This is a genomic window from Paenibacillus sp. ALE2 (assembly GCF_054113385.1).
The window spans coordinates 2,150,066-2,207,736 of record NZ_CM134213.1 but is presented as its reverse complement, the minus strand read 5'-3'; the positions used below and the strand labels follow the sequence as shown (position 1 = coordinate 2,207,736).

Sequence of the window (57,671 nt, the reverse complement as noted above, 5' to 3'; positions counted from 1 at the left end):
AGGCGCAGGATATTGTTGTGATATCCGTTTTCGCCCGGCATGTGAATACGCGGAGTCACCAGCGCAATTCGGCGCCCAGCGCCGTGCACAGCCTCTACAGCTGCCGGAAATTGCTTGATGAACTCGAAGTCGGCGTAGATGAACTCCACGCCGGCCTCAAGCGCAGCCTCCACCTGAGGGAGGCTGCGGCACAGCGCGGTCAGCTCTGCCTGACCACGTGCCACAGACGATGCCGGAGTCGCTGCATCGCCATACACCTCTACCGCCCGCTTCGTGTATACGGGTGGTTTGGGGCGCTCGCCCGCGAGCAGTTCCACCGCCTGACGGCGGATGCTGTTCAGCTCGCGCATGGGTACGATGACGTCCCCATGCAGATGGACGTCCAACTCCTCCAGCTGGAACACGGTTCCGCCCAGTCGGCCGAACTGCTCTTCGAGCAGTTCGTGCGTCATCGGACGCTTCTGGGCGATTTCAAGCTCCAACTCGGAGTCCACACGGACCGTTGTGCCCTTCTGCATATCGGTCCACCATGTTGACAGCGGCTGTCCTGGGGAGCCGCTGACCCGCACATGTACCGGGAAGACACGGTACGGTTTTTCGGTTTCGTACGACTGGCGCAGACGCTTGTCCAGCGCCGGGTCGTTGGTCTTCCAAATACGGTCGCCCACGTGCACTCGGCGCAGATCCACATCATTGCGTCCCGCTATGATGTCAACGATCCAGCCCTCTCCGGCTTCGCCTTCAATCTTCACGCCCTTGCGGCGGATATCGTATACGCGTCCGCCTTCTTCTTTTTGCGTAGGATCTCCTGCATCAAATACAATACCATCGCCACGCTTGAGCGGTGCATCGATACGGCACACTACGCCATCGCGAAGGATTTGCTCCACTCGACCCAAATACACACCCCGGCTTTTCGGGAACGTACCGTCCACCAGCTTTTTGTTATTCGTTCCTTCCAGAAAACCGTGCGTAAAGCCGCGTGAAAAGCTCTGCTGCAGCTCGCGGATATCTTCTTTGCTCGTCTTGGACGTATCGCCATCAAAATACTTGTCAATGGCTTTACGATATTTGCTGACCACATTTGCTACATATTCAGGTGTTTTTAATCGCCCTTCGATTTTAAAGGAAACCACACCTGCATCGATCAGTTCTGGCATCAAATCAATGGCTGCCAAATCCTTAGGGGATAGCAGGTATGTCACATCGGCCATCGGCTTTTGCTCTCCATCCACCATCAGATCGTAAGGCAAACGGCATGCCTGTGCACATTCACCACGGTTTGCAGAGCGTCCGCCCCACATTTCTGAAGTCAGGCATTGGCCTGAATAAGATACGCACAACGCTCCATGCACGAATACTTCCATCGGAAGTCTCGCTTGATCGCCAATTTTTTGAATCTGTTTTAGATTATTTTCACGACCCAGCACAACCCGTTCCATGTTGTACGGCTTCGTGAATTCTACAGCCTCCGGCGAGGTAATCGTCATTTGAGTAGAACCATGGATCGGGAAATCCGGCGAAATGTCGCGAATCATTTTCACCAAGCCCATATCCTGAACAATTAGGGCATCGACACCGGCATCAATACAGGCATCAACCAGCTCTTTAGCGTCCTCCAGCTCATTTTCAAATACTAGTATATTGAATGTCAAAAAGCCCTTAACTCCGTAGCTATGCAAAAAGGCCATAATTTCGGGCAATTCATCCATGCGAAAATTATTCGCCCGTGCGCGTGCATTGAACTTTTCCACTCCAAAAAAGATCGCATCGGCTCCGTTCGCTACCGCCGCACGCATACAATCCCAGTCACCTGCTGGTGCCAGAAGCTCGACATCTTCTCTTCGTACTGCTGATTTCATTATTGCCCTCCCTATATGCTGAAAACGAATGACCCCTCATTGGAGCATCGTTGTTTTCAGGGCAGCTATGCTGCTTACTTGGTAATCTCATTAATGTTCCATCCACTCATTCCAAAGCTGGTTATGTTCAGTCAAGGATATGGAAACCTACTAAGAATCTTATTTTTTAAACCTATCTGTCTCTATCATCTTGTCCGATCATTCACACGCTGAACCATCGGTCCCTTGCCTGAATCGCATCCAACTCAAAAAATCCGCATCACAAACATCTGCGGCAGAATTATTCTTATCTTGTAACTAATCTAGTGTACCAGACTGCGCCCCAAGCTTCTACACTTTCCAAGCGATTCCTTTAAAAATATAATACTAAAATACAAAAACACCTCCAATCCCGGTCAGCGGTGCATTGGAGGTGCGTCATCATACCATTAACTAGGCAAAGCTATACTTCGCAAGCATTTCTCCCCAGGGTGATATTCCTTCCTCCCTGAAACCAGATTTTCTGTATAGCTTTCTAGCAAGTTCATTGTCTGGTTTATATCCAATCATGATCAGATCAGTCCGATTACTGGCTTTCCTTATTTCGTCGATAACCAGCAACATTGCATGGTAACCATGGCCTTGGCCTTGAAATCTTTCGTCAATCATAAATCGGTAAATCCAGTAATTCCCGTCATCCGGGTCTAAACCAAACATCGTAAAACCAATCAATACGTCATTATTATAAATCGCTCTAGATAAAAACCCATCCAAAAACTGACATTCCGCAATTGAGTAAAGGTTAGATACCATAAACCTTTGTTGCTCAGGGCTCGGTTGAAGTTCAGCACATTCTTCCCAATTACTTTTGTCGACTGCCTTTAGCGTAATTATTTTCGGATTCCCCCATACATTTAGTCCGACATCTTCGCACTTCCCTGCTTACTTCACTCTTTAAAAGATTAGGGATATTTGGCGGTGGCCAGCGAAGCGGGCCATTTGAATCCGAAGAAGCGCCAGCGATCGTAGGATCAAATGGCATGCGTAGCCTCTTCCCACTACAACTCACTGATCTTTTACCCACACCTTCTTACTTCACAAAACTAAACGAATTCAGCGTCGAATCCAGTGCGTTGGACTGTACACCCGTGTTGTTTGCATCGTTTAATGTCGTTGTTACGGTATATGTTTTACCGTTATGCTCCAGAACGATTTGGCGACCTGTATAGCCGATACCTTCGTCCACACGGTGGAATGTAAAGGACACTGCCGGCACACCGGCAAACGTTACATCCTTAACTTCCTCTACTTTGAGGTTTTTATAGTTCTTGGCTTGCTTATCATAGAAGTCCTTAAGCTGGGACACCGTTAATTCAAAGGATTGGTCGTTGTCGATTTTAATGGAAAAACGTCCTCCGGTAAATTGATACTCTATATCTCCCAATTCAAATTGATCACTAACCGCAGTCCAATACCGTGGGATATTTACTGTATATTCATATGCTTTAGACGTCTTTTTGATCGTTTTCGTTTTGTCCGCCAGGTAGTCATCCTCTTCCAATTGTCCAAAGTTATTCGCTACTGTTTGAAAATCGATTTGAAGCGAAGAAATGAGCGCGTTGAACTGGTCATTTCCCTTGCTTACCTTTTCAGGCACTGCGTATTCAGCCAGGTAGCGATATCCATTTTGCTGAATTAGCACATTGTACTCCTTGACCCATTCATCCCCAAAATTATAGCGGTACTCCTGCACTAATCCCTGAACGCCTGCAACCTCCAGCGGATAAGTTTTTTGTGCCTCATAAGCAGTAGACACAAATGAATCGCTCAGCCATTTTTGCAGCTGCTGGCCCCAGTTCTCCAATTTTCCATCTGCTGGAGCAGAGGTGACTTTCATGCGGAAGCTTGATCCGTCATTGCTTTCATACTGCATTCGTTGGTCGTCCATTTTCCAGCCTGCAGGTATTTTGAGTGACACACCGTAATCTGGATTCCCGGCTTCACGTGTGCCTCCTACTACAGTGGACAAGTCTTTAATACTTTTATCCTGTGCATTAAAAGAGGTTTTAAATGAGTTCAACAGTCCAGCATACTGGGCCAGATCTTTATAGTTCGTTGCTTTAGCATCGGAAAAATAAACGACATACAGTCGTCCGTTGTCATAGTACTGACGATTTTCCCACAGTACGCCGTCCCCATCCTTCGTAATAACACGAGCATAAGGCACTTTCGCTTTCGGGAAGGATTTTCGGTCCACTACAGTTTCTCCCGTTTCCTTGGCTGCCTGCACCAATTGTTGCAACAAATCGTCTGCATTCAGTGGAACCGGCTGTAATGCTGTGTGTACTTCCATGTAGTATGCACTGTTCTCGTCCATAAATGTGGAAATACTCTCATCTCCACCCCCCTGACCGATAACGAGTCCTGTTGGATAGTTCATGGACCAATCGTAATAACTATTCCCGATCTGCGTCTTGCCCTCATCATTATCAATGTTCGGTGATTCTTCTGCTACCGTGCCCGCCTCTTCTTGGGCTTCCATCCGAATGATGATTCCTGCGCCATTCTTCTCCATCTTACCGCCCAGTCCTTCTGCTACTTCACGCAAAGGCACCATGAGGATTCCTGACGACATTTCCGGTGGAGCCGGAAGTGTCACCTTGTGTCCTCTCACCCAGGCTGTACGACTACCAATTGTCAGCGATACAACGTGAGTGCCGCTGGTGATCTTAACCACATTATCTTCAGCTAGGCGAATTTTGCTGTTAAATGCCTTTTTAAACACACCAGCCGGAACCATCAGTGCTCCACTTTTGGAATAGGGTTTCGTAATATTCGCATTTTGGCCGTTCACGATCGCTGTATTGCTGCCGCTTTGCAGACGCAATTCCAATATGTTTTTATCTTGATCTGCTGCAACTGCTGGTAAAGCGGTAAGCAGAAGGGACAATGCGACAGCGCCGACCCCCAGCTTACGCATCATTTTTCTTTGCATATGCTTCACAGTAAATCTCCCTTTAGCTTTATTTTATAGATTGATGAACCGTTATCGTTCACTTTCCCGTAGCTGAATCTGACGCTTCCTTCGAAGGCGCTATACCGTCATCTACAGCAGCTCCTGATTCATTCGAATCCTCAAGATCTTCTCCAGACTGAATGGAGTCATAAATTTCACCAGTATCCTGTGTCAGTACCAGCTTGCGCTTCACAATATCACCGTCCGATTGCATAAGTACACTCACCGTTTGGCCCGGTTGATAGTTTTTAAGCAGCTCATTGACATCAATGGCGGAAGCTACACGCTTGCCGTTAATACTATACAACTCATCGCCTTCCTTGATTTTAACCTGTACGGCACTGGCTGAGGTGACTTTAGTGACTTTCAAAGGGTCCTCGGTAGGCAACCCCACGATAGCCGACCAGCTCTCTTCAAGCCCTAGACCAAGACTAGCACGTCGAACCTCACCATATTTGAAAAATTGATTGATGACATATTTCACTGTATCCGCCGGAATCGAAAAGCCCATATTTTCAATTCCGACCGCTGAGAACTTCATTGTATTGATCCCGATAACCTCGCCCTTGAGATTGACCAGCGGACCACCGCTGTTACCAGGGTTGATCGCGGTATCACTTTGAATGAGACGATACGCAGCGTTGACACCACGGTTCAGCCCGCTAACAACACCTGAGGTTGCCGAGTTACGAAGTGAAAAGGAGATCGGCGTACCGATAGCTACTACCTGCTCGCCTACCTGTAAACTATTCGTAGAAGCTGCAAAGGTAGCAGGTTTAAGACCGCTTGCCTTAATTTTAATCAACGCCAAGTCACTGATCGGATCGCTGTAGCTGTCGATAATTCCGTAAGATTTTCCGTCCGAGGTTACAACTACGGCATCACCTAATCCTTCGATTACATGCGCGTTCGTAACAATCCATCCATCTGCCCGAATGATGACACCCGTGCCGTGAGCCAGGTTGTATCGGTCTCCCCCTGCTACGGTCTCTCCTGTCGCAGAACGGCCAATGATGCCGACTACCGAAGGAGATACATTTTTAACGACCTGCGGCACACGATCGGCCGATAACGTATATGTACCATTTGCGCTGTTATACGCGCCGCTGGTTCCTAATGCTTTATTCATATCACTTACGTTAACATAGACCCCGCCATTAATGACCTTGGCCTTCAACGCAGCTCCACTGCTGGCTGCACCTGCCGTTCCAGAAACACATAGAGCGCTGCCCAAAGCCAGCACAGCTACCCTTTTCCCCATCTTACGCATATACTCACCATTTCCTCTCTAACATGACCCTGTTCTATCAGTTAGTCCAAATCTACCATAGAGGGGACACGCATACAATCGCTTTAAGCCCTATCTTTTTCTAAAAAAGCGCCGTTTGCCACATCCCTATCCTCTCATACTATTTATATTATAAATTTTCCAAATCCTTATATCAAAAAAATAAGCAAAAACAATAAAAAATCGTTATACCCTTTGGACCATTCCTTCGTTTACGGGCATAACCAACTATGATACCATCACATTATATCTTAGTTATATTGTCGGAAATAAAAAATCGTGAGTTCTATATCCAAAATCTCAAGTATAAATAAGACACATGAAGGAGGTTAAAAAGATGGCCTATGAACCCATCTGGAATGCTCATCCCGATAAGCTTAACAAGTTTGAGTTAGTCAAGCTGGAAAAGGATGGTCTCGACGTTATACGTACCATCATCGAAAGCTATGCACACAAAGGGTATGACTCAATCTCTGCGGACGATATGGACCGATTCAAATGGGCTGGGGTTTACCAGCAAAAACCCAAGGATGGTCATTTCATGATGCGCGTCCGCATCAATACAGGGATCATGACTTCAGCCCAGGCACGTGCCTTAGCAGACATCTCCGCACTATACGGGCGTGGTCTTCTGGATGTCACCACCCGTCAGGCTATTCAATTTCACTGGCTGACCGTTGAAAGCTTGCCGGATATTTTCGAACGGCTGGAAAAGGTTGATTTGTATTCCTTTGAAGCCTGTGGGGACTGCCCTCGTACCATTGTCGGCAATCCTCTGGCTGGCATTGATCCTAATGAGCTGGTGGATACTCAGGAGATTGTAGATGAAGTAAACCGCTTTTTCTTATTGAATCGCGACTTTTCCAATCTTCCGCGCAAATATAAAATGTCCATCTCCAGTAATACGTACAATAATGCACAGGCTGAAATTAACGACCTGTCCTTCACACCGGCAACCAAGATCCTTAACGGAAAAGAAGTGGTTGGCTTCCATGTGATGGTTGGCGGTGGACTATCCGCCAAGCCGCATTTGGCACATCCGCTGGATTTGTTTGTCCGTCCTGAGGAAGTACTGAAGGTTGCTATTGCTGTCACCACCATCTTCCGTGATTACGGCTATCGGGAAAAACGGCACCATGCCCGTCTGAAATTCCTTGTTGCCGATTGGGGCCCAGACAAATTCCTGGCCAAGCTGACTGAGTACACTGGCGAAATGCCAGGACGAGGTGAAGATAAAACCATTGGCTGGCAAGCCGCCTATTTTGACGGTATACATCCCCAAGCCCAAGAAGGTCTGAACTATGTCGGTCTGAACGTACCTGTTGGTCGCCTCAGTGCTGACGAGTTGCATGAACTGGCCGACCTGGCTGACCGCTACGGTGATGGGCAGATTCGTACCACGATGTCGCAAAATATTTTGCTGAGCGGTGTGCCGGATGATCAAGTAGATGAGCTACTGAAAGCTCCCGTGCTGCAACGCCTGACACCACAGCCTAAGCATTTTATGAGCCGTACAGTATCTTGCACAGGAAATGAATTTTGCAATCTGGCGATTGTGGAAACGAAAAAGCGAGCAATTGACGTTGCCGAGTATTTGGATCAGCACGTACAATTGGATGAAAAGGTGCGCATCCATTTTATTGGTTGCCCGAATTCCTGCGGTCAAAAGCATATTGCCGACATTGGACTGCAAGGCTCGCTCCTCAAGACACCTGAAGGCATGGTTGACGCGTTCGACATCGCTGTCGGCGGGGCACTTGGAGCAGATGCCCAGTTCAACAAGGCACTCAAAGGCCGCGTACGTGGGGATCAGGTTGGTCCTGTATTGGCAGAGCTTATTCTGTTTTACAAAGAAAATAGGATTGCTGGCGAAAGCTTTTATGCGTATGTACAGCGTGTAGGCATTCCGTCTTTCCAAGAGAAGTTGTCTGCCATTTTACAGTCCAGCCACGTTGCATCCTAGACATAAAGCCCATTAACAGCCTGCTTGTATTTTATATACAAGCAGGCTGTTTCTTATGCCACACCACAGTGCCATACCTACTTGCTACTTCTTCGATTTCATAAAAAAAGACACCGGATTACTCCGGTATCAATATTTTCGCAAAATCGAGTACTATTGGCTTTTGGACGCCTGTTGTAGATGTCACCACCGCGTAGCCTGAAGGAATCTTATATATCAATCCCGTATCATATCGGATGCCGAAGGAGTTATCTTCCTTATAATGAGTCTTCGTTTCCCACACCTTCGTGCCATTTCCTTTTAAGCCTGTGATAGTAATGCCATGCATCTTCGTGGTTTTACCCAGTGGATCATATTGATCACTGAACTGGACGTACAACTGCTCCTCAGGCAGATACACCCGGTCAGCGGCATAGTCCTCTGTATTACTAAACAATTGCAGACCATTACTTAACACCTGGGTACGCTTGCTGTTTCCTTTAAGCCCTGTTACAGCAATATGACCGCTGGACAACTCACGTACCGCCGCAATTTCCTTACCTGATCCTAAGTCTAGATGGACATCACGGATATTACGACCATACACATCGGCTTGTACCCCCACGGGACCATCTGAGCTGTTCAAAAGCGCATAATATCCATTGTGACTGCCAACCAGCCAACCTGAGGTCACCCCGGCCGTCGTTCGATTCCATTGTATATCGCCATCTTCTGTGTATTTGAGTACAGTGAAGGACTGCTCCGCAAGGTTCAGTGAGGAGACTAGAAAACTGCCATCCTCAAGTGGCTCCAGTCCTACCTGAGAACCCTGCCCTTGAGATATCAAGCCATCAGTCGGTAATGTTTTGGACCACAAGGGGTTTCCATCCGCGTCCAATCGTGAAGCCTGCAAATCCCGCATTCCGTTCGGTTGTGTATAATCAATCAGAAACAACAACCCACCATCTGACGTCTCCCGCTGGACTCCCCTGCTACTTGTTCCCGGTTGTACGTTCAGGTCCTGCTGGTGTTTCCATACAGTCTCTAGAGAACTGTCCAGCTTGCCGTACGTGACGTGTACCACACTTGCTTCTGTAATGTCCTCGACGTTCAGCATTAAAAACCCACCCTTTGCTGCGGGCTGAATATAATTGTGAGCGTTTTCCGAATCTTTAATAGTTCCAATCGCTGCACTGGTTTCGATCTCGGCTTGTATGGGCGCATACGCCTCGGACACCTCGGAGGCATAGGACGGTGCAGCACTATAACCCAATAACCATGCCGCTATAGTGACTCCTGCTGCCCATGAGTATACACGTGTACGTAGAACTCTACTTTGCTTAATCTTCAAACGTTCCAGCTCCCTTCATGACTTCCTCAGAGATGTGGTATAAATCTTAGATGTGATATAACTATAGACGGTTTCGCTTCAACTAGTAATGGTTGTCACGGGGCACGGAACTTCGTATGATGCTAGATAATCATAAGTTATATATTAACCTCTTCAAGCCCGAGCCTAAACATCCAAAACTCCAAAAATTTAGAGATTACTCAGAGACTTTCTGTCGATGAATATACATATAGATTTATTATTCCAGCGCTTGGTAAACTATGTGTCACATGCTTTAACGCAGGAATTTGATAAAAGTTTTCTTTTTTTACAAAAAAAATAAACCCTGCCAACGGGAAAGCATAAATACGCTAATTCGTATTCTGCCTTCCTGCATGTGCAGGGTTTCTAAAACATACACTAAACAGTATCTATAGATCGACGGTCTGAAGCGCTTGGCTGCGCTGTGTATCCCGTTCAAGGATCGGCTTTAAGTATCGGCCTGTATAGGATTCTTCAACTTTTACGAGTTGTTCTGGTGTCCCGGTAGCCAAGATCGTTCCACCGCCGCTTCCGCCTTCAGGCCCCAGATCAATCAGGAAATCGGCTGTTTTAATTACATCTAGATTATGTTCAATAACCAGTACCGTTTCTCCCGAATCAACCAAACGATGCAGCACCGTCAATAAACGGTCAATATCGTGAACATGTAGACCCGTTGTCGGCTCATCCAAAATATAAATGGTTTTACCTGTGCTGCGACGATACAGTTCGGAAGCCAGCTTCACACGCTGTGCTTCACCACCGGACAAGGTAGTCGCTGGTTGACCCAACTTGATATACCCCAAACCTACATCCATCAGCGTCTGAATCTTGCGGTGAATCTTCGGGATATTTTCAAAAAATGCTGTTGCATCCTCTACCGTCATCTCCAGCACATCAGCAATACTCTTCCCTTTATACTTAACCTCGAGGGTCTCCCGATTATAGCGTTTGCCTTTGCACACTTCGCAGGGTACGTACACATCGGGCAGAAAGTGCATCTCAATCTTGATGATGCCGTCGCCTCTGCAAGATTCACATCGGCCTCCCTTAACGTTAAAGCTAAACCGGCCTTTCTTGTAGCCTCGAACCTTAGCCTCGTTCGTCTGCGAGAATAAATCACGGATATCATCGAACACACCGGTATAAGTCGCAGGATTGGAACGCGGTGTACGGCCGATTGGCGATTGATCGATCTCAACCACCTTTTCGATATGCTCTAGCCCGCGAATTTCTTTATGTTGACCTGGACGTACTCTCGCACGGTTCAGATCACGCGCCAGCGTTTTGTACAAAATTTCGTTGACTAGCGTCGATTTCCCAGACCCGGATACACCAGTGACAGCCGTGAAAACACCCAATGGAATTTTGACATTCACATTTTTGAGATTGTTCTCCTTGGCTCCGCGAATCTCCAGCCACTTATCTGCAGGCTTGCGCCGCTCGCTATTGACCGGAATAAACTTACGCCCGCTCAAATATTGACCGGTCAGGGAATTCGGATCTTCCATAACTTCCTGTGGGGTCCCCTGTGACATGATCATCCCGCCATGGATTCCGGCTCCTGGCCCAATGTCAATGATATAGTCTGCCGCCATCATCGTATCTTCGTCATGCTCTACCACGATCAACGTATTGCCTAGGTTCCGCATATGTTCCAAAGCACTAATCAGGCGGTCATTATCTCGCTGATGCAACCCGATACTTGGCTCGTCCAAAATATAAAGCACACCCATCAGACTGGACCCGATCTGTGTCGCCAATCGGATACGCTGTGCCTCCCCGCCGGACAATGTACCTGCCGCACGGCTTAAAGTCAGGTATTCCAAACCAACGTTAACGAGGAATCCCAGTCGGCTGTTAATTTCTTTTAAAATGAGGTTGGCAATCGACTGCTCTTTCTCACTCAGCTCCAGTGTGTGGAAAAAGTGAGAAGCCTCCCCGACAGACAAAGCTGTCACATAAGCGATATTACGCTCTTGAATGGTTACCGACAGGCTTTCTTTTTTCAGTCGGTGCCCCTTACAGGTGTTACATGGCTTTGCACTCATAAAGCCTTCAATAAATTCACGTATTCCCTCAGAAGCCGTATCACGGTAGCGACGCTCCAGGTTCGGGATAATGCCCTCAAAGGTCACATAGGCTTCCTTACGTTGACCAAAATCATTTTCATAGCGGAAACGGATCTTCTGGTCACCTGTTCCGTGCAAAATAAGATTCATTTGTTCTGACGTCAATTGGCTTACAGGAACGTCCTGCGGAATACCGTAGTGTTCGCATACGGACTGTAAAAATTGAGGATAATAAGTGGAAGTTCCTCCACTCCATGCCTGGAATGCCCCATCTTCTACACTTTTTTCTGGATCGGGTATGAGCAGATCAGGGTCAACCACCATTTTAACTCCTAGCCCATCACAATCTGGACAAGCACCAAACGGACTATTAAAGGAGAACATTCGGGGAGACAGCTCATCTATGCTAAAACCGCAAATCGGGCACGCAAAGTTGGAGCTAAATCGCAACTCCTCTTGCCCTATAATATCTACAAGCAACTGTCCGCCTGAAAGATTCAGTGCCGTCTCGATAGAGTCGGACAGACGCGCACGTACATCTTCCTTGACTACGATCCGGTCTACGACCACTTCAATCGAGTGCTTCTTGTTCTTCTCCAATTCAATCTTCTCGGACAATTCACGCAGTTCGCCATTCACTCGTACCCGTACAAAGCCCTGCTTGGCTATATCAGTGAACAGTGTCTTATGCTCACCTTTGCGGCCGGATACCAATGGAGCCAGGATTTGCAGCCGTGTCTTTTCAGGATACTGCAAAATGCGGTCTACCATCTGTTCGACGGTCTGTGAAGTGATTTCAATGCCATGTTCAGGACAATGAGGATGACCTACTCGGGCAAATAACAACCGCAAGTAATCATAGATTTCTGTAACTGTTCCGACCGTAGAACGAGGATTCCGACTTGTCGTTTTTTGGTCAATGGAAATGGCAGGTGACAGGCCGTCAATCGAATCGACGTCCGGTTTCTCCATTTGCCCGAGGAATTGACGGGCATACGCAGATAATGATTCCACATACCGCCGCTGTCCTTCTGCATAGATCGTATCGAAAGCCAGTGATGATTTACCTGAGCCGCTAAGCCCTGTCAGGACGACGAACTTGTCCCGCGGAATCGTCACGTCAATATTTTTGAGATTATGCGCGCGTGCGCCTTTGATGATGATGCTTTCATTCGCCAAATGTTTCATCTCCTTAGCCGTAATTCACGTTATCCTGTATCGCATTGGATGATCCGATGGAAGTGATATATCGCAAAGAGAACGACCACATTGGCCGTCCTCACTATTTCTTAAAAGCAATCAAACATTCTATTATCAATATGTTGTGCTTCTAGTTTATTCCCAATGTTTAATCAGCCCGCAATTCCAGCAAAGCATCACGCAACTCGGCAGCCCGTTCGAACTGTAGATTCTTGGCCGCATCCTTCATTTCTGCTTCTAGGCGCTGAATGAGGGATTGACGCTCCTTCTTGGAAAGTTTACCCGTCTCATTAGGAAGGTAATCATTCTTGGACTCTGCCGTCTTGGTTGCTTCAATGACATCACGTATCTTTTTACGGATGGTTTGCGGGGTAATCCCATGCTCTTCATTGTATTGAATTTGAATCGCACGGCGACGTTCCGTTTCCTTAATCGCTTTATCCATAGAATCGGTAATCTTATCGCCATACATAATAACACGTCCGTCACTATTCCGCGCTGCCCGTCCGATCGTCTGAATCAGAGAGCGCTCAGAACGCAGGAAGCCTTCTTTGTCCGCATCCAAAATCGCAACCAGCGATACTTCCGGCAAATCGAGACCTTCCCGCAACAAGTTGATCCCGATCAGCACATCGAAGGTTCCCAGACGAAGATCCCGCAAAATGGCCATCCGTTCCAAAGTCTTAATCTCGGAGTGCATATACCGAACCTTGATGCCCACTTCTTTTAAGTAGTCTGTCAAATCTTCAGCCATTTTCTTCGTGAGTGTGGTGACCAGTACCCGTTCTTCACGTTCTATGCGCTGACGTATTTCATTAATGAGATCGTCAATCTGCCCTTTGCTCGGACGCACCTCAATAATAGGATCAAGGAGGCCGGTAGGACGGATAATCTGCTGCACCATCGTATCGCATTTTTCCATCTCATACGGGCCTGGAGTAGCCGATACATAGATAATTTGATTCACTTTGTCCTCGAACTCTTCGAACTTCAGCGGACGGTTATCCAAGGCAGATGGCAAACGAAAACCATGTTCAACGAGAACATTTTTACGCGCCTGGTCCCCGTTATACATCGCACGAATCTGCGGCAATGTAACATGAGATTCGTCGATGACGATCAGCATATCATCTGGAAAATAATCCAACAGTGTATATGGTGTTGCTCCGCGCTCGCGGAATGTCAGTGGACCCGAGTAATTTTCGACACCGGAACAAAAGCCAACCTCTCTCATCATCTCGATATCATAGCGGGTACGTTGCTCCAAACGTTGCGCCTCTAACAGCTTCCCTTGCTCCTTCAGCTCTGCTAAGCGCTCTTCCAGTTCACGTTCGATGTTGACCAGTGCTACCCTCATCGTATCCTCATGAGTAACGAAGTGAGATGCCGGGAAAATGGCGATATGTTCACGTTCACCGATCAATTCACCTGTAAGCACATTAATTTCAGTAATCCGTTCAATTTCATCTCCGAACAATTCTACCCGTATCGCGTTTTCTCCATGGGAAGCCGGGAATATCTCAACAACATCCCCCCGTACACGGAAAGTACCCCGCACGAAGTTGATATCGTTCCGCTGATATTGAATATCGACCAAGCGGGACAAAATCTGATTGCGGGGTTTCTCCATGCCGACTCTAAGCGAGAGCAGCAAGCTTGAATATTCTTTCGGGGAACCCAAACCATAAATGCAAGAGACACTCGCTACAATAATAACGTCACGACGCTCAAACAGAGAGCTTGTGGCTGAGTGGCGAAGTTTATCAATCTCCTCATTGATGCTGGAATCCTTCTCAATATACGTATCGGAAGAAGGGATGTACGCTTCCGGTTGGTAGTAATCATAGTAGCTGACAAAATAATCAACGGAGTTGTTGGGAAAGAATTCTTTAAACTCACTTGCCAGTTGAGCAGCCAAAGTCTTGTTATGTGCAATAACTAGCGTAGGCCGATTCAGCTTGGCAATAGTCTGAGCGATGGTATACGTCTTACCTGTTCCCGTAGCACCCAATAGAGTTTGATGCTTCTTTCCTTCTGCAATTCCCTCTACCAATTCAAAAATGGCCTGGGGCTGATCGCCTTGAGGTTGGAATTCTGACTGAATTTCAAAAGTCTTATCGCTAACAACGATATCACTCATTGCCCTGCATCACCCTTATCGTCTAAAATGGAAACATCATGTTTTTACACCAATCGAGCTTTAACGTCTTTGCCTGTAATTCTATGTCGATATTTCCCGAGCAATGATACTTGGGAAATATGGTTGAATAAGAATGTTTGTTCCCGTATTATACCTCTTTCTTACCGTGGATGCAAACGATAAGTCTTGAATAGGAGTGAATTAAATTTTGGATATCACCATCGTATTGGGCATCATCGCCGGAATCATAGCATTAATCGGTGGCTTCTTATGGGAAGGCGGCGAATTCACAGGGCTGCTTCAAGGCACATCCGCTCTGATTGTATTTGGCGGAACTTTCGCCGCAGTTGTAATCAGTTACCCTGCCTCCAAGCTGAAGACTATACCCACCGCTCTGCGGATGGCTTTTAGTCGTGAGGACAATCCTACGGAGCAATATATAGAAGATTTGGTTTCCATGGCTGCTACCTCCCGCCGATCCGGTGTGCTTGCGTTAGAACGTATATCATCGGAGCATCCGAATGCATTTTTGCGGGAAGGTCTTCAACTCGTTATTGACGGCACTGAACAGGAACAGATCAAACAAATTTTAGAACTAGAGTTAGATGCTATTGGGCACAAACATGAGGGGTACGCCAAAATATTTGAATCGGCAGGCGGCTATGCCCCTACGATGGGGATTATCGGTACGGTCATGGGTCTGATCCATGTACTAGGCAGCTTAACCGAACCTACTGCGCTCGGGCCGTCGATTGCTGTGGCTTTTATCGCAACACTATACGGCGTTGCTAGCGCCAATCTGATCTTTCTGCCCATCGCGTCCAAAATAAGAGCAGCCAGTGAAAGTGAAATTATCACAATGGATTTGCTGCTGCAAGGTATTCTGGCTATTCAAAACGGAGAGAACCCTAAGCTTGTACGCAAGAAGTTGGAGTTCTTTATCCGCTCAGAGCAAAATATAGATCGCAAACCGCCTCGTCGCTCACGTACAGAGAGCGCTACTCCAAAGGAGGACTTCCATGAGAGCGCGCGCTAAGCGCCGTGGGCGTCAAGGTGGCGGCGGAGACCAACGGGATCGGTGGATGATTACTTATGCCGATCTGATCACCCTGCTGCTCATTTTTTTCGTCGTGATGTATGCTATGAGCAGTCTGGATGCTAAGAAATACGATGTCGTTGTTCAATCCCTTCAGGATACGTTCCACAAGGGAGATTCTATTTTGGAGCAAGGCTCGGGCATTACGGGTACTGCCGATCGTTACACCAGCAAGAACCCACCCGCGACCAAGCAACCGGCCTCTGATAAAAAAGAAGCGGGATCAACCAAGCTCACCGAGCGTGAACAAGCTTTTCGCAAGCAGGAAAAAGAACTGCAAAACCTAATGGGAGTCATCCAGGAATATATTACAGACAACAAGCTACAAAACCAGATTTTCGTATCCGATCAACCGCGTGGCATTGTCATTACGCTGAATGACCGCTTTCTATTCGACCAAGGCAGAGCAGCACTCAAGCAGGGCTCTGCAAACACGCTATCCAAATTAGCCAGTCTGTTCCGAGATTTAAAAACACCGATTAGCATTGAGGGGCATACGGACAACATTCCATTCACCCGCTCCTCCAACTCATCGACCTATAAGGACAACTGGGAGCTTTCCGGCGCTCGGGCACTGTCTGTACTTCGGTTCTTTATCGACCGAGAGCAGCTATCCCCCTCAGGATTCCAGTATGCGGGTTATGCAGATACCCGTCCGGTTGGTGACAACAGCACCGAAGCAGGGCGACAAAAAAACCGCCGTGTCGAAATCACTGTGCTGCGTCAGCTCCAGCAGTAAAACCCAAAAACCTCCCGAGTCACGCCATAACGTGAATGGGGAGGTTTTTTTGAGATGTATCCTCATGTTACATGGCTTCCGCTCTGATGTAGACGCAGAACAATAAACTGTACGAACAACGTGGATAAGGGCGGCGTACGAGATGTAATAGAGATTATTTTGTTTATGCTATATCTCACTATGTATAGAAGCCAAGGTGAAGTTAGGTTTTATCTTGTTATGATGCTTGATGTTAATAAGATAGGACGAGCTCGTGTTGCTTCTCTTGGATCTGTGAACTTTGGGGTACGCTCTGTTGTCTACGATAGCTATATTTCCAATCACTGTACTTATTAAGGAGCCGATCCAACTCCATAGACTTGGTCAACACCCGTCGATCCTTCAATCCCACCTCTTTCGCCAAATCATTTAATTCTTTTCGCTTTTCTTCGATGCACTCCTCCAATTGTTGCCATTTCACATCAATAAACCTCCTGTTCGGTGTGGTATTTACATTAGTTTACAGGCTGATACCTTCCTCACAGGTTAAAAATATAATAAAACCCATTTCATCCCTTTAACGGAATACATCAAAAAACCAGCCTTACCAAGACTGGTTTTTTGATAACTATTAAGCTCCAGTTCCATGCCCAAAAACAGTAATAGTATGGGACAGTTCCAAGAAACCAAAAAGCCCTATAATTAGCATGTATTTAAGGTTTTTAAATTGCATTGACTAAAACCTCCTCCATGATTCTTTCATATTCTAATTTTTGATCTTTTATGGCCTTATTTCTAAATCTTTCAAATAAGGCTGTACAGACCATGCACTTTTCTTTGTTATTGATTTCAAGATATTTTCTTAAGCTTTTTAAAACATAATAAACACCTTTCTCATGAAAATGGTTATTAAACATATATATAGCCAGTTGGTAACACAAATCAGCATAAGTATTGTAACTAAATGACTGCTTATAATAACTGGTACCAACAGATAATTCATTATTAAAGGAAGTCAGTTCGTTAGAAAACTGCTGTAAAATATGTTCTATCATAAAACCATGCTTGTTAGCCGACTCTACTATTGTTAATAACCCCAATAATATTTCGGGTGGGTTATTTTTAAGAAATTGAATATACGTTGGCAAACTACTTGTATCACCCATAAGAATATTCAAGTTAAGTTGATTAGCATTGGCCCAAAGAGTAAACCTTTGCACCTCCTGCTGACCAATTTCCCCTAAATCTGCAAACCAACTCAAATCGGCATAGCCAGGAATATACTTCATGGCCTCTTCGTATCTTCCTTGCTTTTCCAGAGCATTTCCCTTCGTCAAGTAACCTTGACCATAGTATACGACTAAATGTCTCTCAGTTTTCAACGTGGAATTCTTTTTATTAGTTTTTCTGCTTTTACAAACAATAGTTGCAAGATCCCTTAATTCATCTGCATAACGCTCTGCTTCTTTCCATTGATGCAAATTGTAATAAAGATTTGACAGTTTAAGCAGACCATCTAAATGATAATCTAAAGGTACCCGATTTCTAAAGGGCACAAATCTTAGCGCAGCTTCTACATCTATTTTCATAGTTTCACTAACAGAGATTGAAAAAATTCTATAATGACTAATTGCCAACCTCTCAGAATGTTGATACTTTTCATTTTCGATGACACACTCATAGAAAGGAACAGCTTCTCTGAGTTTTCCTTCTTCATAAAGTTCCTCTGCCAAAGCAAAGATTGTGGGGATGTGATTGAGATCTTCCATTAAACGCGAAAGTACTTTCTCCACGCATCGCAGGTTTCCTATCTCAACACAACGAATCAGGAACGGTTTAACCCTTTTCCAATGTGGTCTTCCATCATAAAAACATTCATCCACATACAGGTCATACAACCAGCCCTCTGGATAATTAAGCGCTTTAGTGATCAAGTCCATTTGTCGTACGGAGATAGGCTTAGGCGGATTCCCATTAAGCATAGCACTAAATATGCCTCGGTTAAGCCCTGTAGCTTGTCCAAAACTATTAAAAGTATAGCCACCAAGTTTTAATTCTTTCTCAATTTCCGAACGAATCGTGGTTGCATTTTCCAATAAAAACACCCCCGGCGTATTCAGATGATTTTAAAAAATCACCCTCCTCGACAATCAATTACAATATACTAGAAATTATATGAATAAATTGGATGGTGGTCAACTCCTTTTTCTACACGATTTTAATATATTATGGAATTTAATGTGTATAAAAATCCTCACACAGAATACACATCAATTTTTTCAGGCAATTTAACTCGATAAACGAACTAGTGGGTTTTTGTACAAAAAATGAGCAGAGGATACAATTCCCCTGCTCATTTCAGCAATGTTATAGATCGAACATTTATCTTAATTAGCTGTCGGCTCGGTTCCCCAAACAAGTACGCCGTTATGAAACAAGGTAACTTTAGGATGATCGGCATATGAGGTTTGCGTGCCTTTATACGAATAATCGTCACTTTCGTTATAGTTCGACCAGTCTGTCTTATGAATACGGGTTTGGATATCGCCCGTGCTTCCTCCAGGTGCTAACACGCCTGCATCCGAATTGAAACTGACTTCCAAATAATAATCGGCACCGGTTGCAGCCTTCTCCATTTTAACCAGTTTACCGTTCAGCTTTGAGCAGCTCAGCGTCGCATAGTCGCAGTTGAAAGTCTGCTCACGGTCACCGTCGATTGTGTAGTAGTAGCGAATTTTCAACTCGTTGATCGGTATGGAGGTTGTGCCTTTGTTTACAATTTGGAATTGCGGATTGAGGTGATTATCGTTCACCTTAGTATCTGCTGTGCGATATTGGAGCAGCAGTCCCGTCGTCGGCTGCTGAGTATCCGCTTTCGGCATTGCGCTAGCCGTGTTCGACAGCGTCTGTCCTGTATCGTTCTTCGCTACGACCTGGTAGTAATACGTCGTGTCTGCTGTTACGGCTGTGTCGGCGTAGCTGCTTCCGTACACATCGCTCGCTACGGTGGCGAACGCGCCGTTTTCAGTCGTCGAACGCTTCACTTCATAGCTTTTCGCACTCGCCGATGCTGTCCAGCTTAGCGATACTTTCGCCGTTTCACCCGCAGCGTTCAGCGTGAAGCTGCCCGGTACGGACGGCTGCTCAGTAATGCCATACGTTTTTAAGTTCGTTGGGAGCTCATCCAGCGTAATGACGTTCGGATGATTATACACTTTTTTCAGATGCTCAAGGCTGTTTTGTTTGCCGTCTCTCACAAAATCTCCATACCATGTAGCGAACCAGCTCCAATGAGCTTGATACGCCTTCATCAAATCTGGGTCTGGAATAGGTCCATTTTCGCTCATGGCAACTAGCTTTTTGTCCTTGCCCAATGCAACAAGGTCTTCGTATTTTGAAATTTGCGGGCTGTAATCACCTGCTTGCGGATAAGAGTCAAAGCTCAAAATATCCACATACTCGTCTCCCGGATACCAATCCGGAGCAACAGAATTCCATACCCAAATCAGATTGTTCAATTTGTGCACATTCGTCAAACGGTCGTGCATTAAAATATACAGCTTTTTAACAGGCTCAGGACCTTTGGCGCCCCACCAGAACCATTTGCCCTCCGCCTCGTGCAAAGGACGGAACAGGACAGGAGCCTTCGCATCCTGCAACTTCTTCAATTGCCCTGCAATCACATCGATGTCGCGAATAAGTAATTTATAATCTTCGGACTCTGGATGATTCATCGCATATTCTATATCGAATGTGGTCGAATCGGCATAGAAGCCTCTCCACCATTCTTTTCCCTGCGTATCGATCAGACCTTTCGGTGCGTTCCAGTGCCATGCAAAGGTAACGATCCCCCCTTGCTTATCCCATGCAATCGCCTTTTCTGCCTCTGTGGAATTAAGACCGTGTTCCGCTCTGCTTGGCGAATAGTCGATCAGGTCAAGCGCTGCAATCGCCGGCTTTTTACCTACATTGGCATGAAGCCAATCAATTTCGTTTATTTCCTCTTGACCAGAGAGCATATTCTTCCCGTATTGATCAACCAGATAGTTCATCAATGCTTTTGCTTCTACCGTCGCATTCGGATTGGTAAGCGTTTTAGTTACCGCATGAGGTGGGCGGTCAGCAGCAGGCTCCAGTCTGACGTAGTCGATATCGTACCAGCCCCAGCCTGTTTCAAAACTGATCGTATTCGCGCCTGCATTCAACAGCACCTTGCCTCCGGAAGTTTCTTTAAAATCAGCCGTTTTCTTAAGCACCAGTTCGCCAAACGCTTTGCTGTTTAATGAGAAATTGGTGCGTTTGTCATCATGAGGAGAACGGTAGCCGATTGTAAGATTGTACAAGCCTGCCGTGGGAGCCTGAATCGTCATCGTCAGAGAATCCCCTGGATTGTGGAAATTCGTTACATAACCAGTACCGGAGTAGCCGGTCCCGCTGGATTCCACAATGGTTCCCTTCAGCGTGCCTTCTTCGGCTTCATAGGGAGCGGGACCGTTTACAGGCGTCTTCGGAACCGCTTTCAAAATATTGGATTCGCTCGATCCCTTATTGGTTTTGGCGGTTACTTTGTAATAGTATGAAGTACCGTTTGTTACGTTAGTATCCGTATAAGACGTTTCGACCAAGTTGGATGCTACAGCAGCGAAAGGGCCGTTTTCATCTGTTGCCCGCTGTACGCTGTAACCTACAATTCCGCCGGAAGCGTCCCAGGACAAATGGACTTTCCCATCACCAGCCTCAGCTTTCAGCTTAAAGCTTTCAGGACCTTCCACTGGAGACGTGTCATTGCCAGTAGTCAGCACAATGTGATATGCCGTCAAAGGCGGTACGGTATAAGTAAAACGGTTGCCTGAAATTTGCGTGATTGGCGCTGCTTCTTTAATTTGCGAGCTGTTTTTATCGAACCCCCATACTTTACCGGAACTGTAAGTCTTCGCGCCGGAAAGATCAAATTGGGCGTCGAATGCGCTGTCCATGCTTTTATTCATGACAACGAGGTGCAGTTCTTTGTCGGATGCATTCGTTACGGAAGCGTGGACCGAGCTATTGACAATATCCGATGTTTGCGCACTAACACTGGTATCACCGAAAGTAGAGTTTTTTCCGTCATAATTGCGATAAAGCTTGTAAGCGGCACTAACGTAGTTGTTGACACCATCCTTTAGCTTCCAGTAGTTTGCCATATAAACATCATTTTTGCCCAAGATACCCAGCACATCGGTCATCGCAATCCCGCCGGAAATATCATTTTCGCCGCCATAGCTATACTCGGTCATTGCCAGCTTGGTTCCCGGATAATATTTATCCACCGACTGCTTCATTCGAGGTAGTATGGGCAAAAACTCGCTGCTCCATTGAGCGATCCAACTATCTTCCTTATAGGTCGGGTCCCACAAGGTGCGAGGTGCCTGCATTCTGGCTTTCTTCGTTTCGTCATTGCCTACCTCATTCGTAATTCGTATGCCTCCGCCCATCGCTTCGGGATACCAGTGTACGTCGAATACATCCAGCAATCTCTTGCCTTCGGCTTGCGAGCTAAGGCGCATTTGATCCAGGTAATAGTCTACGAACCAGCTATAATTGCCTTTTACAGAGTCCCAATCAGGTGCAGTTTGAAGATCTTTATAGGCGCCAAATCCGTAAAGAACCGGGCCAAAAACCTCTGCCCCCGCGTCAGTCGCTTTCACAGCTTTGGATAAACTGACTGACCGGTCTACCAACTCTTTCGCTCCGACTTTTTCACCATGAATGCGTGGGTGCGTATGCGACCAGAGAGCGGGTTCATTGTCGAGGGCATATCCTTTCACCCCCGCCTTTGTTGAAGCAGTGCCGTACTTGTTCACTAAAAAATGGACGAACTCATCCACATAGACCCGATTGTCATTCAGATCAGGCTGTAGTTGGAACGGTGCATTTTTGGCGTTTACGACCTGATTCCAACGAGCGGAAGGGGCCTTTTCGCTTTCCTGCACACTTCCGTTTCCATCCTTAGCCACATAACCGGCCATCGGCAACGTAACTAAAGAATAAGTGCCAAGCTTCAGCGATTGATCATGAAACGAAGTCGTCACCGCTCCTGGCTTTTCACATTCGGCTTGTGTCAGGCCACCATTACTGCATAAATAGTTATCGCTAGATTGCTGCCAGTCACTTCCTGCATTGGACATATTGTTTTCCCAGTTGTATCCGGTCATTCGGTTGCCACCAAGTCGTCTGGCAGCCATATTTTCATCGCCTGCCAAATCCTGATTTGTACCGTATATATAAGGGCTAATAGGCTTACGATCCTTGGATGTATCTACTTTAATAGTAATAGTCTTTGCCGTTTGACCGTGAACCACAGCTGGAGCAGGTAAAGCCCCCCCTACTATCATCGTGCAGGCCATGACGACAGGCAGCCATTTGGAACGTTTGAACAGAATACTACTACTATTTTTCGCTCTCATACCACTTTCCTCCTTTACATTTGAAAAGAGCAGCCCCATACAAGTACCGCTCCGGCAGGGTTTAAGGCTCCTAAATCCAAACGGGTTTACCGCTCCGGAACAACATCGCCTTACTCTAATCCATAGATTCATTTTTTATAGATTCGTGCTTAAATTCCACCCATCGAAGCTCCAAGTATCTGGTTGATTACACTCTCCTCTCCGTCCGAAATTCAGAATTGCTCGGATCTTCAAATGTTGTAATACAGCTTTGCTATATGTTCCACCGATCAAATCTTCATATCGAACCATTTATGGGACGTAATGTCCATATTCTTAGATTATTCCAAATGCCTATATAGCAGAACATTGACTAGAGTTAACTTATTAAATAACTTTATAGCCTGAATATAAAAAAGCCCCTTAGCTAAGGGGCTTTTTTTATCTCTACCGTACTTTGTCCTTTTGAATAAGCTCATAGTAGATCCGTGCTGGATCGGCATCTCCAGTAGATAAAATGTATTCTGCCAAAGGTGCACACAGCTTTTGGAGATAGAAGGAATACAACAGTTCGGCTGTGTCAAAATGAATGTTCAACACTCGTTTCATCAGCTCTTCAAATTTGTTATAATCCAGTTCTTCCGGGCTAATATCAAAGGGGTATTCTGGAAAGGCTTTTTTTTGAATCTCAACAAATTGATCCTTAAGTTTGGGTTGATTGCCTGATCGTGCAGCCGAAAAATTCATCATAAAAAAGGATACAAAATCTGTCTCACGGTCGCTTAACCCATAATACTCACACCAGCGCATGAACATCAGCGGTTTTACCATATATAAATCTCCTTTAACAAAAGTTCAGATTTATTATGAATCCTACAAAAGTCTAACAGGTTCCAACTTATGTAATATATAGGTTAAGCCCCATTTTAAAATATGATTCCTTAAATGAATTTTGCCATTTAACATATCCCTTATCTTATATTTCCATAAAAGTGGACAACAAAAAAGACCGTTTCAACATCTTAATGATGCTGACCCAATCTTCTCATAATCATCCGTGTATGGATATTCGTATTTATTCTAATCTCCTACATAGCTGAAGGGTCACAGGCTGCAAGTAAACACATAGGCTGGCGGCACATTATAATTTACCTTTTTAATCTGGATATCTGCAAAGAAAGTACGGAAGAAATTGTGCTTAACTTTGCTATACTGGAACGTAATAAACTTGCCTTCTTGGCCTAACACCTCGGCCGTTTGTCCCAAAATGAGGCTGGATAACGCGGCGGGTAAGCTGGTGAAAGGAAGCCCCGATACGATATAATCCACCTTCGAGACTTGGTACTGTTCCATATACCGCGCTACATGCTCGGCCGATCCATGAATGATGTGTACCCTCTCCAGGTGACCATATTTGCTTTGTAATTTTTTATAAAACGATTCATTTGCCTCAATCACTAACAGTAACGTTTCTGGACGCTTGTTCAAAATCAGCTCTTGCGTAAACACACCGGTTCCTGCCCCATATTCAATAATGCACGAGGCTTTGTCAAAGTAAATCGGTGTCGCTATTTGCTTGGCCAGCTGTCTTGAACTGGGTATTACAGCGCCTACGCTGCGTGGGTGCCTGATGTACTCTCGAATAAAGTGAATCGCGTTCATCTTTTCCTCTCCCTGCTTGACACACATGATAGGCATTCGGTTCATCAATGTTTCCCATTACATTATTCATTGTATACCGATGAGAATATTCATTTCAAGCAGGCTGCTGTCGCCATATACAAAAGAGGGTAGCCTTATTCGATTCTAATCAAATAATGACCACCCTCTTGTTGTAATATCTATTGGTCCATGGTGTCCAAATGCGTACCCTCTGCCTTGGATGCTTGTCCCGCTTTGCGTCGTCGTGCACCTATGTGCATGGCCACAATTCGGTAGATGGAGGCCGGCTGTATGGATACGGCCCAGCCTGCGTCTGCATCCGGTGCAAGCACGACCCCTAACTGATGATGATCGCCATCGTACATGCCTCGCTGTACAAACTTGCTCTCCCCTTGCAGATTGCGTACCTCCAGCTTACAAAAAGCAGAGTTGATCCGCAAGGCCTGATGCAGCTCGGCACGGCTGTTCACAACCATGCCATTCACACGGTATATGGCCTCACCCGGCAGTATGCCCATAGCTGTCGCCGGACTATCTGGCAGCACAGCGAGAACACGCATCCCTTGCTCGGGATGTACAAACATCGGACTAAGACGGCTTTCCTCTATATTTCCGTACCAAATCAGCGCTTCATGGGCCAAGAAGGAGAATAACGCTGCCAGCAAGATTAGCGGACTCCACCAGGCCGCCAACAGGCTTAGCAGAAGCAAAGCCACACTGTACAGGAGCAATCGGTTCGAAGTAAGTACTGCCTTCTGTCGGGGTAGCTGGCCGAGCGTCACACTGCTAAAGCCCATCAGGACTGGCAGAGCTGCTAGCATATACCCTGTTCCGGCATCGCCGCCGAACAAAGGTGTCCAGGGAAGCATGAATCCTCCCTGAGCGGGTACCAGTAACAGTAATGGAATGGGCCAGAGATCTTCCATACGATAGCCACCAACCAATCTCCCCCGTTTGCCCTCGACGAACAGCGGAGTAGCTGCCTTTCCTCCTTGCCAGCGAACCAACAGCGCTTCAGCCACATGCAGTACAGCAACCAACACTAAGAGTGCTGGAATATCCAATCCACGGATAGCTGCTACCGATGTCCCGAGCACTCCCCCAGGCTGCCAGCCACTCGCTATGTTCAGAAAAAATTGAACTACACCTAGCAGACCAACCGAATAAGCAAGACACAGGTAACGGACGCGTACCAGCATGAGCAGTAATGTGGCTATCCACAGGCACACGATGGAAGTCGGGTTCAGATGCACGCTGATGAACATTCCTAGAACGGATAGTGCCATCCCGGCAAGCAAGCCACTCCATACGACACGCCAGGTCTCTGCAGCCCAGCTATGCATTCTAGTATGAAATAGCTTGCGCTCCAGTAGCATTTGCCGACGATAGCCAAGCGCGACAATGAGTATCGAGATATAATAAAACGGCTGCAAAAGCAGGTACAAGCAAGCATTCAAGACGCTCCATCCCCATTGTAATGCCCATTCCAAGTCCATTCACACTCCTTATGCCCCTGGTCCGCTGTATAGCGGAGCACGTACATTTCATATCCATTTATTTTATATGAAATTGCCAATGTAGGGAAGACAAACCGACAGACTGCAAATAAATCCCAATAAAAAAGGAGGCTGTTTCCAGCCCCCTTGTTGTAGCCTCACTATTATTTCGCTACGCCTGTCTTCATTTCCTTCCGAATCTCTTCAATCCCCTGCTTGAGTTGATTATCATTTTTCGGATCACGAATTTTTTCAATCAGCTTGGCTTCCATCGCTGATGCTGTCTTGGCATCAATGATGCCGTTAGCCGTCAGCTTCGCCTCTTTTTGGAAAGCCATAACAGAGCTTTCAGTCACTTTGTCAAAATAGCCGTCCTCGCGACCTGGTTTGTAGCCCAAGCCTTGCAGAATGATTTGTGCATTTTTCACATCGCTGCTATTCATATTGTATTTCAAGGACTTTTCCTTGTTCAGCGGTGCTGCCGTAAAGTATTCAGGCTGGTCCACCGCGATGTCCGGCTTAATCCCTTTTTTATGAATCCATGTTCCATTTGGCGTTAGCCATTTGGCAATCGTGATTTTGAGCAGGCTACCGTCACCCATTTGCTTGTCATAGCTGGTTTGTACAGTACCTTTACCAAAGGAGTTTTCTCCGATCAACACTGCGCCAGCGGATTGCTGGAGAGCACCTGCCAGAATTTCGGACGCACTTGCGCTACCTTTATTCATGAGCAAAGTCACCGGATAATTTTTGCGTGAACCTTTGGACTTCTCTTCCTCACGCTTCTGATTTTTGTCTTCCACTTGTACAATCGTTTTACCGGAAGGTACAAATTGCTGTGCAATATCAATGACAACAGAAAGTACCCCACCTGGGTTATTACGCACGTCAATGACGAGTCCCTTAAGCCCTTGTTTTTCCAGCTTGGCTAACTCTTCCTTGAAACGTTCTGCCGTATTTAAGGAGAACTGGGTGATCGTAATGACACCTACTCCATCACTTTCCATATGAGCCGTTACAGTTTCCATATCAATGTTGTCACGGGTAATCGTGTATTCGAGTGGATCAGGAGAACCGTTACGCTGAATTTTGACTTTTGCCTGACTGCCCTTTGGTCCACGAATTTTGGAAACGGCCTTGTTCAGATCCAATCCGTCCAGTGTTTCACCGTTAACAGACAATATAATATCCTTAGCGCGTAGACCCGCCTTTTCAGCCGGAGATCCTTTAATTGGTGTGACTACGACTACTTTCCCATTTTCAGCCGCTACTTCGGCCCCAATCCCGGTAAAAGAGCCTTCTATGGATTGCTCGAACTGTTGTGCAGTTTCTTTACCCATATAAGAGGAATACGGATCGCCAAGCGACTCCATCATTCCATTGATGGCGCCATCCACCAGCTTGGTGCGATCCACATCCTGATAATATTGTCCCTGGATTAGGTCCATCGCTGTCTCAATTTTGCGGATATCACTTCTGGAGGAGGAACTACTCCCCGTTACACTCGCCAGCAGTCCTTCGCCCAGAGCGCTATTCCCTACTGTGGTTGTTCCAGTATAAGCAAAAGTGAGCAGACTGCCGCCAAGCAGCCCGATCACCATCAAGAGTACCGCTGTACTTTTCTTCAACATCTAATCGTCCACCGCCTTCTCTTTATCTTGTATCCTATTTCCTCACAACGCATCCATTCACGAAGTATACGTCTAGCTTGTACGGAATATGTTAATTGTATCCTACTCCGTGTTTCAATGCACATGTTCTTCATTGGATATGAACCATTAAAGCAAAACCCTATCTACAACCGGATTGGTTACAAATAGGGCTTACCTTATCTATTATAAATAGTTCATCGGATTTACAGGTTTGTTATTCTCGCGCACTTCGAAATGACAGTGAGGTCCTGTGGAATTCCCCGTCGAACCCACTTCCGCAATTTTTTGACCGCGTTTCACGGTTTGCCCCGTATGAACCACCGTACCGCCGTTGCGAATATGTCCGTATAGGGTCCATAGTCCGTCTCCGTGGTCAATGACAACCGTGTTCCCATATCCGCTCCACCATTCAGCAACAATGACAACCCCGTCCTCGGCTGCATGAATGTCGGTTCCCTGCGGAGCCGCCAGATCAATACCTGTATGGCCTTTAAGCTTGCCGGTTATCGGATGTACCCGCATGCCAAAAGTAGATGAGAGTCGGTAATGGGCTACAGGCGTAGCCAAAGTACCGGATCCGCCCGTATACGTACTGGCTGCCGTATGGCTGGAATTCGAGGCTGCGCCTGAGGATGAAGACGCAATTCGCTTGGCTGCAGCAGCACGTGCAGCTGCTCTAGCGCGTGCTGCTTTGGCAGCCTGCTCCGCTCTGAGCTTGTTCTTCTCCTGCACCAGCGCCACACGTTTGTTCGCGAGGGCTACCAGCATATCGTTTTGCTCTTCACTAATTTCATCCGATTCAGCAATATCATGATCGTAGTTGGCAATCAGTCTTTGCTTCTCTTTTTCCTTCGAATTCAATTGAGCTTTGGCGTCCTGCTTGAGCGCATACAGCTTCTTGGCATTTTTATATTCCGTGTCGAGCTGCTTCTTCTTGCTAACGACCAGAGCCTTGTCCTTTTTATGCTCGTCCAACAGAATTTGGTCCTGCTCCACGATCGTTTTCAGGGAATCTACCCGACTGAGAAAATCACTAAAGCTGGTCGAAGACATAAGCACGTCCATATAGGAGACCGTTCCATCCGTATACATGAGACGCACACGAGTTTCCAGCATTTTTTCCCGCGAATGGATGCGATCAATTGCTTCGGCCAAATCTTTTTTAGTCGCACGCAGATTATCTTCCGTTTGATCGATCTGAACCGCTACACGTGTCAGCTGATCACTGACGCTGTTAATTTGAGCAAGTACCGTTTTCAGGTTTTGTACGGTTTTATTTTTGTAATGTTGAGCATACTGTTTATCTTGAGCAGCCTTTTGCTGCTGTTGCTTGGCAGATTTGGCTTGCTTTTCTAATTGGTTCAGTTGCGAATTGATCTCACTCACGCTTTTGGCATATCCGTCAGAAGGCTGGATTAGCAATGCAGCTACCAACGTAGCAGCCAACACAGATCCTATTTTTTTCAACTTGCACTCCCCATCCTTTATCGCAAAATAACACCGGGCTTCCCCGTTCTATTGAATGACTACGACGTTCCACCAAATGCTTCTTAGACTTTCAAGAACTTGCGCATGGACAGGGTACTGCCAATAATTCCGACCAGCATCCCCAAAATAACCAGCAATGCACTCAGCTGAATCCAAATACCTTCAAGCGGCATAAGCTTCAACATATTGAGAGCGATATCTCCCTGAACGGCTGTCAGCAAACGCTGATAGCCTGTAAATAAAATTCCTACAGTAATAAGAGAACCAATAAGACCAATAAGCGCGCCTTCGATAAAAAACGGCCATCGTATGAAAAAGTTGGTCGCACCGACCAGCTTCATAATGCTGATTTCTCTGCGTCGTGCCAATATCGTTACTCGAATGGTATTCGAGATCAAGAACATAGACATGATCGCCAGTCCGGCGACGAATATAAAACCAACATTGCGGATCAGCTTAGTAATGGTAAAGAGCGTCTCTACAGTGCCTTTGCCGTAACGAACCTTTAAGATCGGTTTTTCGGGATGCAATGTATTCAGCTTCTCAATCTTCTCGGCCACAAATGGAACCGTCGTTGGTTCAATAACCTCTACCACGATTTTGTCCGGCAGTGGATTGCTGTCCTTGTCAAAACCCTCCAGCAGATCCTTGCCACTGTCTCCCAAATCTTTGCGAAGCTCCTCCAAACCTTGAGCTTTCGTCACAAAGGTCGTTTTGCTGATTTCCGGCATTGCCGCGATTTCCTTTTGCAGCGTTTCACGCATGCTCTGATCGACATTGAGCTCCAGAAATACGTTAACTTCCACCTGACTATCTGCTTGATCAGCCAAGGAGTTGACGTTAAGCACCAGCATAATAAACACGCCCAGTATGAGCAGTGACACAATAATTGAGGTGACGGATGCTACGGACATCCAGCCATTGCGGAATATGTTTTTGAAACCTTCCCGCATATGACGCAAGAAGGTATTAAAAGTCATATCCGTACTCCCCTCTTACCTGGTCTCTTACGATATTTCCATTTTCGATGGCAATGACGCGTTTACGCATGGAGTTCACGATGTCCTTATTGTGTGTCGCCATCACAATGGTCGTACCCCGAAAATTAATTTCATCCAGCAACTGCATGATCTCCCACGATGTTTCGGGGTCCAGATTCCCCGTCGGTTCATCAGCAATGATGACCGAGGGATTGTTCACGATGGCCCGTGCAATCGCTACCCGCTGTTGCTCCCCACCAGAAAGCTGGGCAGGCTCACGATTCATTTTTTCTTTCAAGCCAACCAATTCGAGCACTTCTGGAACCCGCTTGCGGATCAGCTTCTTGGGAGCCTCTATAACTTCCATAGCAAAAGCCACATTTTCATAGGCTGTCAAACGCGGCAAAAGCCGGAAATCCTGAAAAATGACTCCGATGTTACGACGAACGTAGGGAATTTTGCGCTGCTTGAGCTTCCCAATATTAAAACCATTGACTGAAATTTGTCCCTTGGTCGGTACTTCTTCTCTATAAATAAGCTTCATAAAAGTCGATTTCCCCGCTCCAGACGGGCCGACTACGTATACGAATTCATTACGGTCAATTCTGACCGATACTCCTTGAAGTGCGTGGGTCCCGTTCGTATAGGTCTTCCACACATCCTGCATTTCAATCACTCGATCACTTCCCGCTGCTTAATCATGTTACGTATAACCTAGTATCCATTCGACATATTCCATGCATTTCCTTTAAAAACTTCTGTATTTCATCATACCGTTTATCATTGTAACAAATTTGTTACCTAAATAGTACCGAAAGTTTTCTGCTTTTGGCACATATATATGAATATTATGGCACACGAAATGCTATCAAGCTTATCAGACAGGAGACATCTGCATTATGAAAAAAATTCATTTATCTGTCATTTGGATATGGTCTGGTGTTCTGGCGCTCGCTATGTTGTGGGGAGGACTTCATCTGTACGCCGATAGACAAACACTACCAGAGGGAGTGCGGATCGGAGGAGTCAACGTAGGCGGCATGGATAAAACGGACGCTCTTCGACTGGTGGAGAAAAAACTGGATGCATTGAAGCAGCGCCCTCTGCTCTTCACGGACAGTGACAGCAGTGCACAGGATATAAAGCTAACACTCGGGGAAGCAGGGTTCAGTTATAAAGCGGAGGCATTCCGAAATGCGGTAAAGGCACTCAGCGCGAAGCATCTATGGACTCGCGTACAGACACGTTTTAGCTTCGAGAAGGAATGGTCTATCACACCTTTCCAGCAAGAGAAGATCTTAAAATCCCAATTTGGAGCTGATTGGGAGGAACAACGATACGGCATGCCTATCAATGCGGTGCGTCAGATTGATGCAAACGATCAGGTTCGTTATATTCCGGGGCGTTCTGCCCGGCGCTTGGATTGGCCCAAACTGGACGTCGTAATGAAGCAGGCACTCCCCAAGGATTTTACGGCTTTCGAGGAGCCGATCCTAGTGGAATTACCGTTCCACCAGTTGGAGCCGAAAATTACGGTCGACAGTCTGCGCAGCGAAGGTATAGAGCGTAAAATTACCCAATTTTCCACCAGTCTCGGCAGTAGCTCGAAAGGACGTGTGTATAACGTTAATTCGGCGGCAAGCACCGTTGATGGTTTAATTCTCAAACCAGGTGACATATTTGACTACGGCCAGGTGATTGCCAAGGCTGAGCGCACCCATGGTTTTCGTGAGGCTCCAGTAATCGTGAACGGACGGCTGGAGTCCGGCATTGGCGGTGGGATTTGTCAGGTATCCAGCACGGTCTATAATGCAGCGCTGCGAGTCGGCTTGGACATTGTCGAACGCCGCAACCATTCCCTGCCAGTCAGCTATCTGCCCAAAGGCCAGGATGCGACCTTTGCTACAGGATCCATTAATTTTCGTTTTAGAAATAATACCGGCAAACATTTGCTCCTACGTGCCGCGGTCCAAAATCGAACGCTTACCGTCAAAATTTTTGGTACATTCCCATCCAATATTTCGTATGAGCTTGAATCTCACACCGTTCGCGTACTCCCCATACCCGTAAAGAGAATACGTAATGACTCACTCCCCTCCGGCTTCTATCAAGTCATTCGGCAGGGGAAAGAAGGGTATGTGGTAGAGACTTTTCGAATAAAAAAGGTAGATGGAAAACCCGTCGAGCGCACCCGAATCAGCCGCGATACGTACCGAGCGCAGCAGCGCATTATAGCTAGTTATGGCGGTAGCACATCGTCTGAGCCACAAACACGCGAACTGGAGAAACCTATTGTGGAAGATGGAATAAGCGAATAAACGAAAAAATCCCCCTTCACTACTGGCTGGATTGGTTCCAGACAGAGTGAAAGGGGGTTTTTTTGTTTCTAAATTACTCGCTGCGTTTACTCAAAACCGAGATTTCTACAGGCTCACTTTCATGGCCGTCTGTATCTTTAGCTTTGATCACCAGTCTAACTGTCGCTTTTTGAGTAAGCACACTGATGCTAAATGTGCCGTCATCTTTGGCTACTGCACTGCCGATAGGCAGATCGTTGGAATAGGCAGTTACTGTGGAACCCGCTTTTGCTGTTCCTGTAATTGTACCTTCACCATCGTACACATCGTTGACTTTCAGTGTATTCGAGGTAGCATCCGCGTCAGTAGCTGTGTCTGTAGTCGTATCGGTATTTGTAGTTGTCTCTGTGCTTGTCTCTGTTGTTGTAGAGTTGTCCGTAGTAGTTGTACTATCTGTGCTAGTACTTGTGCTGCTATCTTCTGTTTCACTGTCAGAAGTAGTCGACGTATTACCGTAAGTGGAATTGGTCACGTTACTGTATGTGGAATCCGTTACCGTTCCGCCAGGAGTCGTCGTCAGATTATCAACAGGGCTCAGGTTATAACCGGATGCAGCATCCAGAATAGCAACCGCCTCTGCACGAGTCAGCGGCTTCAGTGGCTGGAATTTACCATCCGGATAACCGTTGATGATTTTTTGCTCCGCAACAGCCGCTACACTTTTCTTCGCCCAAGATCCGATTTTGTCGGAGTCAATGAATTTAGTAACATCTGCTGCGTTACCCGCAGTCAGCCCAATAGCTTTGCCAATAATCGCAGCTGCTTCCTGACGTGTTACCTTACCATTTGGTTTGAGCTTGTTATCTGCATAGCCGCTTATGTAGCCTGCATTTACGGCACTTGTCAGTTCGTTGTATGCCCAGTGGGATGCCGGAACATCTGTGAACGTTCTGCTTCCATTACCGTTAATTTTCACACCACCTGCATACGTTACGTCTGTCACTGCTGGAAGTTCCTGTGTGAACGTTCCCAAGCTGCGGTTCAGAAGAACGATAAATTCTGCGCGTGTGATCGCCGCATCCGGTTTTACCGCCCCATCCAATTGCCCTGTAGCTGACCAGCGTTGCACCTGATCTCCCGCCCAATGGCCGCTTGTAGTTTGAGGAGCAGCTGCCGCTGCGCTGAATGCGCTAAGAATAAGACCTGTACTCAGTACACCTGTAATTGTGGTTCTTAACTTTTTCCCCATGCTATAAATTCCTCCCTCAGATTGGATTCATCAATCTTTTTTAAACACTTTACCAGAAATCAAACCCAAATAACCCCTAAATTAAAAAAATCGTCCCATATAACCATGCCCCCTCCTAATGTAGGATAAATAAGAAACAGGACTTAATGCCTAGTCATTCACTTGGATATGTATATTTGGACAGGTTAAAGTATACTGAATGAATAATCAGTTGTAGGCTGGGACAGGTCAAAGAGATTGCAACCCCCTAGGAAAAGAGGTTTTCTTATGGCTCTTATTCAATGTCAGTTTTATTCGGAAGTTCTTGGTCTAAGCACATCCATGAATGTTATTCTTCCGCAGGCAACCCGCTCACAGATTGGAATGGAGGGCAAGCAAGGAACAGGGCCACATCCGACACTGTATTTACTGCATGGCCTGTCGGACGATGATTCAACCTGGCTGCGTCGAACCTCGATTGAACGCTACGTCGCCTCTATGGGCCTAGCCGTCGTCATGCCCCAGGTACATCGGAGTTTCTATACGAATATGGAGCAAGGAGCGGCTTATTGGACCTTTATTAGTGAAGAATTGCCGGCTTTGGCACGTTCATTCTTTCCTCTGTCGGACAAACGTGAAGACAATTTTGTAGCTGGTCTTTCTATGGGGGGGTATGGTGCCTTCAAACTGGCACTCCAGCACCCAGAACGCTTTGCAGCCGCTGCCAGTCTTTCGGGGGTTATGGATTTACACGCATCCCGTACCGATCCTATGCAAAATGCCATGAGTCCAGCGGAATGGCTTAACATTTTCGGGCCAGATGAAATACGCGGAACAGATCACGATTTGCTGGAGCTGCTACAACGTCATACCACCGCGGGGACCTCACTCCCCCGACTCTACCAATGCTGCGGTACGGAAGATTTCTTATATAAGGGAAATCAGACTTTTCGTGAAACATGCACCTCTCTTGGAGTTCCGCTGACCTACGAAGAAGGTCCTGGAACTCATGAATGGGGATACTGGGACGCGAAAATTCAGGATGTACTGGCGTGGCTACCGCTTAAAGGGCAATAAACAGGCAAAAAAATCCCCGCAGCCTTCCTCCTCGCACCATGCGAAGGGAATAGGCTCCAGGGATTGTTGTTATGCCTATCATCAGGGATTAGTCGTTGTCTCCGTCGTTGGAGATCCATTAGTTAGTGGCTTAGGCAACACTTTATACAGGCGCCACTCGCCGTTAAACTCACGTTCAAGCTGAACCCATGGGGCACCATGCTCATATAAATTCGGATATACCATATTAATCTTACTCAGTGGCATGCCTGACATAATCTTAGGTACAAGGATATAGTCCACATGATTCTCCTGCGGATAACTTAATGCCTTATTGAACGCATAATCACTGGTGATCAGAAAACGTTTGGGATATTGGCTGTAGACGATCATCGTGTAGGCTGAAGCCGAATCTGTCATAATGGTAGACTTCGGCAGATGCTCATCCAGCCAAACGGCAATCTTACGATCTGATTCCTGTCTCACATAGTTTACATTCCCCCTGCGTGTGAGAAAGCTATTCTCATCCGGTGCAATATCCGGGCGAGTCAACGCATAGGAGAGTAATCCAGCGGTAAGTAGCAAACTGACGGACACTAGACCAAAGGCCGCCCTCCGCCATCGTCCCTGAAGCTGGCTCAACTCATAAGGCAACCAGGCTACGGTAATCGGGAATACATACATAAAATAACGAAACCACCCGTACGAGGATTGTCGCATCATAAGTAAAAATTGCAAGCCTGGTACAGACAGGAATAATAACAAAATAATCAAGGTTCCCCACCGGAACAAGCGTCCACTCAACAGACGAATGAACAAAATAGCAAACAACGGTACAGAATACCAGATAGTTTTGGATGCAATAAATTTCAAAGCCACCAGCGGATTGGAGAAAATCTCTACAAATTTATCATCATTCAGCAGCTCTGCCGATTGGGCCGTGTTCGAGTACTCTGAATTCAGGAAATAAAAAGCGTTCCCCATAATAAGATAGTTAAAGAAAATCCACAACAGCCCGGAAAAGACCACGGGGAGCAGAAGAAGCAACCAGGTTGCCTCGACTTTATGCAGCTTTTCCCGCAGGGCCAGTTCACGTCTACCCAAGTTGCGATGAAGAAATAAAATCGCCAAGACCACGCCAACAGCCATGGCCACGCCCAGAGGCACCGCTTCATAACGAGTCCAAAACGCCATGGCAAGTGCTAACCCAGAAACAATCAGACTTGCCGTCATGCGGTCCTTGAGCCACAGCGCAAATTCAATCACCGTCATCATAATGAAATATATGTATAACGAATCGCTTAGACCGTTGGCACCAAATAGTAAAATAAACGGATTCAGTGCATACAACAAAGCCAGCAGCAAGCTCATCCTAGAGCTAAGCCCTGTTCTGACACCCGCCCGATATAGCAGCATAGCGGTCAAAGCAGAAAAGGTAGCACTCAGAATAACAGCAGCCAATCCATAGGAGGCTAATGCCGGAAAGATTGGATACAGCAATAGAATCACCATTTCCAGAAGACTGGGTAGTGGATTCCAGATAAATCCGATAGCGCCCAGATGCGGGTCGCGGCTGTACAGCACATAAAATGCGTTAGCTACCCGACTGAGCGCGTCTGTGTGCATATATCCCAGAACATAGCTGAAATAGATGCCCGCAGATAGCTCCAATGCAAGTATAAACACAAACAGACCTATAGCCATCCATCTGCTTGCAGACCATTTGCGAAAGGACATTCCTCTCGTTCCCCCTCAAACTTCTTGCGGTGGTGCAGCTGTAGGGAGCTTACGCCCTCCAGCTGTATCCTTCCCTCCGCTACGATGCACTAAAATACAATAAAATTATTGCAGTTCTTCATGCTCTATTTTGTACAATCGCCACTCCCCGTCAAAATCATGCACCAACGTGGCCCATGGCGCCCCCTTTTCAAACAGATCAGGATAGTTCCGGTTCACCTGATCCAGTGGTACCCCTTCTACCAAGCGCGTAACCAAAACATAATCCACCTTGGAAGCGGGCAGATCCGTTAAAGATTTCCCAAAATCATAATCACTCGTTATCATAAACTTCTTCGGCATTTTACTGCTCAAAATGATCGGATAGGCCGTATAAGAATCTGTCAAAATGAGAGATGAACCATAATGTTCATCCAGCCATGACCCTATTTTCCGTTCAACAATTTGTCGAGTATAGCTTTCATTGCCACTATGCGTCAGATAGCTATGCTCATCCGCCGCAATCGCGGGATTCGTCAGTGCGTAGGATAACAAGCCTGCTGTTGCCAACATTCCTGCCGTTACCAGTGAGATTCCGATCCCCCGCATTTTCCCCTTCAACAGACTAAGCTCATACGGCAGCCAAGCAACCGTAATCGGGAATACATACATAAAATATCGGAACCAGCCAAACGAAGAATGCTTAAGCATCAGTAAAAGCTGGAGCCCAGGTACTGATAAAAAAATAGCCAGCAGCGTTAATGTGCTCCAACTCCACAGACGTTTGTCCAATAGGCGTATAAGCAAAACGGCAATCAACGGAGCCGCATACCATAAGGTCCGTTGCCCGACAAACTTTAGCATCAGCATAGGGTGAGCAAACATTTCTACAAAGCGTTGATCCTCCAGCAAAGCCGCTGATTGTGTGGAATTGGAATATTGCGAGCGTAAAAAGTAAAGCGGGTCGCCCATGATAATCCAGTTAAAAAAGAGCCACAACAAACCGGAAAAGACAAGCGGCAGCAACAATAGAAGCCATGTCGCTTCTACCTTGTACAGGCGCTCTTTTAAAGACAATTGCGTTTTAACGTTCTCTCTGTTTGTACGCCACCGATGCAGAAAAAAAATCGTCAGTAATACGCCCAAAGCCAGCGCAACCCCCAGTGGGACTGCTTCGTAGCGAACCCAAAATGCCAATGCAAGCGCAAAACCGGATACGATCAAATTCGCCGCCTTGCGATCCTTAAGCCACATACAGAATCGACTCACTGTCAACAGGATAAAAAAGATATAGGGCGAGTCACTCAAGCCGTTGAAGCCAAACAGAAACATAAACGGATTCAGTGAAAATAACAGCGCAATTAGCAAACTAGTTACACCGTGAAGCCCTAGTTCTTTTCCCGTCCCGTACAATAATGCTGCACTCGCCCCAGCAAACAGGCTGCTCACAATCACTGCTGCCAGCCCGTGGGAAGCGAGTGCGGGAAACAATGGATAGAACAACAGTACAATGAGTTCCATCAAACTCGGTAGTGGATTCCACACAAACCCAATAGCACCCAAATGCGGGTCACGACTATACAGTACATAAAATGCATTTGCTACTCGACTGAGCGCATCGGTATGCATATAGCCAAGATGCCATGCAAAATAAACACCCACGGCTAATTCTAGAGCAGCAATACAAGCAAACAATGACAACAACTTTCCATGTTTCCTTACGATCATGAAACCTCTTTCTGACGCTGTTGCGGAACGGAGAAGATCCAATAGCGGTTCCAGATATAATTATGAACTGGCACGATGATGGTAGTTAAGACTTCACCGATCAGATACGACCAACCAATCCAGTGAATGGTTACGTACATCAGAGCGGCATTCAGGAGCAAGCCGCAGGTGCAGACCAATAAATATTTAAGAAACTGAGTGCGGCTCCCTTCGCCGGTAGGCTCGAACGTCCAGTTACGATTCAGCACATACGAAACGAGCAACGTAACGATAAAGCCTATGGTAGTAGCCGTTACTGCAGGTATTGCAAACAGCTCCACCAGCAGCACAAGTACACCGACGTGAATGCCTGTACCCAGCAGTCCGACAATACCGTATTTAATGATTGGATACTTTAGATACGAACGTCTGATCATGTTGATTAAACTCCCTATCCACCCACAGTCGGTCAGCATTTGCCCGTTTATCTGCAATTAGATAACGGGGTCTGGCTTTGACTTCGTGATATATGGCGGCAATATATTCTCCTACCACTCCAATCGACAGCATAAGTACACTACCGATAATCAAAAGCAGTAAAATGACAGTGGTAAACCCGGTCACAGCGTCACCCGTTATTTTGTGCATTAAGGTTTGAATCCCCAACACGACCGAAATCAGCATGAAAATGAGACCCATTAAACTCACTACCCGCAAAGGTACCGTCGAAAACGAAACGATCGCTTCCGCAGCCAATCGAAATAGGCCTAACGGACTCCAGCGGCTTGGACCCTCTTCTCGTGGAGCCACCCGGAATGTAATCTGGGTTTTACGAAAACCGAGCCAGGCGGTCATCCCGCGAAAAAACGGCATACGCTCTGGCATCGCCATCCAGGCATCCACCACTCTTCGATCCAGCAGCTTATAATCGGAGGCATCCTTTAGATTAAAGCCCGTCAAACGATTCAAGGTTGCATAGAACAAAGAAGCTCCGAGCTTTTTGCCTACAGACTCTTCTCCCCGAAATTCTTTCACACATTCAACTAAATCATAACCTTCATTCTGCCATAAACGCACCATTTCCCCGATCATCTCAGGAGGATGCTGCAGATCACCGTCCATGACAATGATCGCATCGCCAGATGCATTTTCCAAACCTGCGCACAACGCCAGCTCCTTACCAAAATTCCGACTCAGCCGGAGTGCGAGCAAAGAGGGCATACGACGGGACAATTCGGACAACTTGAGCCACGTATCGTCTTTGGAACCATCATCTACAATAATAAGCTCATAACGTGGGGTGACAACAGACAGCACTCCATCAATCACCTTAAGTGAACGTTCGAGGTGCGAGCCTTCATTGTACATGGGAATGACGACGGATAAAAAAGGATTTTTGGTCTCCATTCTTGCTCCTTCTTTCTTCATATTCAGGAGGACTGTGCCGGGGTATCATCCAAGTCATGCATATCGGTCAGACCATGCGTCGTCTTTTCCCAATAGAACGGCTTGGTTATAAGCTGCCAAGCTGCTTTTATCGCAGCTATACTCATAAGTACCCAATATAACGGCGAGAGTAGCCCATATTTGACCATCGCGTATGAAAATGTTCGTTCACCGCGTTCTTCCAGCTCACCGATGACCCAATACATGCCGGCCACATTACTGAATACGAACAGAAAGTTACCGATATAAAATTCCGCGCTGGCCAAGTAGTACACATAACCCGGGAACAGCTTGGGAATAAAGGACAACTCCCAGCCAAACCATAAAATAAGCAAGCCCCAAAAAATCGGGTTTAGCAATGGCAACATCGGAGTCGCCAGAATCATCACCTGAAAACCGAAAAATCCTTTCCAGCCCACTTCGCGCACCAGCTTAACCGGATTACGCATATGAACCAGCCATGTCTGCATATATCCCTTGATCCAACGTGAACGCTGACGAATCCAATTGCCCACGCGGCTGTTCGCTTCCTCCCATGTGCGGGAATCGACAATGGCCGTTTTATAACCACCTTTATACAGACGAATGCCCAGATCGGCATCCTCGGTTACATTATAGGGGTCCCACGCATTGATATCTTTCAATACAGATACCCGGAAATGATTGGACGTACCGCCCAACGGAATGGGGGTGTCTAACTGCATAATTCCTGGCAGCAGCAATTCGAACCACATACTGTATTCTTGTGTGAACCAGCGGGTCAGCAAATTTTGTGTGCTGTTAAAATAATTGAGCTTCGCTTGAATACACGCGTAATTCTCAGGCAGTGAATCAAACGCTGCAATGACCTTTTTAAGTTGGTCAGCATCGGGACGATCCTCAGCATCGTAAATGACGACAAATTCGCCGCGGGCCCGAATAAGTCCATAATTACAAGCCTTCGGCTTAGTTTTCGGCAAGCCGTCGGGCACGACCAGTGTCGTGTAATACGCTGGCAGCTTCATTTCCCGTAGCAGCTCAATCGTCTCAATGTCGTCCTCTTCGATCAGCAGCCGTACATCCAGCTTGGACTTTGGATAGTCCAGCTGTTCCAAATTCCGCAACAACATTGGAAGCACGCCCGCTTCCTTATACATCGGAACAAGAATCGTATAGATCGGCAGTCTTTTTTCATCCATGGCGTCTACCTCTTCCTTCGTGAAGCGAAGCTGCGCCCCACGCCGGGAACCGAGATAGATAATACCAAATTTGAATAGCGTCATAGCAAAATAAAACAGCTGAATCATCATATTAATGATCAGCACCGTTTTCCAACTGTTCCAGAGGAGGCCAAGCAGTGTGATCATTCCCATAGCTGCAAACACCCAGAGCTGTCCCTTGGTAAAGGTGGTCCGCGCCGAATTATGCGGTTCTTTTTCCAATAGCCCGGTCGTGCTCTCTTGCATCATTTCCTCGCCGTAGATTTTACCCCAGAGCTGCTCCATCTCTTCCTTCGTTGCAAGTACTTGCTCTACCGGCATACCCAGAATTTCTTCCAGCTTCAAGCGTCGCTCCTCTGGCAGTGGATCACTGACCGCTACAATATAGCGGTTCATATATTGGTGGATGACGACCACGCCATAAGCCATGGCCACTTGCTCGGGTAGCTTGTACGCCGCATCCAGCGCCAACTCCTCACCAATACGCCCGATTCGGTTCTGTGTAGCAATCGCGCGGTACAAATCCGCTGGCTCCAGCATTTGCAATGACAGCAAGATGTCGCCGAGCAGTCCGCCGCTCTTCGCCTGGAACTCGAGCGCACGCTCTAACTGCTCCGGTGTAATATAGCCGGAACGAACCAGCATATCGCCCAGTCTCTCCTTGGACTCATCACCATCAATTTGCTCTTGTAGCTGCTCAGCTGTAATGAAACCCATCTCTACAAGAATATCGCCCAGTCTGCCACCGTAACGCTTCTGGTTGCGGATAGCATCTGTCAGCTGATCCCGGGTAATCATCCCGTTCTCCACCAGCTGATCTCCCAGACGGGCCTTGCCGTTTCGTCCGGTCTGCGTTCCTGCTGCAACCTCTCCGCCTTCTGCACCAGGGATACTGGAAGCAAGACCTATAGCTGCTCCTGCCGCTGCTTGTTCCTGCCCAGATGCATATTGGACTTGCGCCTCCTGCACCTGTCCATCCTGTATTCCTTCATCCAGCAATTGTTCCACAGCTGCTGCTGTATCATTGGCATTCTGTAAAGCCTGAATACGAAGTTCTGTATCCTGCAGTCGCCGTTCCAACTCTTCGATATGAAAATCAAGCTTGTACAGTATCGGGGCCTGCTCTGCACGCTGAGCCTCTAGCTGTTGTTGCAGTTGTTCGATTCGCTGACGCTCTTCTTTTATTCTTCTCTTGGTTTGGCGAATTGAAACTCCTCCAACCTGCCACCTAAGCTTGTCACCCATGAATTCCCGCCCTTTCAATCCAGCGCCGCTCTTCCGCAAGCGCGTCCGCAAGCAGCTGCTTTAACTCGGTATCCCGCTGCTTCTTCCGCTCCAGCGCCGCGTGGAAAAGCTCCCGCTCCTCACGTAGCAACTTCTCTGCCTGGATTCGCTCCTCATGCAATGAGGATACCAATCCATCGGCGTCAGAAGCGCGATAACCGATCCAAGCGCTCTTTAGCTGACGCGTCGTTCGTTTAGTTCTCATAATACCTCCCTGGATCGTCCCGACTCTGTCTTTTGCTATGTCGCTATTTCCATATTGTTACCAGCCGTTCTCCCGAAACCAGGACACACCTGTGTTCTCATTTAAGCTCTTCATTTACACATTTATGAAATTTCCCTGGTCGAAAAAGCCATTAAACACTTGACAATGATTTATCGCATATGCTTCTCGTTCTACTAAATTGGTAATTCAATGAAAAACTTAGTGCTATTCTACCATAATCCTAGTAGGCGTAGTATACAAAAATGTAAATTCTAGAAACTTTCACACTAATGTATGAATGGGTCTATAGAACTACGCGAGTCAAACATCGTAGACGATATACTTCCAATAATTCTATGTAGTTCATGATTATTCCGATCATAAATCTTTCAACCCTCTCGGAAAACACAAAAGACACCGCGAACGGTGCCTTTGAGAACATAGCTGGCAAATATTCTTAAAATCTGATTTTACACAGCATCCCGTTGCTGTGCAAGAGAATAATTATTTCTTTACAGATTAATTTTTTGGCTTATGATTTTCAAACCATGTTGACGTGTTCACTAGAAGCTGTTCACTGCGTCCAATGGCTGCCTGCACCTGACCGGTGGCGGTTCCACCATACACATTCCGAGCATTGACTACCGCTTCTGGTTGAAGCACCTCATAAATACGCTCGTCGAACAGATCCGAAAACTGCTGGAATTCATCCAGTTTCAGATCAAGCAAATACTTGCCCTGCTGGATGCAATACAGCACCGTTTTGCCGATAACCTCATGGGCCTGACGGAACGGAAGCCCCTTGCCGACCAGGAAGTCCGCAATATCCGTTGCGTTGGAGAAATCCTGGTTGACCGCTTGACGCATGCGATCCTTGTTCACCTTCATCGTAGCGATCATCGGAGCGAACAATTGCAAGGCTCCCTCCAGCGTAGCAACCGTATCGAACATCCCTTCCTTGTCCTCCTGCATATCCTTGTTGTATGCCAGTGGCAAGGACTTCAGTACTGTCAGCAGACCAACGAGGTTTCCATAGACACGCCCGGTTTTGCCACGTACTAACTCCGGTACATCCGGGTTTTTCTTCTGTGGCATAATGCTGCTGCCTGTGCAGAAAGCATCATCCAGCTCGACAAAACCAAACTCCGTGCTGCTCCATAGCACCAGTTCTTCACTCAGACGGGACAAATGCGTCATAATCAGCGAGGCCCCGGCCAAAAACTCTACGATAAAGTCCCGATCACTAACAGCGTCCAGGCTATTTTCATAGACGCCATCAAAACCGAGCTGCTCAGCTACAAAATGACGATCAATCGGGAAAGTGGTTCCAGCCAATGCCCCAGCCCCGAGCGGCAACACATTGATGCGCTTGTAGCTGTCCTTGAGTCGGTCAATATCACGCTCTAGCATAGACACATACGCTAGCAAGTGATGCGCGAACAAAATAGGCTGCGCACGCTGCAAGTGTGTGTATCCAGGCACTATTGTGTCCAGATTGTCCTTGGCCTGCCCAATTAATGCAACTTGTACATCATGCAGCATACCTACCAGCGATACCACACGTCCGCGCAAATACAAGTGCATATCCGTTGCCACCTGATCGTTACGACTGCGTCCAGTGTGCAGCTTACCGCCGACCGGACCAATGGCCTCGATCAGGTTTTTTTCAATATTCATGTGAATATCCTCGTCCGAAACGGAAAATTCAATTTCCCCACGGCGGATACGCTCCAGAACGGTGTGCAGTCCTCCCTTGATCGTGTCCGCATCCTCCTGCGGAATAATACCGCATTTGCCCAGCATGGCCACATGAGCCAAACTACCTTGAATATCTTCTTCCGCCAACGCCTGATCAAACTCAATAGAAGCCGTATATTCCTCTACCAGCTTGTTCGTTTGCTTTGTAAACCGTCCGCCCCATAGCTTACTCATTGCATGATCCCCTCTCTGCAATAACAAGCCGCCCTCGTCGTTTGGACAAGAACGGCCCGCATTCCGTACATTTTTTTGATTACATCTTATTTATGATTTTGTGTTACGCCCGCATTTACCTTCAAACGCAAAGCATTCAAGCGGATAAAGCCTGTGGCATCGCCTTGGTCGTAGGCTTGCGTCGGATCAGCTTCCATGGTTGCAATGTCTGGGTTGTACAAGCTAACCGGACTTTTAACGCCTGCACCGATAATATTGCCCTTGTACAGCTTCACGCGCACCGTACCACTGACATTTTTCTGACTCTCATGAACCAGTGCCTGTAAAGCAACACGTTCCGGCGCGAACCAGAATCCATTGTACACCAAGGTAGCATAACGGGTAATCAGGCTATCACGCAGATTCATAACCTCGCGATCCATTGTGATGGACTCCATTTTGCGGTGAGCTGTGAACAGGATTGTACCACCTGGCGTCTCATAGACTCCGCGGCTCTTCATACCCACAAAACGGTTCTCCACCATATCTACGCGTCCGATTCCATGCTTGCCGCCCAGTTCATTCAGCTTTTCCATCACTTGCAGCGGAGTTAGCTGTTCACCGTTCAAAGCGACGCAGTTGCCTGCTTTAAATTCCAGCTCCAAATATTCTGCTTCATCAGGCGCGTCCTCAGGCGCGTTACTAAGCAAGAACATTTCTTTATTTTCAGGAGCGCTCGGATCAAACCAAGGGTCCTCCAGCACGCCGCTTTCATAGCTGATATGCAGCAGGTTGCGGTCCATGGAGTACGGCTTGGCTGCAGAAGCGGTTACCGGAATACCGTGTTTTTCCGCATAGGCAATCATTTCTGCCCGGCCCGGGAACTGGTTGCGGAACTCTTCCAGCCGCCAAGGTGCAATGACTTGGATGTCCGGCGTTAGCGCCGCCGCGTTCAGCTCGAAGCGCACCTGATCGTTGCCTTTGCCTGTTGCGCCGTGGGCAATGGCTGTTGCTCCCTCGGCAATCGCAATATCGACCATCCGCTTAGCGATCAATGGACGTGCAATACTCGTTCCGAGCAAATATTGCCCTTCATATAAAGCACCCGCCTGAAACATCGGGTAAATAAAATCCTTGGCGAATTCATCACGCAGATCATCGATGTACACTTTGGAAGCTCCCGTAGCGAGTGCTTTTTCCTCCAAACCGTCCAGTTCTTCCTTTTGTCCGATATCTGCGGTAAATGTGATAATCTCAGCATCATAGGTTTCCTTGAGCCATTTCAGAATGACCGACGTATCCAGACCGCCGGAATATGCGAGTACGATTTTTTCTTTTGCCATTGTTGAAGTCCTCCCCGAATGCTTATACCTCTATCTTCTTTACGATCAACTTTATCCCATTAAAGCAACTAGCAACGCTTTTTGTGCATGTAGGCGGTTTTCCGCTTCATCAAAAATGACCGAATTGGGACCGTCGATTACTCCTGCACTCACTTCTTCCCCACGATGCGCAGGTAGACAGTGCAGGAATAAATAATCTGGCTTGGCGAGCTTAACCAGCTCCTCATTCACCTGGAAGTCGGCAAAAGCAAGCTCACGCTCCTTCTGCTCTTCCTCAAAGCCCATGCTTGCCCACACGTCTGTGTAGATCGCATCGGCATCTTTTACTGCTTCCTGCGGACTTTGCGTGATAACAATTTCACTACCTGTCTGTTTGGCAATCTCACGGGAAACCGCGACCACACTCGGGTCAGGCTCGTATCCAGCTGGACTTGCAATGGAGACATGCACTCCGAGCTTCGCTCCACCAATTAAGAGGGAATGCGCCATATTGTTACCGTCTCCGACGTAAGCCAGTTTGAGTCCTTTCAGCTTACCCTTTTGCTCATATAAGGTTTGATAATCAGCCAGCACCTGACACGGATGCGCCAAATCGCTCAAACCATTAATCACAGGAACGGATGCATAACGCGCTAACTCTACGACATTATCGTGCCCAAAGGTACGAATCATAATGCCATCCAGATAACGTGACATCACTTGGGCCATGTCGCTAATCGGCTCTCCGCGTCCCAGTTGAATATCATTTTTGCTGAGGAAAAGGGCATGCCCGCCCAATTGATACATACCGACTTCAAAGGATACCCGTGTGCGTGTGGAGGATTTTTCGAAAATCAGCCCAAGTGTTTTCCCCTTCAGCGGCTGATAAGCTTCTCCGTTTTTGTGCTTACGCTTAATTTCAACGGCGAGATCAATTAAATACTGGATTTCCTCTGGCGAGTAGTCGTCCAGCTCTAGAAAGTCCCGTCCTTTCAAATTCACCTGTTGCAGTGCGCCGCCCTGGCTCATGCGATCCTCTCCTTTTACACTCTAATCTCGGATGCTTCTGGCTCTAAACTAAGATACGTGCTCCCGAATCAATTCAGCAATCCATGCTACAGCCTGATCTATTTCGTCTTTCGTTACATACAGGTTAGGCAACAAGCGAATCACGTTCGGTCCTGCTGTAATGAACAGAATGCCCTTCTTCTGTCCTGCCAAAACAAGCTCTACTACCGGCTCCGCACACTCAATCCCGACCATCAGACCTTTTCCGCGGATATCCTGGACAAAAGGAATATCTGCAAGCTGCTTTTGCAGACTCTGGAAGAGATAATCTCCCATTTCGGCAGCGCGTTCTGGCAGCTTGTCATCAATAATTGTTTCAACGGTCGCTTGAACTGCTGCCATAGCAAGCGGTGTACCCCCGAACGTAGAACCATGACTGCCCGCTGTGAACGCTTCACGCAAATATTCTTTGCCTAGCATTGCACCGACCGAAAAGCCACTGCCCAGTCCTTTCGCCAATGTAAAAATATCCGGCTCAATCCCATAATGCTCAAAGGAAAACAGCTTACCTGTCCGTCCCATACCTGTTTGCACCTCGTCAATGATCAGCAGCAATCCATGTTCCTGGCACAGCTGGGTAATCACGTCTACGAAAGCAGGGTCTACCGGATACATGCCACCTTCGGCCTGCACCATTTCCAGCATAATTGCCGCTGTATTCTCATTGATCGCTGCTTCGAGCGCAGCCTGATCATGAAGCGGAACGCTTTTGAATCCGGCGGGAAGCGGTAAAAAGCCTTCTTTCACTTTGTCCTGACCCGTAGCAGTCAAGGTTGCCAGCGTCCGTCCGTGGAAGGATTGCGTGAACGTAATGATTTCATAGCGACCGGTCTGCTTCACCTTCTGGTGGTAACGACGCGCCAGCTTAATGGCAGCTTCGTTCGCTTCAGCTCCGCTATTGCAGAAGAACACCGCATCTGCGCTACTATTAGCTGTCAGCAAGGCCGCGGCCCGTTCCTGACCAGGAATATGAAACAGATTGGATACATGCCACAGTTCATCGATCTGCTTTTTCAACCGCTCCGCTACAGCTTGAGGCGCATGGCCTAGATTGGTAACAGCAATACCTGACATAAAATCAAGATAACGTTTGCCCTGATCATCCCACAGCCAGCTTCCTTGTCCTTTCACCAGTGTAAGCGGGTATCTTGCGTAGTTTGGAAAAAGAGAGCTATCTGCCTGCGTTTTTGCCGTCCCCTTTTGCGCTTGCGCTCCGCTTCCATTCGTACTTGGCATTTCCTCGCTCACCAGCGTATTCGGTTCCTTACTCATGTCGTTCACGCCCCTTTATCGTTTGGTTATATAGGTTGAGCATATATTGCAATTACTGCATGCGCACAATGCGTGTTCCAATCGATTCTCCGCCCAGCACACGGCTGAGTACTTGCGGTTCGCTGCCGTCTACAATGACGACTTCCTTCACTTTTCCATGAATGCAGGCAATAGCCGCTCTCACTTTCGGGATCATACCACCGTAGATTTCACCCGTGCTGATCATATCTTCAATTTCCTGTATGGTGATCGACTCCAGAACCTTCTTCTCTACACCATTCTTTTTCAAAATACCGGGTACATCCGTCACAACAATCATTCGACTGACGCCGAGATGAGAAGCCACCGCGCCCGCCGCTGTATCGGCATTAATGTTATAACGCTGACCGGATCGATCAATGCCAATAGGCGCAATAACTGGCATATAGCTCATGTCCAGCACACCGGTAATAATCGAAGCTTGAACAGATGTTACCTCTCCGACCCAGCCGACCTCTGCGGCATTCGGCACAGGCTTTGCTTCAATTAAATAGCCATCACTGCCCGACAAGCCCAGCGCTCGCCCTCCGTGCATCCCTATTCTGCGAACAATCTGCTTGTTAATGCTGCCTGCCAGCACCATTTCCACGACATCCAACACGGGTTCAGTCGTTTTACGCAACCCGTGAATGAACTCCGTTTCGATTCCCAGCTTCGCCAAATTGTCAGAGATCGCAGGCCCGCCGCCATGTACAATGACTGGTTGAAGGCCTTCCGACTGCAGACGGGCCAAGTCGTCAAAAAAGGAATCAGGCAACGCAGCCAGCGTACTTCCTCCGCATTTCATCACAAAATTACGACGTGCCAGTCCCGCTTGTTTCGCTTGATCCGCGTGTCCCACTGCCGATTGCATATCATCTCTCCTTTTCTCCTCTGCACAATTTTGTGCGATTTTCAAATGATGCGAAAAACTATATCCGCTCACTTCTTCTATTAACTATTAAAAATCCATCCGTATTTAAATCTGGTATCTATGTCCGATAAGCCGCATTAATCCGCACATAATCATAGGTTAGGTCACAGCCCCATGCTGTAGCCATTCCGTTCCCGTGATGCAAGTCAACGATAATTTGCACCGTATCTCCACGCAAATAGGAAAGCGCCTCGGCTTCATCAAAAGCAACTGGACTTGATTGGCTCAACACCACAATATCGCCCAAACGGATGTCTACCGTATCTGGATTGACCGGTTCTCCAGCACGTCCGACGGCTGCAATAATTCGTCCCCAGTTGGCGTCTGCGCCAAAAACGGCTGACTTCACCAGACTGGACCCAATTACGGTCTTGGCTATCGCCTGGGCAGAAGCATCGCTTACCGCTCCGCTTACGGACACCTCTACCAGTTTCGTAGCACCTTCCCCGTCACGGGCAATCGCCTTCGCCAGCTCCCGGCAAATATAAGTGAATGCCTCGGCAAAAGCCCCCCAATCAGGATGCTCTGCGTTCAACTCGCTGTTGCCTGCCAGTCCGCTTGCCATAGCGATTAGCATATCGTTCGTGCTGGTATCCCCATCGACCGTAATCATATTAAAGCTAGTATCCGTGGCCTGCTTTAATAGTTGATGAAGAGCCGTCTGCCCGATGACTGCATCACAAGTCATGAAAGCGAGCATGGTTGCCATATTCGGATGAATCATACCCGATCCTTTTGCCGCCCCGGCGATGTGCACGGTCACACCGTCCACTTCAACTGACACGCATGCTTCCTTTTTAACCAAATCCGTTGTCAGAATGGCTTGGCTAAATTGCTCCGCTCCATCGTTTGCCTCGCTCATCCTCTCAGGTAGTGACGATATACCGCCAAGCACACGATCCATTTTCAGATGCTCACCAATTACACCCGTCGAAGCAACGGCTACATCGCTCTCTGCCACACCCAGTTCACGAGCAGCGGCCGAACGCATAGCGTAAGCGTCCTGCTCCCCTTGCTGTCCTGTACAGGCATTGGCGTTCCCGCTGTTCACTACTATCGCCTGCAATCGACCGTTTGTCAGGCTCTCACGAGTCACCTTCAGCGGTGCAGCCTGAAAAACATTGGTGGTGTACACCGCAGCAGCTGTCGCCTCTACCTCACAGCGAATCGCGCCGATATCGTTGCGGTTCGTATTTTTCAATCCACAGTGCAATCCCCCGGCTGTAAAGCCACGCGGAGTTACGATGTTGCCCCCATGTACGACTGTAAACCCTAATTTGCCCATAATTATGTGCCCTCGCCCGCATTATAAGGAATGAATGGCAGCTGGACGCTTGCGTTCTCAAGCCTGCCCGCTGTCGTTCTCCTGTACCTGTTGCGTTTACGTGCTACTTACGGATATACCGGTATGAAGCCCAGCCCGAGGTTCTCCTCCCATCCCATCATTAAATTTAAATTCTGAATCGCCTGCCCAGCGGCACCCTTCACAACATTATCAATGACAGAAATAATCGTAAGACGCCCAGTACGGGCATCTGCTGCAAAACCGATGTCGCAGTAGTTCGAACCAAATACTTCTTTTGTTGCCGGCCATATACCTTCGCCACGTACACGGACAAAAGGATGGCCTTTATAATAATCCCGGTATAACCCGATAAGGTCCTGATCCGTATGATCACCTTTCAACGTGACATAAATTGTACTCATGATTCCTCGCGTCATAGGCACCAGCTGTGTCGTAAACGTAATCGTAACGTCCTCGCCCGCAACATCACCCAATACCTGTTCGATCTCAGGGATATGTTGGTGCTTATTCACCTTATAAGCCTTAAAATTCTCATTCATCTCCGCATAATGTGAAACAAGACTTGTTCCCCGACCGGAGCCGGATACCCCGGATTTGGCATCCACAATCAGTGACCGATGGTCAATCCAATCTGCCTTTAAGGCAGGAATAATTCCCAATAGTGTTGCCGTGGGATAGCAGCCTGGATTCGAAATAAAAGAAACACCAGCAAGCTTTTCTGCATACACCTCGCTGAGTCCGTAAACGGCTTGCTTGAGATACTCGGGTGAAGCCGCAGGCTTTTTGTACCATGCTTCATACGCTTCCCCGCTTCGGAGCCTAAAGTCCCCGGAAAGGTCAATCACCTTCAGTCCGACATCCAGAAGCTGTGGCACTAATTTGGTGCTAACGCCTGATGGCGTAGCTGTGAAAACCAGATCAGCCTTGGCAGCAATTTCATGGATATCAACACCGTCCAAATCCTGCACCACAATATCCGTCAGATGTGGAAACCCATCACTAATCGGGACACCCGCGCTGGACGAAGAAATAACAGATACAATCTCCACCTGCGGATGATGAACCAAAAATCGAATCAGCTCCACTCCGCCATATCCAGTGGAACCGACAATTGCTACCTTTAGCTTGCTGCTCACAGACCTTCCTCCATTCCGTCCCTATGAAATATGTATTATTATACGACTCTATTCATATAAATACAACACCTCATGTCATGTTATTCCTCCAAATTTAAAATATGCACTCTTGCCCATTCTTTTGGCTGCCAAGCTGTACAGGCTACAATTAAGGAAAACAAAAAAGACAGACCCCCTTGCGAATCTAGTCTTCTATTTTGCATAAGAAAAGGAGCGTTCCCTTTATATATTATCTTGTATATTGGTATTCATCCGGTTTATACATTTGCTGCACTTATGTATTCGTTGGACATTGAATAGGGTATAAAGAGTGAGTATGTACGAAAATAAACCTATACGTTAGGGGTGCTACACATCAAAACATATACAGCGAATTTAGTGATAGATGCTAAAGCCAAGTTAGGCGAGGGTCCCAGTTGGGATCATCAGTCGCAACGTTTATTTTGGGTCGATATTGAGGGTTTTCAATTACACATTTACGTTCCATCTACAGGCACAGATCGTACCATAGATGTGGGCGAACATATTAGTGCAGTTGTACCTTATCTTAAAAATAAAGTAATCGCGGCCATGATCAGCGGTCTATACTGTTTGGATATTGAAACAGGAGCCAAAGTATTGATCCACGATCCTGAGGAAGGTAGATCAGGAAATCGATTTAATGATGGTAAATGTGATCCTGCCGGACGTTTTTTGGCAGGAACCATGAGTTTAAACGGCGAACGAGCGCAAGGAGCATTGTATAACTTGAGCACAAAGGGAAGCGTCTCCTTACTGATCGATAAAGCTTCCACATCTAATGGCTTAGCCTGGAGCTCAGATCATCGTACCATGTATTATATCGATACTCCGACCTTGGAGGTGGTCTCCTTCGATTACGATGTGACACAGGGCACGATTAGGAATAAGCAACTGGTGGCTAGATTGGATGAAAGTGAAGGATATCCAGATGGCATGACCATCGATGCAGAGGGCATGTTGTGGATCGCGCGTTGGGGCGGTAAACGTGTTTCTCGTATCCATCCTGTTCAGGGAGAAGTAATTGCTGAGGTTTCACTTCCAGTCAATTGTGTGACTTCATGTGCTTTTGGCGGTGAACATCTGGATGAGTTGTATATCACAACTGCTCAAGATGGCGATAATACCGATCAACCACTAGCAGGCGGTTTATTTATGGTCAAAACCGGAGTAAAAGGAGTACCGACCTCATATTTTAATCAAGGACAAGCAGCAGATTGGCTTGATCTGTTACCAAAAAAGGCTTGATAAAGCTGTTCTGAAAAGAGAAAAGCCCACTACATCAGTGGGCTCTCCTACATTGATTCAGTTAAGAGCAAGCGTCCAGAAGGCTACATTATGCTAGCCTTCCCTTTTGAACCCTTCACCCAATACCTCACGTGTATTACTAATAATCACAAAAGCTTCCGGGTCTACCAAGCGAACGAGCGTTTTGAGGCGGGTTACCTCGTTTTGCCCGACTACAACCATAAGTACAGGACGTTCTTCGTTCGTGTAACCCCCCCGTCCTGCAAGCTCTGTCAAACCCCGATCCAAATCCTGTAAAATAGTTTGCGTGATCTTTTCCTTTTGATTGGATATGATGTAAGCCACTTTGGAGTAGCCTAATCCCATTTCTACAGCATCAATAACCTTGCCGGTTACAAACAAGCCAATCAATGCATACAGAGCTCGCTCCGGCGATAGGGCGAAACCAGCTAGCGTGATTACCGTGCCATCCATCAGCATGACACAAAGGGAAAGGCTAAAACCGGTATACTTTTGAATAATCTGCGCCAAAATAGCCAGTCCACCCGTCGAGCCTCTGCCCCGAAACACAGTGCCCAAGCCCAATCCTACTCCGATTCCACCATACAGCGAAGCCAGCAACGGATTGGTTGTCGGGACTGCCCAATCCTTCGTCACATAAACAAATAGTGGCAGCATGATGCTGCCCAGCAGGGAACGCAAGCCATACTTTTTTCCTAACAGCAGTACTCCTGCTATAAATAACGGAATATTCATTCCCCACTGCGTATAGGCCGGTTCCAGGCCAAACAGGTCCTCGCCCAAGATAGACAGGCCAGATACACCCCCGGATGCAATCCGGTTGGGAAGCAAGAACATGTTAAAGGTCAACGCTGTAATGAAGGAGCCGAGTATAATTAGCAAAACATCGGTCACGTTACGCGCTGGTCCACTGGCGGCAATCAGAGGCTTACGCCTTCTTCGGCGGGCAGTGGGAGGGTTCAATTGAGACATCATTCACGTTCTCCTTTAATAAAAATACCGTCACACAAAAATTCCTACAGGCCGCAGGCACGTAGACTGCGGTTCTGTAGGAAAACGTACAGACAATTATTCTGCGTCCAGCTTAATTTGGCTGCGCAGGTAACCATCGATGAATGGATCGAGATCGCCATCCATCACAGCCCCGACGTTGCCAGTTTCCACGCTGGTACGGTGATCCTTAACCATGCTATATGGATGGAACACGTAGGAGCGAATTTGGCTGCCCCATGCAATGTCGGACTGTTCACCACGGATTTCGTCCAATTGCTGCTGTTGTTCTTCAATCTTGCGCTCGTAGAGCTTGGAGCGAAGCATCGTCATCGCACGTTCACGGTTTTTGATCTGGGAACGTTCATTTTGACAAGTCACGACAATACCGGTAGGCAAATGCGTAATCCGAACAGCTGAGTCGGTCGTATTAATATGCTGACCACCTGCACCGCTGGCCCGGTACGTATCAATTTTAAGATCTTCCGTGCGGATCTCAATATCCACATCATCCGCAATTTCCGGTACTACATCACAAGACACGAACGATGTATGTCGACGACCGGAGGAGTCAAATGGAGAGATACGAACAAGCCGATGTACACCTTTCTCCGCCTTGAGATAACCGTAGGCATTGTAGCCTTTGATCAACAGGGTTACACTCTTAATCCCCGCTTCATCACCTGCCAAATAATCCAGGGTCTCCACCTTGAAGCCTCGTTTTTCTCCCCAGCGTGTATACATACGCAGCAGCATTTGTCCCCAGTCCTGAGACTCGGTACCGCCTGCCCCCGGGTGCAGCTCCAGAATAGCATTAAGCTTGTCATAGGGCTGATTTAAAAGCAATTGCAGCTCAAATTCCTCCAGCTTGCTCAGCAGGGATTTGATACTGTTTTCAACTTCTCCAGCCAGCGATTCATCGCCTTCCTCTTCAGCCAGCTCAACCATCATACCTGCATCTTCATATTCCTGACGCAGCTGTTCATAGCTGTCCACAGAAGATTTCACAGCATTCATTTCAGCAATTACGCCTTGGGCCTTTTCGTTATCATCCCAAAAATCAGGTGCTGCCATCTTTTCCTCAAAGTTCGCGATCATTTCCTGTTTGAGATCTAAGTCAAAGAGACCCCCTAAGGTTTGTTAGTTTCTTGCCTATTTCTCGTAAATCATGTTTTACACTTGGATCAATCATGATGTCATTCTCCTTTTAATATAGGGTTAGGGGGAGTAAAAGCGTTTTGAGTTACGGCTGGGTAAGAGACGCTGCGCGAATGATTTGATCTTACGATCGCTGACGCTTCTCCAGATTCAAATCCTCCGCTTCGCTCCCGACCGCCGTAAAGTCAAACTGCTTTTACATAACCGGCTCTGATTATGTGAGCCAGATCAACTACGGAATTGACTGACAAATAAGCAGAGACTTGCTTATTTGTCATAATTGTTTAAAAAGAATTGAGAGCAATCTAGCCATTCACCAATGTTCAGACTGATCCTCCAACAGAAAAGCTATAAGTTGAAGACATCAGTGTCGTCCCCTGATGGCACAAAATGGCCGACGGTCAGTGGTTGAACTGCCGCCTGCCATTATATGCATTGCAGAGGATAGTGTATATCAAGACCTATCCCTTAATTTCAATCCGTTATTTTCTACGCGGACGCGAAGGAGCGGATTTCTTTTTGGGAGCCGCAGGTTCTCCACTCGTCGAGATTTTATCTTCATCAACGACAGCCTGACGCTCTTGGTTGGATTCGATTTGTGCTTTCATAATGTAGGTCGCAACTTCCTCTTGGATGCTGGCGATCATAGCATGGAACATTTCGAAACCTTCAAATTGGTATTCACGCAATGGATCAGTACCACCATAAGCACGCAAGTGAATACCTTGACGCAATTGATCCATAGCATCAATATGATCCATCCATTTGCTGTCAACCGCACGCAATACGATAACCTTCTCGAACTCACGTACCATTTCTTCGCCGATCATCTCTTCACGGCTGTGGTATCTGTTGGTAACATTTTCGAAGATCATATCGACCATCTCTTCTTTTTCCTTACCCCACAGATCGTCGCGCGAAAGTGTGTTTTCCTCAAGCAGGTTGTTGTTCACATACTCTGCAACTTCTTCCAGTTCCCAGTTTTCAGGGATATCATCACCACAGTGAGCTTCCACTACACGCTCAATGACAGGCTTGATCATGTCGAACACAATTTCCTTGATGTTCTCTGATTCCAGCACTTCACGGCGTTGTTTGTAAATAATAGCACGCTGCTGATTCATCACGTCATCATATTGAAGAACGACTTTACGCTGATCAAAGTTATTCCCTTCGACACGTTTTTGAGCTGATTCGATAGCACGTGAAATCATACGGCTCTCGATAGGTTGATCTTCTTCGAAGCCCAAGCGCTCCATCATATTCAGTACGTTGTCTGCACCAAAACGCTTCATTAACTCATCGCCCAGCGATAAGTAAAACTGCGTGGAGCCCGGATCACCCTGACGCCCTGCACGTCCGCGAAGCTGATTATCAATACGACGGGATTCATGACGTTCTGTACCGATGATGTGCAAACCACCGAGTTCTGCAACGCCTTCGCCCAGTACGATGTCAGTACCACGTCCAGCCATGTTAGTAGCGATGGTAACCGCGCCAGCTTCACCTGCACGGGAAATAATCTCAGCTTCTTCCGCATGATATTTGGCGTTAAGTACTTTATGACGAACGCCTTTGCGTTTCAACATTTCAGAAAGAAGCTCCGAGTTTTCAATAGAAACCGTACCTACCAATATCGGCTGGTTCTTTTTGTTACGCTCCAGAATTTCGTCTACTACAGCATGGAATTTGCCCTTCACGCTCTTGTATACTACGTCAGGCATATCTACACGCTGGTTAGGCTTGTTCGTCGGAATTTGGAGCACTTCCAGACCGTAGATTTTTTTGAATTCTTCTTCTTCTGTTTTAGCTGTACCCGTCATCCCCGCCAATTTGCGGTACATACGGAAATAGTTTTGGAATGTAATTGTCGCCAGTGTCATGCTTTCATTTTGTACAATGATGTTTTCCTTCGCTTCAATAGCTTGGTGCAAACCATCACTGTAACGACGTCCAGCCATCAGACGACCTGTAAACTCATCGACAATCAGGACCTCACCATCAGCCACGACATAGTCCACATCCAAACGCATAATAGCGTTAGCTTTCAAGGCTTGTACGATGTGGTGATTGATTGTAACACTTTCCTGATCGTACAGGTTTTCAAGACCAAAGAAATTTTCAGCCTTGGATACGCCGTTTTCGGTCAAAGCAACTGACTTCACCTTAATATCCAGCGTGTAATCTTCTTCAACATTCAGGCTCTTCACAAAACGATCAGCCGCAAAATACAGCTCGGTCGATTTTTGAGCTTGTCCTGATATGATCAATGGTGTACGAGCTTCATCGACGAGAATGGAATCCACTTCATCAATGATACAGAAGTACAACGGACGCTGTACCATCTGTTCTTTGTAAAGCACCATATTATCGCGCAGATAATCGAACCCGAACTCATTGTTTGTACCATACGTAATATCACAAGCATAAGCTTCCTGTTTGGCAGCATGATCCATATTGGCCAGGTTCAGACCTACGCTCATTCCCAAGAAATTGTAGATTTGTCCCATTTCTCCGCTGTCGCGTTGTGCCAAATAGTCATTGACTGTAACCACGTGCACACCTTTGCCCAACAGAGCGTTCAAATAAACCGGCAATGTTCCCACCAGTGTTTTACCTTCACCGGTTTTCATTTCTGCGATTTTTCCTTCGTGCAACGCAATACCGCCGAGCATCTGTACGTCATAGTGACGTTTGCCCAGCACCCGCTTGGACGCTTCACGAACCGTTGCAAAAGCTTCCG

General features: G+C 47.1%; 40 protein-coding genes (2 of these 40 running past the window's edge). 6 read left to right on the top strand and 34 right to left on the bottom strand.

What is annotated here, in order from left to right; translation table 11 throughout:
- The 4 genes from ACXHJ1_RS09535 to ACXHJ1_RS09520 form a co-directional block, all read right to left on the bottom strand.
- Positions 1-1,862, bottom strand: partial view of a DUF3656 domain-containing U32 family peptidase gene (locus ACXHJ1_RS09535; RefSeq protein ID WP_457906006.1) — the 5' portion only. The gene continues 649 nt to the left of window position 1, outside the view; 1,862 of the gene's 2,511 nt are visible here — the first part of the coding sequence; it begins with the start codon at positions 1,860-1,862; its stop codon lies beyond the left edge, outside the window.
- 432 nt (positions 1,863-2,294) lie between these two features.
- Entirely contained in the window at positions 2,295-2,735 is a 441-nt protein-coding gene (locus ACXHJ1_RS09530; RefSeq protein WP_457906177.1) for a GNAT family N-acetyltransferase, read from the bottom strand.
- A gap of 196 nt (positions 2,736-2,931) precedes the next feature.
- Positions 2,932-4,845, bottom strand: a complete 1,914-nt coding sequence (locus ACXHJ1_RS09525) for a stalk domain-containing protein (protein WP_457906005.1) — start codon at positions 4,843-4,845, stop codon at positions 2,932-2,934.
- 49 nt (positions 4,846-4,894) lie between these two features.
- Positions 4,895-6,127, bottom strand: coding sequence for a S1C family serine protease (locus tag ACXHJ1_RS09520; RefSeq protein ID WP_019688752.1), 1,233 nt, complete (start codon positions 6,125-6,127; stop codon positions 4,895-4,897).
- A 355-nt stretch (positions 6,128-6,482) separates the two neighbouring features.
- Here ACXHJ1_RS09520 and ACXHJ1_RS09515 point away from each other — a divergent pair, with 355 nt between their 5' ends.
- On the top strand, positions 6,483-8,108 hold the full coding sequence (locus ACXHJ1_RS09515) for a nitrite/sulfite reductase (RefSeq protein ID WP_457906004.1): 1,626 nt from the start codon (positions 6,483-6,485) through the stop codon (positions 8,106-8,108).
- Positions 8,109-8,226: 118 nt separating this feature from the next.
- On the opposite strand, the gene ACXHJ1_RS09510 is transcribed toward ACXHJ1_RS09515, so the two are convergent.
- The 3 genes from ACXHJ1_RS09510 to uvrB all read right to left on the bottom strand — a co-directional run bounded on the left by ACXHJ1_RS09510 (position 8,227) and on the right by uvrB (position 14,871).
- Positions 8,227-9,438, bottom strand: a complete 1,212-nt coding sequence (locus tag ACXHJ1_RS09510) for a hypothetical protein (RefSeq protein ID WP_250251340.1) — start codon at positions 9,436-9,438, stop codon at positions 8,227-8,229.
- A 410-nt stretch (positions 9,439-9,848) separates the two neighbouring features.
- The gene (gene uvrA, locus ACXHJ1_RS09505; RefSeq protein ID WP_457906003.1) at positions 9,849-12,710 is read right to left on the bottom strand and encodes an excinuclease ABC subunit UvrA; all 2,862 of its coding nucleotides are present in this window, start codon (positions 12,708-12,710) and stop codon (positions 9,849-9,851) included.
- A gap of 169 nt (positions 12,711-12,879) precedes the next feature.
- Complete coding sequence (gene uvrB / locus ACXHJ1_RS09500) at positions 12,880-14,871, bottom strand: excinuclease ABC subunit UvrB (RefSeq protein WP_013373322.1); 1,992 nt, start codon at positions 14,869-14,871, stop codon at positions 12,880-12,882.
- A gap of 208 nt (positions 14,872-15,079) precedes the next feature.
- On the opposite strand from uvrB, the gene ACXHJ1_RS09495 reads away from it, so the two are divergent.
- Both ACXHJ1_RS09495 and ACXHJ1_RS09490 read left to right on the top strand, forming a co-directional pair.
- The gene (locus tag ACXHJ1_RS09495; RefSeq protein WP_016324776.1) at positions 15,080-15,907 is read left to right on the top strand and encodes a flagellar motor protein; all 828 of its coding nucleotides are present in this window, start codon (positions 15,080-15,082) and stop codon (positions 15,905-15,907) included.
- Positions 15,891-16,706 carry a flagellar motor protein MotB gene (locus ACXHJ1_RS09490; protein ID WP_039276359.1) on the top strand — a complete coding sequence of 272 codons (816 nt, stop codon included), beginning with the start codon at positions 15,891-15,893 and terminating at the stop codon, positions 16,704-16,706. Before ACXHJ1_RS09495 ends, ACXHJ1_RS09490 begins: the two co-directional genes overlap by 17 nt.
- Positions 16,707-16,938: 232 nt before the next feature.
- Here the strand turns inward: ACXHJ1_RS09490 and ACXHJ1_RS09485 are convergent, their stop codons facing one another.
- The 10 genes from ACXHJ1_RS09485 to ftsE form a co-directional block, all read right to left on the bottom strand.
- The gene (locus tag ACXHJ1_RS09485; protein WP_016822961.1) at positions 16,939-17,166 is read right to left on the bottom strand and encodes an aspartyl-phosphate phosphatase Spo0E family protein; all 228 of its coding nucleotides are present in this window, start codon (positions 17,164-17,166) and stop codon (positions 16,939-16,941) included.
- Positions 17,167-17,407: 241 nt separating this feature from the next.
- Entirely contained in the window at positions 17,408-18,781 is a 1,374-nt protein-coding gene (locus ACXHJ1_RS09480) for a DNA-binding protein (RefSeq protein ID WP_039277340.1), read from the bottom strand.
- Between the two features lie 291 nt (positions 18,782-19,072).
- Entirely contained in the window at positions 19,073-23,131 is a 4,059-nt protein-coding gene (locus ACXHJ1_RS09475) for a glycosyl hydrolase (protein WP_457906002.1), read from the bottom strand.
- Positions 23,132-23,557: 426 nt separating this feature from the next.
- Entirely contained in the window at positions 23,558-23,941 is a 384-nt protein-coding gene (locus ACXHJ1_RS09470; RefSeq protein ID WP_167437848.1) for a hypothetical protein, read from the bottom strand.
- Between the two features lie 273 nt (positions 23,942-24,214).
- Positions 24,215-24,772: a class I SAM-dependent methyltransferase gene (locus ACXHJ1_RS09465; RefSeq protein ID WP_019688761.1), complete on the bottom strand. Its 558-nt coding sequence runs from the start codon at positions 24,770-24,772 to the stop codon at positions 24,215-24,217.
- A gap of 179 nt (positions 24,773-24,951) precedes the next feature.
- A complete protein-coding gene (locus ACXHJ1_RS09460) occupies positions 24,952-26,268 on the bottom strand; it encodes a PDZ domain-containing protein (protein WP_017427073.1) in 1,317 nt (438 codons plus the stop codon).
- 164 nt (positions 26,269-26,432) lie between these two features.
- Positions 26,433-27,899: a S41 family peptidase gene (locus tag ACXHJ1_RS09455; protein WP_016822953.1), complete on the bottom strand. Its 1,467-nt coding sequence runs from the start codon at positions 27,897-27,899 to the stop codon at positions 26,433-26,435.
- Positions 27,900-28,103: 204 nt separating this feature from the next.
- Positions 28,104-29,387, bottom strand: coding sequence for a murein hydrolase activator EnvC family protein (locus ACXHJ1_RS09450; protein WP_025365960.1), 1,284 nt, complete (start codon positions 29,385-29,387; stop codon positions 28,104-28,106).
- 83 nt (positions 29,388-29,470) lie between these two features.
- Positions 29,471-30,388: a permease-like cell division protein FtsX gene (gene ftsX / locus ACXHJ1_RS09445; protein WP_016822951.1), complete on the bottom strand. Its 918-nt coding sequence runs from the start codon at positions 30,386-30,388 to the stop codon at positions 29,471-29,473.
- Complete coding sequence (gene ftsE / locus ACXHJ1_RS09440; RefSeq protein ID WP_007432660.1) at positions 30,378-31,064, bottom strand: cell division ATP-binding protein FtsE; 687 nt, start codon at positions 31,062-31,064, stop codon at positions 30,378-30,380. The genes ftsX and ftsE overlap by 11 nt, the downstream gene beginning before the upstream one ends.
- A gap of 223 nt (positions 31,065-31,287) precedes the next feature.
- On the opposite strand from ftsE, the gene ACXHJ1_RS09435 reads away from it, so the two are divergent.
- On the top strand, positions 31,288-32,706 hold the full coding sequence (locus tag ACXHJ1_RS09435) for a VanW family protein (RefSeq protein ID WP_457906001.1): 1,419 nt from the start codon (positions 31,288-31,290) through the stop codon (positions 32,704-32,706).
- A 73-nt stretch (positions 32,707-32,779) separates the two neighbouring features.
- Here the strand turns inward: ACXHJ1_RS09435 and ACXHJ1_RS09430 are convergent, their stop codons facing one another.
- Positions 32,780-33,934, bottom strand: coding sequence for an S-layer homology domain-containing protein (locus ACXHJ1_RS09430; protein WP_017427075.1), 1,155 nt, complete (start codon positions 33,932-33,934; stop codon positions 32,780-32,782).
- Between the two features lie 267 nt (positions 33,935-34,201).
- On the opposite strand from ACXHJ1_RS09430, the gene ACXHJ1_RS09425 reads away from it, so the two are divergent.
- On the top strand, positions 34,202-34,990 hold the full coding sequence (locus tag ACXHJ1_RS09425; RefSeq protein ID WP_290402614.1) for an alpha/beta hydrolase: 789 nt from the start codon (positions 34,202-34,204) through the stop codon (positions 34,988-34,990).
- A gap of 81 nt (positions 34,991-35,071) precedes the next feature.
- On the opposite strand, the gene ACXHJ1_RS09420 is transcribed toward ACXHJ1_RS09425, so the two are convergent.
- From ACXHJ1_RS09420 to argC, 13 genes are all read right to left on the bottom strand, one after another.
- Entirely contained in the window at positions 35,072-36,706 is a 1,635-nt protein-coding gene (locus ACXHJ1_RS09420; RefSeq protein WP_457906000.1) for a glycosyltransferase family 39 protein, read from the bottom strand.
- Positions 36,707-36,811: 105 nt separating this feature from the next.
- Positions 36,812-38,413 carry a glycosyltransferase family 39 protein gene (locus ACXHJ1_RS09415; protein WP_039276376.1) on the bottom strand — a complete coding sequence of 534 codons (1,602 nt, stop codon included), beginning with the start codon at positions 38,411-38,413 and terminating at the stop codon, positions 36,812-36,814.
- Complete coding sequence (locus ACXHJ1_RS09410) at positions 38,410-38,829, bottom strand: GtrA family protein (RefSeq protein WP_013373353.1); 420 nt, start codon at positions 38,827-38,829, stop codon at positions 38,410-38,412. The genes ACXHJ1_RS09415 and ACXHJ1_RS09410 overlap by 4 nt, the downstream gene beginning before the upstream one ends.
- Positions 38,792-39,799, bottom strand: coding sequence for a glycosyltransferase family 2 protein (locus ACXHJ1_RS09405; protein WP_457905999.1), 1,008 nt, complete (start codon positions 39,797-39,799; stop codon positions 38,792-38,794). Before ACXHJ1_RS09405 ends, ACXHJ1_RS09410 begins: the two co-directional genes overlap by 38 nt.
- Before the next feature lie 23 nt (positions 39,800-39,822).
- Complete coding sequence (locus ACXHJ1_RS09400) at positions 39,823-42,282, bottom strand: glycosyltransferase family 2 protein (protein ID WP_457905998.1); 2,460 nt, start codon at positions 42,280-42,282, stop codon at positions 39,823-39,825.
- Positions 42,275-42,526 (bottom strand): hypothetical protein, encoded by a 252-nt coding sequence (locus ACXHJ1_RS09395; RefSeq protein ID WP_016822944.1) that lies wholly within the window; start codon positions 42,524-42,526, stop codon positions 42,275-42,277. Before ACXHJ1_RS09395 ends, ACXHJ1_RS09400 begins: the two co-directional genes overlap by 8 nt.
- A 519-nt stretch (positions 42,527-43,045) precedes the next feature.
- Complete coding sequence (gene argH / locus ACXHJ1_RS09390) at positions 43,046-44,458, bottom strand: argininosuccinate lyase (protein ID WP_016822943.1); 1,413 nt, start codon at positions 44,456-44,458, stop codon at positions 43,046-43,048.
- A gap of 86 nt (positions 44,459-44,544) precedes the next feature.
- A complete protein-coding gene (locus tag ACXHJ1_RS09385; protein ID WP_457905997.1) occupies positions 44,545-45,780 on the bottom strand; it encodes an argininosuccinate synthase in 1,236 nt (411 codons plus the stop codon).
- Positions 45,781-45,831: 51 nt separating this feature from the next.
- Positions 45,832-46,788 (bottom strand): ornithine carbamoyltransferase, encoded by a 957-nt coding sequence (gene argF, locus ACXHJ1_RS09380; protein ID WP_457905996.1) that lies wholly within the window; start codon positions 46,786-46,788, stop codon positions 45,832-45,834.
- Between the two features lie 48 nt (positions 46,789-46,836).
- Complete coding sequence (locus tag ACXHJ1_RS09375) at positions 46,837-48,099, bottom strand: acetylornithine transaminase (RefSeq protein WP_457905995.1); 1,263 nt, start codon at positions 48,097-48,099, stop codon at positions 46,837-46,839.
- Between the two features lie 52 nt (positions 48,100-48,151).
- Positions 48,152-48,991 carry an acetylglutamate kinase gene (argB, locus tag ACXHJ1_RS09370; protein ID WP_102998478.1) on the bottom strand — a complete coding sequence of 280 codons (840 nt, stop codon included), beginning with the start codon at positions 48,989-48,991 and terminating at the stop codon, positions 48,152-48,154.
- A gap of 118 nt (positions 48,992-49,109) precedes the next feature.
- Positions 49,110-50,336 (bottom strand): bifunctional glutamate N-acetyltransferase/amino-acid acetyltransferase ArgJ, encoded by a 1,227-nt coding sequence (gene argJ / locus ACXHJ1_RS09365; protein ID WP_340865744.1) that lies wholly within the window; start codon positions 50,334-50,336, stop codon positions 49,110-49,112.
- Between the two features lie 107 nt (positions 50,337-50,443).
- A complete protein-coding gene (gene argC, locus ACXHJ1_RS09360; protein ID WP_016822938.1) occupies positions 50,444-51,493 on the bottom strand; it encodes an N-acetyl-gamma-glutamyl-phosphate reductase in 1,050 nt (349 codons plus the stop codon).
- A gap of 378 nt (positions 51,494-51,871) precedes the next feature.
- On the opposite strand from argC, the gene ACXHJ1_RS09355 reads away from it, so the two are divergent.
- A complete protein-coding gene (locus tag ACXHJ1_RS09355; RefSeq protein ID WP_457905994.1) occupies positions 51,872-52,759 on the top strand; it encodes an SMP-30/gluconolactonase/LRE family protein in 888 nt (295 codons plus the stop codon).
- Positions 52,760-52,852: 93 nt separating this feature from the next.
- On the opposite strand, the gene ACXHJ1_RS09350 is transcribed toward ACXHJ1_RS09355, so the two are convergent.
- The 3 genes from ACXHJ1_RS09350 to secA all read right to left on the bottom strand — a co-directional run.
- A complete protein-coding gene (locus ACXHJ1_RS09350) occupies positions 52,853-53,752 on the bottom strand; it encodes a YitT family protein (protein WP_277508296.1) in 900 nt (299 codons plus the stop codon).
- A gap of 96 nt (positions 53,753-53,848) precedes the next feature.
- Positions 53,849-54,962, bottom strand: a protein-coding gene (gene prfB / locus ACXHJ1_RS09345; RefSeq protein ID WP_457905993.1) for a peptide chain release factor 2 whose coding sequence is annotated in 2 segments (ribosomal slippage) — positions 53,849-54,889 and positions 54,891-54,962 — 1,113 coding nt in all. Because the reading frame shifts where the segments join, the coding sequence is not laid out codon by codon here.
- A 448-nt stretch (positions 54,963-55,410) separates the two neighbouring features.
- Positions 55,411-57,671 carry the 3' portion of a preprotein translocase subunit SecA gene (gene secA, locus ACXHJ1_RS09340; protein ID WP_457905992.1) on the bottom strand. The gene runs 190 nt beyond the window's last position, so 2,261 of the gene's 2,451 nt are visible here — the last part of the coding sequence; the start codon falls outside the window, past its right edge; it ends in the stop codon at positions 55,411-55,413.

Bases quoted from the DNA above. Each gene is read 5' to 3' on its own strand.
- ACXHJ1_RS09520 (WP_019688752.1), bottom strand. From the start codon at position 6,127: ATGCGTAAGATGGGGAAAAGGGTAGCTGTGCTGGCTTTGGGCAGCGCT.
- ACXHJ1_RS09515 (WP_457906004.1), top strand. From the start codon at position 6,483: ATGGCCTATGAACCCATCTGGAATGCTCATCCCGATAAGCTTAACAAG.
- uvrB (WP_013373322.1), bottom strand. From the start codon at position 14,871: ATGAGTGATATCGTTGTTAGCGATAAGACTTTTGAAATTCAGTCAGAA.
- ACXHJ1_RS09490 (WP_039276359.1), top strand. From the start codon at position 15,891: ATGAGAGCGCGCGCTAAGCGCCGTGGGCGTCAAGGTGGCGGCGGAGAC.
- ACXHJ1_RS09475 (WP_457906002.1), bottom strand. From the start codon at position 23,131: ATGAGAGCGAAAAATAGTAGTAGTATTCTGTTCAAACGTTCCAAATGG.
- ACXHJ1_RS09470 (WP_167437848.1), bottom strand. From the start codon at position 23,941: ATGGTAAAACCGCTGATGTTCATGCGCTGGTGTGAGTATTATGGGTTA.
- ACXHJ1_RS09465 (WP_019688761.1), bottom strand. From the start codon at position 24,772: ATGAACGCGATTCACTTTATTCGAGAGTACATCAGGCACCCACGCAGC.
- ACXHJ1_RS09460 (WP_017427073.1), bottom strand. From the start codon at position 26,268: ATGGACTTGGAATGGGCATTACAATGGGGATGGAGCGTCTTGAATGCT.
- ACXHJ1_RS09455 (WP_016822953.1), bottom strand. From the start codon at position 27,899: ATGTTGAAGAAAAGTACAGCGGTACTCTTGATGGTGATCGGGCTGCTT.
- ftsX (WP_016822951.1), bottom strand. From the start codon at position 30,388: ATGACTTTTAATACCTTCTTGCGTCATATGCGGGAAGGTTTCAAAAAC.
- ACXHJ1_RS09435 (WP_457906001.1), top strand. From the start codon at position 31,288: ATGAAAAAAATTCATTTATCTGTCATTTGGATATGGTCTGGTGTTCTG.
- ACXHJ1_RS09430 (WP_017427075.1), bottom strand. From the start codon at position 33,934: ATGGGGAAAAAGTTAAGAACCACAATTACAGGTGTACTGAGTACAGGT.
- ACXHJ1_RS09425 (WP_290402614.1), top strand. From the start codon at position 34,202: ATGGCTCTTATTCAATGTCAGTTTTATTCGGAAGTTCTTGGTCTAAGC.
- ACXHJ1_RS09420 (WP_457906000.1), bottom strand. From the start codon at position 36,706: ATGTCCTTTCGCAAATGGTCTGCAAGCAGATGGATGGCTATAGGTCTG.
- ACXHJ1_RS09415 (WP_039276376.1), bottom strand. From the start codon at position 38,413: ATGATCGTAAGGAAACATGGAAAGTTGTTGTCATTGTTTGCTTGTATT.
- ACXHJ1_RS09410 (WP_013373353.1), bottom strand. From the start codon at position 38,829: ATGATCAGACGTTCGTATCTAAAGTATCCAATCATTAAATACGGTATT.
- ACXHJ1_RS09405 (WP_457905999.1), bottom strand. From the start codon at position 39,799: ATGGAGACCAAAAATCCTTTTTTATCCGTCGTCATTCCCATGTACAAT.
- ACXHJ1_RS09400 (WP_457905998.1), bottom strand. From the start codon at position 42,282: ATGGGTGACAAGCTTAGGTGGCAGGTTGGAGGAGTTTCAATTCGCCAA.
- ACXHJ1_RS09395 (WP_016822944.1), bottom strand. From the start codon at position 42,526: ATGAGAACTAAACGAACGACGCGTCAGCTAAAGAGCGCTTGGATCGGT.
- argH (WP_016822943.1), bottom strand. From the start codon at position 44,458: ATGAGTAAGCTATGGGGCGGACGGTTTACAAAGCAAACGAACAAGCTG.
- ACXHJ1_RS09385 (WP_457905997.1), bottom strand. From the start codon at position 45,780: ATGGCAAAAGAAAAAATCGTACTCGCATATTCCGGCGGTCTGGATACG.
- argF (WP_457905996.1), bottom strand. From the start codon at position 46,788: ATGAGCCAGGGCGGCGCACTGCAACAGGTGAATTTGAAAGGACGGGAC.
- ACXHJ1_RS09375 (WP_457905995.1), bottom strand. From the start codon at position 48,099: ATGAGTAAGGAACCGAATACGCTGGTGAGCGAGGAAATGCCAAGTACG.
- argB (WP_102998478.1), bottom strand. From the start codon at position 48,991: ATGCAATCGGCAGTGGGACACGCGGATCAAGCGAAACAAGCGGGACTG.
- argJ (WP_340865744.1), bottom strand. From the start codon at position 50,336: ATGGGCAAATTAGGGTTTACAGTCGTACATGGGGGCAACATCGTAACT.
- ACXHJ1_RS09350 (WP_277508296.1), bottom strand. From the start codon at position 53,752: ATGTCTCAATTGAACCCTCCCACTGCCCGCCGAAGAAGGCGTAAGCCT.